Consider the following 56,664-nt stretch of genomic DNA (forward strand, 5'->3'; position numbering starts at 1 on the left):
AACGGGCGTGGGTGGCTACGAGGTGGTTTTGGACTACCTCACCGGAGAGATCCTGCAGGGCCACGCTGCACCCGGGACGCGTCTGCCGAACGAGCGCGAACTGGCCTCCCGGCTGGGCGCCAGCCGCAGCGCCGTCCGCGAAGCCATGAAGGTGTTGCGCGCCCAGGGCGTCATCGTCACCCTGCCCGGCGCTGCGGGCGGGACGAGGGTGGCGTCCGAACCCGGCGACGCGTTCGGGCACATGCTGAAACTGCACGTCGCCTTGGACACCATCTCCAACCGGGAACTCACCCACACCCGCATGGTGCTGGAACGCGCCTCAGCCGAGGTGGCTGCCGAACAGCACGACGAGACGGCCCTCGCCGAACTCGACGCCCTGGTCGAGCAGATGACCGACGGCACCAGCGCGCTCGCCTTCAATGAACTCGACACCGCATTCCACCTGACCATGGCGCGGATGGGTCACAATCGGCTCGTCCGGGATCTGACGGTCGCGATCCGCGAGACGGTCACCTCGCTCCTGCTGGCCGCCGAGCATGTGGCCCCCGAATGGGACCGGCTGCGCGATGAACTGACCGCCGAGCACCGCGCCATCGTGGCCGCCATTCGCGCCGGGGACGTCGAACGCGCCGGACGCCTGAGCGCCGAGCACATCCAGCACTCGCACGCCGCCTTGGGGCTGGCCGACTAAGGCTCGGGTCGCCTACCTCTCGGTCTGGAGGGCGTGCAGCACGCGCTGCCGCGAAGGGATCGCGTCTTGCGCACCCGCTGCCGTGACGGCGAGCGCCGCAGCTACGGACGCCTCACGCACGGCATCCTCCCAGGAGAGGCCTTGAGCGCGCGCCGCGGCGAGCACCCCACAGAAGGTATCCCCGGCCCCTGTGGTGTCGACGACATCGTCCACCAGGTACGGCGGCACTGTGCTCTCACAAGCCTCTTCTCTCGCAGGCCCAGGCATCGCCACACCTCCATCGGCCAGACTGGCGGCCCGGGGCGTCATCGCCAGCGTCACGCCCGCGGCTCCCCGCGTGATGATCGCCACAGGAACGTGAGCCACGAGGTAGGACGCTGCGGCATCAAGGTCAGGCAGCCCGGAGATTTCCCTTGCCTCATGCTCGTTGACGATCAGTGCGTCCACGTCAGCGAGGAGTTCGACGGGCAGCGGACGTGCCGGGGCCGCGTTCAACAGGAACTCCGCGCCGCAGGCTCGGGCCGCACTGGCCGATGCCACCGCCTCCACGGGGATCTCCAACTGTGTCACGACAACCCGAGCACGCGCCACCATCTCCTTCTGAGCTGGGGTGAGCGCCAAGGTGGCGTTGGCGCCGGGGGCCACCACGATGACGTTCTCCCCATTCGCAGCCACGGAAATCAGCGCCTGCCCCGTCGGATCACCGCTACGGGCCAGCATCGCCGTGTCGACACCATCGGCGGCGAGGCGCGCACTGAGCCATTCCCCCTCGGCGTCAGCCCCGACGGCGCCGATGAACGCCACGAGTGCCCCTCCGGCCCGGGCTGCCGCGACCGCCTGGTTGGCTCCTTTTCCACCCGGGGAGCGCACAAGGCTCGTGGCCAGCACCGTCTCACCCGGGGATGGAAGGTGAAGGACCCGTGCAGACACATCCACGTTCGCGCTCCCCACCACGACCACATCGAATGCTGGCAGCTCCGATTCCCTCATGTCCGCTGTTTTACCATCGGCCATTGCCCGCTGCACTACCCAGACGGCGGCCGCGCCATACCTTCGGGGGGTATGCCTATACTACGTACCGTAGGAGTCGTCGATCACGGAGCATCTCTCATGCAGCACACGCACCTGGCCCTCCCCGCAGCCGCCCTGGCCGCCCTTCTCGCCCTCGCAGGCTGCACGACACCGGCCACCCCGCCCGCCGCGCCCGCGGCGAGCACCCAGGCGTCCGACGGCACCGGCAACGGCGTCCTGGCCTCGCTGGGGCTGACCGGGCTCAGCGGTCCGCAGATCGTCGAAAAGCTGGACCACGACCCGGCCACGCGTCCGCTCCGGATGAAGGCGTCGGTGCGCCCCGACCGGGTGATCCTCGGCGACGGCACGGCCGAGACGTCCGTCCCGCTCGCCGGTGCGCAAGAGTTCTACCTGTCGATCGCCCCGTTCGTGAACCAAACGCACGACTGCTACTTCCACAGTCTGGCGACCTGCCAGGGCGAACTGCCCCGCGCCGCGGTGCACGTGACGATCACCGACTCCCACGGCGCGGCCCTCGTCGACACCGACGCGACCACCTACGCCAACGGCTTCGTGGGGTTCTGGCTGCCCCGTGACATCAGCGGCACCGTCACGATCACCACCGACGGCAAGACAGGAAGCGTCCCGTTTGCCACCGGCCCCCAGGACGCCACCTGTCTCACCACCTTGCGGGTCGCTTAGCTCTCGCCGCCGCCCACCCGGGACGCGTAGGCCTCGATCACCTCGACGATCCCCGGACGCAACTGCGCCGGGGTGATGACGCGGTCGACCGAACCGACCTCGACCGCCCGGTGAATGCTGTGGACGGCGTCGAACTCGGCGGCCACCTCGGAGATCTTCTCCGCACGCACCGCACCACGCGCTTCGGCCAACTCCAACTGGAGCGCAGCCCGGGTGTGCGCTGGCGCCTCCCGCAACTGAGCCTCCACCGAAGCCACCCGCGGGTCGGACGCTGTGCGCTTGGCGACGTCCCCGGCGAACACGACCGCAGCGGCAGGAGCCCCGCCCAGCACTGACGCGAACGAGCCTTCCAGCGCCAGCACCGTCATGTTCTCGTTGAGGCGCTTGGAGAACACCACGAACGCTCCCCCGTGATAGCGGGAGATGACGACGAACACGATGGGGCCAGAGAAGTTCACGATCGCCCGACCGATCTCGGCGCCGTACTCCAGTTGCAGGTTCCGCATCGATTCCGGTGACCCATCGAAGCCCGACAGGTTCGCCAAGACCACCAACGGGCGGTTGCCGGACGCCGCATTGATCGCCCGCGCCGCCTTCTTCGACGACCGCGGGAACAGCGTGCCGCCCGTGTAAGTGTCGGGGCCGTCGGTGGGAGGGAACCCTTGACGCGGCACCGGCTGGGACTCGATGCCCAGCACGCACACCGCGTGCCCGCCGATGCGGGCGTCCATGACGACGGCGGTCTCGGCGTCCGCCATGCCCGCCCAGCGTTCTACCCGGGGGTGATCCGCGTCACACACGGCCGCGATCACGGTACGGATGTCGAACGGCTTCTTGCGGTCGGGGTTCTTCTCCGCGGAGAAGATCTCCCCGACGGTACGAAACTCCGAGCCCTCGATCTGGTGGGGGTAGGCCGAGACGTCACGGTCGACCGGGTCGGTGGTGAGGGCGCGGCGCGGCGCGCGCTCCCCGGGCGCGATGTAGCTGTGCGCGTAGTGACTCATGAGGATCCGCATCGCTGCACCCAGGTTCGGTGCCCAATACTGCGCCTGCCCGTTGGGGCCCATGACCCGGTCGTAGCCGCCGATGCCGAAGTTGTCTTCGGCGGAGACGCCACCGGAGAAGTCGAGGGACTGCTTGCCGGTGAGGACCATCGCCGAGTCGGGCGTCATCACGAGGATGCCCTTGGTGTGCATGAGCATGGTCGCTTCGGCGTTCCAGTAGGGCTGGGCGCCGACGTTGATGCCCGCGACGACGACGTTGATCTCGTAGCCGTCTTGGGTGAACGAGACGATGCGGCGCAGCGCAGCGGCTACCCAGTCCATGTTCTCGGTTCCCGACTGCATCGACACCCGAGCCCCCGACGACAACGCGAACCACTCCACGGGCAGCCCGCGTTCCTGCGCCAGGTCGAGGGCGGCGATGATGCGGCGGCATTCGGGTTCGGACAGCGCACCCAGGCCCTTGGTGGGGTCACCGGACAAGGCGATCCGGGTGATGCCCTCGGGGTACAGGTCCGTCGGGGTCGTCACCTCGGCGACGATGATCCCTGCCGTGTTGTTGCCGGGAGCACGATCCACAGGGACGAGGCGCCCCTCGGCGTCCAGGTCGAGTTCGGTGAGCGTGCCACCGTGACCAGCCAGGGAACGCGACAGCTCGTAGGGGTACACCAGCCCGCGCCGACGGGCACGCAGCACCTTGGTGGCGTAGTCATCCAGCGGTTGGAGAGGTTCGGTCGGCGGCGCCCCGATGGACGCCGTGACGCCCGCGCCCGGCACGTTGTGGAACCGCACCGCCACCGGGACGGTGCCGTCCGGGGAGGCGTAGCGGCCCTGGCACAGCACCTCCTCGATCCCCGCCCCATCAGAGAGCGGGGTGATCTTGGTCTGCAGGGCGGCGACCTCGTCCAGGCCGACATCGAACTCGGGCCACACGTGAACCCAGACATAGTTCATGTCGAGTTTGCTGCCTGCCTGACCGCGCTCGGCGCGGGTGCGACGGATCGCTTCGAGCCCGTTCTCGACGGCACGCTCGGCATGCGGCAAGCCGAGGAGGCGCCCCTCGGCGTCCCGGACGACCGCCAACTGCCGCACCTGCGCCATCGCGACGAGGCGGCGATCCTCCGGGTTCGTGCGGGCCACGCACTCGAACAGCACCACATCCTCGGGGGCGGGCAGCCGGGTGAGGTGGAACTCGCGCAACCGCCACAGATCCAGGCGCCGTGCCAGCATGGCGTGCATGCCGCGCATGTTCTCGTCCTCGGCGAACCCGCCGGACGCGTCGGGACGGAAGGAGCGGTACTCGACCCCGCCGTCGGGGGTGCAGATCCCGACGAGCACGCGGCGCACGCCCGAGCCCCAATCCCAGGTCGCCAGCGTGGCCTCCAGGTCGATCGACACCGATGCGGCGTCCACCCCGGCGGGCCAGGCCACATACAGTTCCACGACCGCCTCGGCACCGGGGCGTCGACGGGCGAGTTCCGCGGTGACGATCCGGGCCAGCGGGCCCTCAGCCGCCAGTTCGTCGCTGCTGCCCAGCGTCGACACGAACCGGGTGGGACGCCCCTCGATCTCGTAGTTCGCGGTCAGGACGGCCCGGCCGTCCACCTGCGTGGCAGTCACGTCGGCCAAACCGAAGTCCGCGTAGTACTTGCGCAGCAGCACCTCCAGCATGGGCTCGTGCGCGCTCACCCCGTGACGGGCCAGCCGGTCGGCGAGGAAGCTCGCCGTCCACTCAGGAATGGCGGCCAGCGCCAGGATCCGGGGGGCATAGTCGGGCGCGTCCGGGTGAGCGGCCAGGTCAGCCACCTCGTCCGCGACGCCAGCCAGCACCGCCGCACGCTCGGCGTCCACCTGCGGCTGGTCGAACCAGCGGAACCGCACGGAACGCGCCACATCGCCCACGGCGGGGAACCGGAGCTGGGTGGCCCGCACCAGACGTTCCAGATGCGCGCGCGCCGAATCGGCCAGCCCTGCGCTCGGCGCGGGCTCCCCGATCCAGCGGTCCAGGATCCGCAGCACGATGGGCAGATCGTCGGCGCCGCGCTTTTGCGCCAAGAAGATCCGGAAGACGGCCTCATCGAGGGCGGGCGTCCGGTCGAGACTGTCGACGCCGTAGTGAGCCAGCACGGTGCGCAGCCGCTCCTGGAACTGCTCGGGCAGCCCAGCACGGTCGGCGTCCAAGGTCGTCAGGTAGCGGTGGAAATGCTCACGGTCGGAGTGGACGCGCAACTCGGTGTTGACCTGCTCGCCGAGGGGGCGGTTGCGGTTGAGGGCGGCCAGGTCCGCGAACAGGCCGATCAGGGCGATCTCACCGGGCAGGACGTCTCCCCCCGCCGCACGCACCTCGTCGCGGGCGGCCAGGTAGGCCTCGAGGGTGTTGGCCTGCGGCGTGACGTCGTAGCCCATCAGCGTCGCCGAGAGGTCGGCACGGAGCCGATCGGCGCGCGCGGACGCGTCCGCATCCGGTGTGAGGGCGGGCAATTCGACGGTGGTCGCGTCCGAGGATTCCTCCGCACCCCCCTCGCTGAGGGGTTCGAGGCGGACCAGCGGCGCCATCGTCTCGACCTGCGAGCCGGTCATCACGAGTAGTTCCTTGACGCGAGCGTCGAACGGCGCGGCGATGACGCTTTCCATCTTCATGGATTCCAGCACCACGACCGGAGCGCCCGCGGACACCTCGTCGCCGACCGCGACGGGCGTGGCCACCACCAGCGCCGGTGCCGGGGAGCGCAGGACGCCGCCCTCGTCACGGGAGACGCGGTGCATCACGTTGTTGACCTCGATGAGGTGAACGGGGCCGTGCGTCGCCGACACGATCCGGTACTGGATGCCGTTGACCCGCAGCCGCCCATGGACGTCGTCGAGGCGTTGCACCTCGACGCGCGCCAGGTGGCCGTCCACCTCGACGGTGAAGCGTCCCGGGCCCGTCGCGTAGGCCGTGACGCGGTGGGCTGAGCCGCGCAGCTTCAAGTCGACGCTCACCCCGTCGGTGTGCTGCGTCTGCGGGCGCCCGCCGTGAGCGGTCTCCAGGAGACGCTCGGATTCGACGGCCGCAGCGTCCTCGTAGGCCTCGATGGCGGCGGCGACCAGCGCCACGCCCGCGTGCGCGTCGGGAACCAGCCCGCCCTGCGCGCGAACGCGATCGATCCACCCCGTGTCAGCCCAGGCCACGCCGGGGGCACCGACGACCTCGGGCCGGTCCAGCAGTTCCAGCACGAAACTCTTGTTGGTGGCGCCCCCGTCAATGACGACGGTGGTCTCCGACAGGGCACGCCGCAGGCGGCCCAGTGCCTCGTCGCGGGTGCGTCCGTAGGCGATGATCTTGGCGATCATCGAGTCGAAGTCGGCGGGGATCGCGTCCCCCTCGGCGACGCCGGTGTCGACGCGAATGCCGGGCCCAGCAGGCAGATCGAGCCGGGTGATGAGCCCGGGGGCGGGCGCGAAGTCACGGTCGGGATCCTCGGCGTTGAGCCGCGCCTCGACCGCGTGCCCGAACTCTTGTGGCCGGTCGGCCAGCGGCTGGCCCGAAGCGATGGCGATCTGGGCCTTGACCAGGTCGAACTCGTTGGTGACTTCGGTGATCGGGTGCTCGACTTGTAGCCGGGTGTTGACCTCAAGGAAGGCGAACAGTTCGTCGGCGGGGTGGTAGAGGAACTCGACGGTGCCCGCGCCGCGGTAGTCCACGGCGAGCGCGAGCCGTTCTGCGGACGCCTTGAGGTCGGCCACCTGGTCGGGGCGCAGCAGCGGGGACGCCGACTCCTCGATGATCTTTTGATTGCGGCGCTGGACGCTGCAATCCCGCACCCCGAGCGCCCACGCGTGGCCTTGCCCGTCGGCGATGATCTGCACTTCGACGTGGCGCGCCCCCGTGACGAGCTTCTCCAAGAAGACGACCCCGGACCCGAACGCGCGCTGGGCTTCGTCGCGGGTCCGCTGGTAGGCGTCGGTCAGGTCGCCGGGCCCGTCGACGCGGCGGATGCCGCGCCCGCCGCCACCGGCGGTGGCCTTCAGCATGAGGGGGTAGCCGATCTGTGCGGCAGCGTCCAGGGCGGCGTCCAGGGTGTCGACGCCGCCGCGCGACCAGGGTGCCACCGGGACGCCCACCTCTTCGGCGATGAGCTTGGAGCCGATCTTGTCGCCGAGTTTGCGCATGGCGTCCCCGGAGGGCCCGATGAAGGTGATCCCGAGGGATTCGACGAGGTCGGCGAACTCCGCGTCCTCAGCGACGAACCCCCAGCCGACCCACACGGCGTCGGCGCGCGCGTCGCGCAGGACGCGTGCCAGCAGCGCATGGTCGAGGTAGGGCCGGGCGGACGCGGGCCCGAGCGGGTAGGCCTCGTCGGCTTCGCGGGCGAACATGGCGGAGCGTTCGGCGTCGGTGTAGAGCGCGATGGTGGTGATGGGGTCCGCGTCGCGACGTTCGGCGTTGAGATCCCGCACCGCATGGATGAGCCTCATGGCGGCCTCGCCTCGGTTGACGATGGCGATGCGCTGGAACACGGGGCCTCCTTGATGCGACGACGCTCCCGGATGCGGGCGCGTCGAGACGCTCCCGCGTGGGGCTGGGGACGAATCTTCCACCGAATCTTGACGGTGGCGAGTCGGCACGACGCCCTGTCGGCGCACTTTCGGGAATCAACGGCGCGCGGCCCAACACCGCTCGGCGAAGTTTGTAGAGACCCCACAAAGTGGTTTGAGGGCCGCCTGTGGCGCATCATGGACGCCATGGTCGCCCGCTATCTCATCTCCTATCCGTGCCAGGACGCCTGCGGCACGGTCGAGACCGACGAGCGCGTGGATGGTGCGCCCGTCTACCGGTGTCCGGGCTGCGATTCAGAGTGGTTCGAACTCCATGAGCGCACCGTCGCCGCGCCCGGACCCAGCGACCCGCAGCGGGGATCCGCACCCACCGCGCCCTGACCTAGCGACCCGCAGCCGGGATCCGCGCCCGCCGCCCCCTGACCGCCACGGCGGCGACCAGGATCACTGCCGCCGCAGCCACAGCAACCACCCCGACCACGGTCGAGGCCGGTGCGGCGGTGAGGCGACCGACCGCGATCCAGACCATCGCCCAGGCCATGGCCGCCGCCACCGAAATGCGTCCGCCCAGACGCAGCGCGAAGACGACCCCCAGCAGCGCACCGACGGCGAGGATGCCGATCGCCCAGACTTGGCCCTGCTCCAGGGGCGGGTTAACCCCGGACGCCACCAGCGCCGCAGTGACGTTGGCGATGGTCGCGACGCTGACCCAGCCGAGATACAGACCAAACACCCCATCCAGCAGCACGCCCTCAGTGGCCGTGCGGGCCGGAGACTCACTCAGCCGCGCCATCACCTCACCGAGGGTGAGCGCTAGCGCGGCGATCACCACGACGCTGACCCACACCCACCCCACCTGGGTGACCAGGAGCCAGGCGCCGTTGAGGAGCATCGAGACGGCTGCCAACCACCAGATGCGATCGGCCCGCCCCGAGTGCCGCGCCGCAGGCAGCCACTGCCACGCAACGTAAGCGAACAGGCCGAGGTAGATCACCGACCAGATCGAGAAGGCGGGCGAGGCGGGAGTCACCAGCGTGGCGTCGGCGGCGAAGGCACCGCCCGAGCTTTGCTCGACCCGCTGCCCGATCACCCCGAAGCCGTACAGCGTCCCCAGCACCATGAACACGGCGCTGATCGTCACCAGCACCCGGCGCACTGTTGCGGACATGACCGCTCCTCTCTCCTTGGCCGTGCACGGTGCCGGCCGAGCACCTCCACCCTGCCCGGTGATGAGGCTGTTGACCACCGTCAGCACGACTCCACAGCGCAAGACTCCCAGGAGGCCAGCTCCATGCGCCACTCTTGTCGCAGGCGAAGAACCACGGCCCCTCTCGCGTGGTGTACGACGCCGGGTCACCTCCGCCCGGCGGCGCAATCGCGCTCAGGGCGCCACCGCGTTAGGGCAGCCAGTAGCCGGGATCGGCGACGGAGGCGTCGTAGTAGGCCAGCAGCGCGGCCGAATCGGCGGCGTCCAGGCCGCGGGAACGCAGCCAGCGATGCACCTCCGCGGACGCGGCGGTCAGCGGCACCGGGACGCCCGCCCCGCGAGCTGCTTCGGTGGCCCCGTCGAGGTCCTTGATCATGTTGCCGATGCGTCCGGTGACGGTCGGGTCAGCGGTGGCGAACTTGACGAAGAACTCCTGCAACAACGGAGAATCGGCGCGCCCGCCACTGAGCGCACCGCGCACCACCTCGGGATCCAGGCCGCTAGCTCGGACCAGCCCAGAAACTTCGGCCAGAGCGTTCATGGCGGTACCGACGATGATCTGGTTGAGGAGCTTCACCGTCTGCCCGGCCCCCGACGGGCCGCAAGGGGTGATGCGTGCGGCCAGCGCCGAGAGCACCTCCGAGGCACGCGTCACCGCGTCCTGCGTGCCACCGAGCATCAGCGTGAGCGTCCCGGCCAGGGCCGCCGGGGCGCCCCCCGACAGCGGGGAATCCACCCAGGCATGCCCGGCGTCAGCGGCACGGCGCGCGAACCGCTTCGTGGCTCCCGGATCGATAGAGGACATGTCGATCACCAGCACCGGGGTGTCCCCTGTGGCAGCGCCGTGCGCGCCGAAGGCGGCCACCTCGACGATGGGCGCGTTGGGAAGCGACAAGATCACCACGCCGCTCGCGGCGGCTGCCGCGGGCGTGGCTGCCGCCTGGGCGCCTGCCTCGACGGCTCGCGCGACGGCGTCCGGGTTCACGTCGAAGGCGGCCACCTCGTGGCCCGTCTCCAACAGGCGCGTGAGGATCGCCGTCCCCATCACGCCGAGCCCTACCAGTCCGATCGTGCCTGCCATATCGCCCCCGTCGTCGCGTTGTCGGTGGGCCTCATCGTCGCAGACAGGACGCGGCCCCGGGCCGGGAGCGTCTGGTCAACGGACGCCGGGCCCCGCCAGCAGTCCGGCTCGTTCAGCGAGGACGGCGACGCCGACGCGATTACCTACGCCGAGCTTCTGTTGTACCGAGCCGAGATGCTGCTTGACGGTCGCCGGGGACATGTACAGCCTTTCCCCGATCACCGCGTTGGTCAGGCCGTGTCCCGTCGCGACGGCTACCTCACGTTCGCGTTCGGTGAGCGTCCCCATCAGGGCGAGGGCGGCCCGTCGCGCTGCATCGTCACGGCGTCCGACATGGTCGAGCAACTGGCGCGTGCTGCGGGGAGACAGGACTGCGTCGCCCTGCATCACTGCCCTGATCGCTCCCACGATCTCCAGCGGGGCAGCCGTCTTGAGCAGGAAGCCGTCCGCGCCGGCCTCCAGCGAACGCACCACGGCGTCGTCAACATCCCACGTGGTGAGGGCGATGACGTGCGGCGGGCTGGGCAGTGCGCGGACGAGCCGCGTCGCCTCAACCCCACCGAGGCGGGGCATTCGCAGATCCATGAGGATCACCGCGGGCAACACGGCGTGCACCGCCGCGACCACCTCGTCGCCGTCGGAGGCTTCACCGCACACCTCAATGTCGCCGACCGCACCCAGCAGGCTCGCCAATCCGGCGCGGGCCAGCGGATCGTCGTCAACCAGAAGGACGCGGATGGTCGTCACGCTCGCATCCTAAGGCTCAGGTGCGGCCCGGGAACGGCGTTCCCGGATCGTCATGCGGAGCGGCGTCAGACGCCGGAGGCCTCCCGCCAGGGAAGCGTCACGGTGACCCGGAACACCGTCCCACCGGCGGTGAGGCCGTACTTCATGCTGCCACCCAGCAGTTCGGCTCGTTCGGTGATGCCCTGGAGGCCCCGCGCGGAACCGGGCTGAGGTGTGCGCCCGGTGGCGCGGTAGCGATTGCAGGCGTCGATGACGATGCCCCGGGCTGGCGCGCCCTGGACGCTCAGGGTCACCGGGGAGTCGGGGGCATGTTTGCGCGCGTTCGTCAGAACTTCCTGCACGATCCGGTAGACGGCCCGCGACAAGGCAGGGTCGGCCCGCTCTGGATCGGCGATGTAGATCGACGAGTTGATCATCTGACCGGCCCCGAACGACTCCGCAACCACCTCGGGTAGCCGCGCCAACGGGATCGCGACCGGCTCCTCACCCAGGGGTTCACGCAGGACGCCGAGCAGCGAGCGCAGATCCTCCATGGCCTTGCCCGCGCTCTCGCGGACCAGGCTCGCCGAGTCGTGCAGGCGCGCGTCGTCCCCGGCGTTCATCTCCAGGGCCCCCGCATGGAGGTTGAGCACCGACAACCGGTGTCCCATGACGTCGTGGACCTCGCGGGCGATGCGCTCGCGCTCCTGCCGCCGGGCCACCTCGTCGCCCAGGCGACTAACGGCGACCTGCTGTTGGCGCACCTGATGGATCCGGTTCCGCTCGCCGCGCTGCGAGCGAAGGAGCAGGCCGATCCCCCATGCGGCCGCCACCAGGATCACTCCCGCCACCCACACGTGCCACACAGGGATGGCCACCGGCTCGTTGGACTCCGACCCTGAGGCCAGGAACATCTTCGACAGCGAGGCGTTGCGGGGTTGGGCAAGCGCATCCAGTGTCAACACCACGAAGGTCGAGAGCCCCACCGCACCCAGCGTCCACCACACGGCCGGACCGCGTCGGCGTCCGATCAGTGCCGCCAGCAACACCAGGGCGGGAACCATGCCCACCGGCAGCACCAACGGGACGATGGCCGCCACGAGCGTGAACCAGAAGGGGGCGCGGTGGCGCCAGATCAACGCGACGGGAGCCGTCAAGGACACCAGCATCCCCAGCATGGCCGCGTTCGCGAGGCCCGCGGATTTCGGATCGCTTTGCAGCGCCCAGCCCGCCGGGGAGAACACGGTGCTCAGCATCATGCAGAAACTGGTGAGGAGGATGAGGGCGAGGGAGTGCCACCAGGGGGCATATTCACCCCCATCGAGCCGTTCATAGGCCACCTCAAACCTCGCCACAAGCAGCATCGTATGGCGCCAACAGCGTTCCCGGGATGATCTGTTCGGGTCGTCTGGCCTACCCATTCGGCGGGGGTGGCCCTACCCGATCGGGCGATGTGCTGCGGGTCGGCCCACCGTTGAGATGGGGGCAGGACATCAGCCGAAAGAGAGTCAGCCATGAGCGCATCCGACCCCATCCAGCCCTACCCGACCGAACCGGGCAGCACCCCACCCGTGCCTCCCGCACCGACGAAGCGACCTCGCAACACCATCGCCTTGGTCGCCCTCATCGTCGCGATCCTCGGATTCGCGTTCGCCGTCATCGAGGGCGCCTACCTGCTGGGGTGGGTGCTTCTGCCGATCGGGTTCGTCCTCGGCCTGGTCGGGCTGTTCGCCCGCGATCGCGGCAAGGGGCTCGCCGTGGCCGCCGTCATCGTCTCCGTCGTCGGCACGATCGCCGGGGTGGTGGCCTTCACTTCCAGCATGAGCCGAGTGGTGAACGAGAGCTTTCGCCCTGGCACCACCACGGTCGTGCCAAGCCCCGGGGCGACCACGACCGACGCGCCGGCAGGCTCCCCCGCGACCACCGCGAGCGGCAAGCGCACCATCGAGTTGAAGGTCACCTCGGAACGCCAAGCCTCGGTGTCCTACGCGGTGGGCTCGGGCAGCAGCAGTGAGGAGACGTCCGGTTCGTGGAGCAAGACGTTGCAGACCGATCGCGGGTTTGAGTTCGTCTCCCTGAGCGCCATGAACGCGGAATACAGCAAGAAGAACGCGATCACCTGCGAGATCCTGGTCGACGGCGTCTCCGTCTCGCAGCAGTCGGGCGGCGGAACGTCGGCCATGGCGTCCTGCAGCGCGACCGTCAGCTAACCGATCAGGGCGCCCGTCAGGACGCTGACCGTGGCGACGCCACCGCAGCAGGCCATCAGCCTGGTGTCGGTGGCAGTCCACGGGGCCGGGCACGCCCAGGTGCGCGGGACGCCGGTCCGCTGTGGCCGCGAGAACCCGCGCGCTTCGACGGCAATCGCCGTCTGGGCTGCGTCCCGCAGTGCCCCAACCAGCAGCGCAAGGGCCTGCTCAGCGAACCCGCCCACAGCCCGAATCGGGGAGCGACGGTCGTGTATGCCACGGACGCGGCGGATATCGCTGAGGTCGGCCCAGTCCTGGCCGAGGCGCTCGAAGCGCTGCACGGCGACCACCGCGGCCACGACCGGGCGTGGCGGCAGCCGCAGCCGCTGGGCGAGGTGGTCGCCTAGCTCAGCAGGACGCACAAACGCCGCGAAGACGACGCCGGGGACAACGAACAGCCCGACCCGCAGCCCCGCCGTCGCGGCGACCGCCCACGAGTGCGGGGTGGCGAGCAGCCAGTTCGACCAGGCGACGGACGCCACCGCGAGCCCCGCCGCGATCATCCGGCGCCACGGGAACCCGCCGCGTCCGCACCCCACGGGCAGCAGGAGTGCCAGCAGGGCCGCCCCCGCCATCAACCCTGACGCCCGCGGCGTCGCCAGGGCGCCCGCCATCAGCGCGAACGATCCGCCCAGCAGCGACAGCGGGCCGCATGAGGCCAGCAGCCCGCCCGTGGAGCGTCTGCGTGGTCGGCCGGAACTCTTCCTCATGCGTCCGCTCCCCTGGTGAGGACGATGCGGCGAGCAGCGAGGTCGGCCAGCAGGTCGTCGTGGGTGGCCGCGACGACCGCGACCCCCGCGCGTGCCGCCGCCTCGATCACTCCGGCGACCGCGGCCCACGCGTCCCGGTCCTGACCGACGGTTGGCTCGTCGAGCAGCAGCAGGTCGGGTCCGTGCACGACGGCGGTCGCCAACGCGAGGCGTCGCGCCTCCCCTCCGGACAGCCGGTAGGGCGAGCGGTCAGCCACCGCGCCCAGGCCCAGTTGCTCCATGAGGGCGTCACCTCGGCGTTCGGCATCGCGGCCCAGGGCGCGCGCGGTCGCCAGCAGGGACGCCCGGCAGGTGCCGCCGATCACGCTCGCCTGCGGGCGCTGCGGCACGTAGCCCACCCGTGTGGCGACCTGCCGCGACGTCCACCGGTGTGGGTGGGTGGACGCCTCCCGGGCCAGGGGCGGTAGCGCCTCGACGACGCCCCCCACAGGACGCCGTAGCCCCGCGAGTGCCGCCAGCAGCGTCGACTTGCCGACGCCGCTCGCGCCGAGGACCGCCTGCACCTGACCGGCCACGAGGTCGGCCTCGACCCGACAATGGACCACCGAGGCGACCGCACCGCGTCGGGGGCGATCTCGTGCGACGGCGACATCCTTGACACGCAGCAAGGCCGCCCCGCCCGCGAAGGGGCTCGACGTCTCTCGTTCTCGTGCCGAGGCACGGGAACCGCTCCACGCCGACGCGTCGACCAGAGCCCTGCTGTGCGGGGCGCACACGTCCGCCGCGACAGGCCACGGCGTCGGCTCGGGGACGCCCGGCAACCACACCCCCCACGACGTCAGGTCTCTCACCAGGTCAGCGGCGCTGTCCGGCCCCGGAGCGTGGGCGTCCAGGCCTCCACCGCGCACGGGAAGGTCGGCGACCATGCGGCCAGCGGCCACCACGACGAGGCGGTCCACCAGCGGGAGCCAACCGTCGAGGCGGTGCTCGGCGAGCACCAAAGTGAGTGCACGGTCGGCGACCGCGTCGGCGACGCTGTCGCGGACGCGAGCCGCGGCGTCCGGGTCGAGCATGGAGGTGGGCTCGTCGAGCAGCAGCAGCCCGTCGGCGGACGCCAAACTCCCGGCCAGGCCGACGCGCTGGGACTCCCCGCCGGACAGTGCGGCCACCCGATGCTCCTGCCCCACCGAGAGCCCGACGCGTCCCACCAGGGAGCGGACGCGCGGCCAGATCGCGGTGCGGGGAACGGCCCGGTTCTCCATGCCGAAGGCGATGTCACGGCCGACGGTCTCGGCGACCTGCCCCGCGCCGGGATCCTGAAGCAGGAGGGCGGCACCGCCGCCGAGCGGCGTCTCTCCGCCGACGCGCACCTCACCCGTGGCTTCGCCGCTCTCGGCGGCGTCCAGCACCCCAGCCAGGGCACGCAGCAGCGTCGACTTTCCGCCGCCGCTCGGCCCGGTGAGCAGCACCCGCTCCCCCGGCTCCAGGCGCAGGTCCACGTCAGCCAGCACCGGTGTCCGCGCACCCAGGGGCGTCCAGGTCAGCCCGCGCACCAGCACGGCTGCCGGGCGGCTCCCGGTCACCGGCGATCGCTGCGGGCCGCGTGCTCGGCGCCCGGACCGAACGCGTCCAGGGCGCCCGCACGGGCCAAGGCGCGGACCAGCGCGTGGCCTCCCAGGCCTGCAAGCAGCACGCCCGAGAGTACTGAGAAGCCCAGCACAGCAACCTTCCAGGGCCAGGCGTACTCGGCCGCGTAACTCCACCATTCGTAGGCGACGATTTCGAGTGACGCCGCGAGCCCGCCCGCGATCATGGCGACACCGGGCCCGAAGCGGCGCCACCGCAACAGGGCGAAGCCGAGTTCGGCACCCAGCCCTTGCAGCACCGCCGAGATCAGGACACCGGGACCCCACGGATTGCCGAGCAGGTACTCCAGGACGCCCGCGATCAGTTCCACGAACAGGGCGGCACCGGGACGCCGGACGATCAAGCCACCCGCCACCGCAGGCAGCAGCCATACGCCTAATGCCAGGGAGGAGGCGGGCGGAAACGCGAGGGTGAGCGCCGTCCAGGGGGCGTTGAGGAGGTAGTCCCAAGCGATGAAGACGACCCCCATCGCCACCCCGAAGACAGCGGCGACGACAAGGTCGACACCCCGCCAGGCCCCTGGCCCGCCAGGGGCCGGGTGGGCGAGAGTCCGTCGCGAGGCCATCTCAGCCCCTCCTGGTGGCCTGGTCGAAGAACTCTGCTTCGTGGCGGCAGGCGGTGAGGAAGGCCCGCGCGGCGTCCGCCCGCTCCAGCGCGGAGGCGCGCTCCAACGCGTCCTCGACGACACCGAGCGCGTCGGTGGTCGCTGCCAGCGCCTCGGGATCTTGATACGTCGCGATCCATGCCCCATACGGGTGGTCGTGGGGCACCGCCCCCGCATCGGCTCCCGTCTGGGCGTAGAGCCACATGCACGGCAGCGCGGCGGCCACGCCGACAACGTAGGGCGAGGCGAGGCCGTGGCCGATCAGGAACCACACGTAGCCGTCGGTGATCGGTCCGCTGCGAACATCGAGCGGTTCGCTGTGGGCGGCCAGCCAGGTGCGATGCAGTTCAGCCTCGCCGAGTTCGCAGTGGGCCGACGCCGACGCCCACAACGCCGCCTGGGCGGCCGACGGTGCGCGGACGGCCAGCGCGGCGAGGGCACGCGCGTACCCGGTGAGATAGGCGGCGTCTTGGGAGAGATAGAAGGCAAAGCTCTCCTGGTCGAGGGTTCCGCGCAGCAGCCCGGTCACGAACGAGGACGCGGCGATGCGCGCCCGCACCGGCGCGGCAGCCCGCCACAGGGCGCTCGTCCAGGGGCCCGCCGGAGGGCAGGCGGCCGCGTCGGGCGTGAGGCCTGGCGCGACGTCGTCGGGGTGGTGCCATTGTCGCGGGACCGCGTCGGCCTCGGTCCAGGGTCGCGGGTCGGCGGCACGCTGGAGGCGCCGGGCCCGGTGGGCGTGGTCGACGGGGCCGTGGCCGGACCCGACGCGCTGGTCGGCGCCGTTCGCGATCGCCTCGCTCAGCCAGCGGGTTGCCCAGCCGAGGGCTTCGGCGGGCGACTCCCCGGATCCCAGGCGGGTCGCGAGCGCGGACGCCAACGAGCAGCCGGTGCCGTGGGTGGCGGTGGTCTCGATGCGGGGCGCGTCGACGCGATGGGTCTCCCCGTGCGGCCCGACCCAGAGGTTGGCCGCGGAGGGCCCGTGGAGGTGCCCGGTCTTGACCACGACCGCCGTGCCGGTTTCCTGCGCCCAGCCACGCGCCTGCGCGATGGCTTCCGCCTGGGTGGTGGCGGGCCTTTGGTGGGTGAGGACAGCCAACTCGTCAGTGTTGGGGGTAATCACGGTGGCGCGACGGCAGAAGGCGCGCATGGCGGCCTCGGCGTCCGCGTCGAGGAGGCGGTCGCCTGAGGTGGCGACCATGACGGGATCCACGACGAGGACGGCGGGGGCATGCGCGTCCAGCCAGGCGCCCACGGCGGCGATGATGTCGGCGGTAGCGAGCATGCCGGTCTTGACGGCGTCCAGTTCGACGTCGTCGCTCACGGCCGCCAGTTGCTCGTTCAGGAACGCGATGGGCGGCAGGTGGACGCCCCGGACGCCGCGTGTGTTCTGCGCGACGAGCGACGTGACAACGGCCATGCCGTAGCCACCCGCAGCGGTAATGGATTTCAGGTCGGCGGCGGTGCCCGCTCCCCCGGTGGGGTCGGTTCCGGCGATGGACAGCACCCGCGGGAGACGAAGGTGAGGGCGCGCGCTGGCGGGCATGGATCGTCCCTCCGCTCGCGCCGAGGGGGGCCGGTTCTTCGCGGAGCGCCACGCGTCGAGATAGGCGGTGGACGCGGCCCCCGGGTCGGGGTGAGCGCAAATCCCGGACACGATCGCGACACCCGCCGCGCCGACCGCTCGCAGGCGCGGGGTGGCGGCCACGTCGATGCCGCCGATCGCGACACACGGCAACGGGGAGGCGGCGCACACGGCGGCCACTCCCCCCAGCCCCAGGCTGGCGCGAGCGTCCGGCTTGGTGGCGGTGTCCACGACCGGGCCGACCCCGAGGTAGTCCGCGTGCGGGGCGGCTGCGGCAGCCTCCGCGGGCTCGCCGACGCTGACTCCGAGGATCGCGCCGGGCCACAGCATCTCCCGGACGCGGCCCGCGGGCAGATCGGACTGGCCCACGTGCACGCCGTCGACCCGGGCACCGGCTGCGCGGGCGGCGAGGGCCACATCGATCCGGTCATTGACGATGAGTGCCGTGTCCTGGCCGCCAGGTGTCGCGGCGAGCGCGTCGGCGACCGCCAGCACTTCCTCGAGGAATCCACCACCGTGGGCGTCCTTGGCACGCACCTGGATCGCCCGCACTCCGGCGGCGACCGCGGCGCTGACCGTGTCGGGCACGCTGCGTCCCGACGCCGCGCACTGGTTGGCGTCGGTCACGAGGTAGACCGCCCACCGGTCGGCGTCGCGAGGCTGATCGGCGACGGGGTCTTGCTTCGCGCCGCTCATGCCGCGACGACGATCCGGGGCTCGTCGGCCAGGTCGGCGGGACGGAGCCCGGCCAGGTCGTCGAGGAAGCACGCCGCGAACGTGCCCGGGCCAGCAGCGCGCAGGGCGGCGCGCTCGGAGGCGACCGCGTAGGTCACCGACGAGGCCACAGCCGCGATGAGGGCTGACCCCGGGATTCCCGCCACCACGCGGACGGCCTCCCCGTCCGGGGTCGCCGCCGAGGCGGTAACCAAGCCAGGCCCGGGCGTCCCCGCGAACGCCGCCATCACCGCACCCAGCGCGCACCCGGCGCCGGTGACGCGGGTGAGGAGGTCACTTCCCCCGCTCACGCGGACGACGCTGCGGCCGTCGGTGAGGAGATCCACCGGACCCGAGACGGCGGCCACGCCGCCGATGCGTTGGGCCAGGGCGAGCGCTGCCTCGGTGGCCGCGTCGACGCTGGCTGCGGCGTCGACGCCACGTCCGCCTGCCCCTGCTCCGGTCACGGCGATGATCTCCGACGCGTTTCCGCGGACGATGTGGGGGCGCAGCCCGGCAAGTTCCACGGCCAGGGGGGTGCGAACGGGCAGCGATCCGACGGCGACCGGGTCGAGCACCCAGGGGGTCCCCGCGCTGTTCGCGGCGTGGACCGCCTCGCGCATCGCCGTCGGATAGTCCCCGCTCGGGGTCCCCAGGTTCACCAGGACGCCCGAGGCGACCCCCGCGAAGGGGCCCGCTTCTCCGACGACATCCACCATCGCCGGGGAGGCCCCGAGCGCGAGCAGCACGTTCGCGGTGAATCCGCTCGCAACATGGTTGGTGAGGCAGTGCACCAGCGGTGTCGATGCCCGCAGGCGTCCCAGGGCCGCGGCGCAGGCGTCCGCCAGGGCCGAAGCCGATAAGGGTGTGTAGCGTTCAGAACTCATGACCATCCCTTCGCTCGTGCTAACGAGAGCAGGTTCGCGGGTCTCATCTCAGCCGACTGTGTGTCGGCACCCCGTGTCAGGCAGCCACTCTAGGCCAGGGCGACGCTCGTGTCTCACCAACCCGGGAGATCGCCTCCTGCGCGCCGTGTCGCAGCAAAAGGGACGTGGACGCACGCGCCATCTGGGGCGGGAACAGGGCCGGGGATTCGGAGTTAATCACAGGCGTGTGATTCTGTGCACAAGGGTGGACAACCCTGTGGATAACTCACCGTTCCGATCGACCGCTACCCTGCTGGGGTGCCCGATCTCCGCGTCCCCCCTGGTCCCGGGATCCCGCACGGCCTCATCCTCCCCGAGCGCGAACTCAGCGAAAGGTTCGCCCGGGCGTCCGGCCCCGGCGGCCAAGGCGTCAACACGACCGACTCACGCGTCCAGCTGAGCTTCGACATCGGAGCCAGCACTGCCCTGACCCCGGAGCAGCGCGACCGATTGTTCGCCCGCCTGTCCAGCCGCCTTGCTGGCACCACGGTGACCATCGACGCCGCCGAGTACCGCTCCCAGCGGCGCAATCGCCTCGCGGCCCGGGAGCGACTCGCCGACCTTCTGCGCACCCATCTCGCCCCGCCTCCGCCCGCCCGCCGCCCGCGCAGGCGTTCCCGCGCCACCATCGAACGGCGGCTCGCCGACAAGAGGCGACGATCCGAAATCAAGGAGTCCCGCCGCAATCCGGGCCTCTGACCGCCCCTCAGCGGCGCCCCGACAGGGCACGCCCTTCACGGGGTTCTCCACCACGGAAATGGTAACGGTGTCATAACGGTGGGCCTGCCCACCCGCGTCACCCGATGCGTCCCGCTAGCGTCACCAGACATCAGCACCCCCACCGAATGACCTTGGGGAGTGCTGCCATCATGTCGTCACCGTTCACGGCCACCTTGGACGAGTCCGCAACGACATCCCCGGCGCCCGTACCCCCGCCTCGTCCGCGGTACCGCACCGAACTCCAAGGGCTCCGCGCCCTCGCGGTGGCCATGGTCGTGCTCTACCACGTGTTCTTGGATCGGGTCAGCGGGGGCGTCGACATCTTCTTGCTGATCTCGGCGTTCCTCCTCACCAGTTCGTTCATGGCGCGTATCCAGACGCGGCAGCCCCTGGCCGTGCCGCGCTATTGGATCAAGACCTTCACCCGACTGCTCCCCCCGGCCGTCGCGACGATCCTCGCTGTCCTCCTGCTGGTCTATCTGTTCTTCCCCGCCTACCGCTGGCGCGAAGTGCTCCAGCAAGCCATGGCGTCGGCCCTCTACTACGAGAACTGGCACCTCGCCGCCGGAGCGGTCGACTACTACGCGGTCGATCGCACCCAGGCCAGCCCCTTCCAGCACTTCTGGTCCCTCTCGATCCAGGGGCAAGTGTTCCTCGTGTGGCCGCTGCTTTTCCTCGCGGCCGCCTGGCGCATTCGCCACACCTATCCGCGGCGAGCCCCTCTCAGCGCGGCCCAGGTGCGGCGGAGCCTGACCTGGCTGTTTGGGCCCATCTTCGTGGTCAGCCTTGGGTGGTCGATCTATGAGACCGCCACCTCGCAAGCGTTCGCCTATTTCAATACCTTCGCCCGGCTGTGGGAGTTCGCGCTCGGATCGCTCCTCGCCATCTGGCTACCCGCTGCCGAGGACGCTTTCCGACGCAACACGGCCACCGCGTCGCCGTCGGGACGCGTCCTGCGCGTCATCGCCGGCTGGGTCGGCCTGCTCGGCATGGTGTCGTGTGGCCTCATGGTGACGGTGGCCGGGGCGTTCCCCGGTGCGATAGCGCTGTGGCCGTTGCTCTCGGCGTCCCTCATCATCATCGCTGGCAACACCGGTAGCCCCTGGGGCGTCGACCGCTGGCTCAGCCACCCCGTGCTCAACCGCCTCGGGGACACCTCGTACGCGCTGTACCTGGTCCACTGGCCGCTCCTGATCACGATGATGGTGCTCCAGAACTCCGAGCGCCCCGGGATCATCGAAGGCATCGTCATCGTGCTGCTCTCGGTGAGGATCGCTTTCCTGCTCACGAAGTATGTGGACGCCCCGATCCGGACCAACCGGGCACTACGTCGATTCCCGGCCCGTGGGGTGGTCGTGATCCTGCTGTGCCTCGCGCTGGCGCTCGTTCCGGTCATCGCGATTCGCGGCGCGCTGGACCGCCAAACGGCCCGAGCACTCGCGGCGGCCTCGGCGAACAACCCCGGGGCCGCTGTCTTGACGGGCGCCTCCACGGGGCCCGCCGATCCCACCGCCGCACCGATCCCCCTTCCCGAGGACATTCCCTGGGACTGGGCGGGCCTTGAAATGCGGTGCAAAGGACGCCTCAAGCCGACGTCGGCTGTTCTCGCTTCGGCCTGTTCCCAGTCGGCCTCCGGCGAGGCGGAGAAGGTGATCCTCATCGCCGGGGATTCCCGCACCCAGCAGTACATGGCTGCCTTGCGTCCCCTCGCCGAGCAGCGCGGCTTCACGCTCGTGTCCATCTTGAAGGGCGGGTGCCCCCTGGCGCTTGAGGGCGTGGACGAGATGTGCCACGAGTGGAATGTGCAACTCATCCGTCACGTGGAGACGTTACGACCCGCCGCCGTGTTCACCACCACGACTCGCATCCTGCACGGCATCGAAGAGGTACCGGTGCCCGGCGTCGACACCCTGGTCAACCGGCTCACGACGGCCGGGATCGGGGTGATCGGGTTGCGCGATCAGCCCCGCATGCCGTTCAACCCGATCGACTGCGTGTCGGAACGTTCCGAAGAGCAGTGCACCGTCACCACCCGGGGCATCTTCGCCGAGGAGGACCCCAATCGGGCCTTGGCGCGCAACGTCCGCGGGTCGGGCGTCTTTGTCCCGGTCGATCTTCTGCCGTGGATCTGCCCAGACGACCAGTGCCGCCCCGTCATCGGCAACGTGTTCGTCTACCTCGACGAAGACCATCTGACGCAGATGTACGCCACCACACTCGCCCCCGTGCTGGACGCTCAGCTCACGACGGCGGGCTGGCGGTGGTGACCAGTCGGCGTCACCCGCCTCACCGCAGCGTTTGCTGCCCGATGACTCCCAAGAGTTCCAACTTCTCGTAGCTTTCGGATCCGGGTGCCGCTGTGTAGACCAGCAGCGAGTGGGTGGACGCCGGGTCGACGAGCGTTTGGCATTCCACCTCGAGTTCCCCGAGTTCGGGGTGCGCGAAACGCTTGGCGCCGCGGGGCCGCAAACCCACCTCTTGACGCTCCCACAAGGTGGTGAACTCCGCGTTCGTTCCGAGGAGGCCGTCGACGAGTTCGGCGGCCCGGGAGGGGCGACCGCGCTGTGACAGCACCTCCCGCATCCCCGAGACCCACAGCCGCCCCAAAAAAGCATGCTCCTGCGCTGCGTAGATCGTGCGAGTGGACGGGTCGGCAAACCAGCGGTAGCCGATGGCCCGGGAGCGGCCCGTGAACCGGGTCAGGTCGCCGGTGAGCGCGACGGCAAGGGGCGTCTGGCGCAACGTTTCGCCCAACTCGGTGACGATCTCCGCGGGGGTGTCCTGGAGCCTGTCGAAGATCCTCAGAGCCCAGGGCTGATGTGGTCGCTGGAGGCGCCCCGAGTGGGGGGATGATGCCCGGCCAGCCGGAACAGATGGTCGCGTTCAGCCAGCGTGAGGTGCAGCCCTTGGGCGATGGCGGCGAGCATCTGCTCCGACGGCGTGGGGCCGGTGCCGCGTTCGAGGCGGGCGTAGTAGTCGGTGGACATGTGGCATAGCAGTGCCACTTCTTCTCGGCGTAGCCCTTCGGTACGGCGTCGACGCCCCCGCGGCAGCCCGACGTCCTCGGGTTGTCGGACGCTGCGGCGTCCGCGCAGGAAGTCGGCCAGCCCTGCTCGATCACTGTGCTGCATACGTGTCCCGGGACGGCCCGGGCCTCCTCTCCTGGATGTGTCTACCCGCCCAGCAGGCTCGCTACCAGGGATGGTCGATCCACCCCTGACGCGCAGACGCCGCTTCGTCAGCCACTGATCAGCGAGTCCTGGATAACTCCGCGGCGCCCCAGCAGGATCGAGAGCGTCACGTTGCTCGATCACGGAGAACCACCATGGCACGACGCCCCCTCGACATCACTCTTCCTTCCCTGACAGGCCGCCGCGCTGTCCTGACCGGCGGCAGCGACGGCATCGGGTTGCAGATCGCGACCCGGTTAGCGGCGGCAGGCGCCCACGTCGTCCTGCCGGTGCGCAACCCCGACAAGGGTGCGAAGGCCATCGCCACCATCAAGGAGACCGTTCCTGCAGCGGACGTCACGTTGGGACGCCTCGACTTGTCCTCGTTAGAGTCCGTCGCGGCGTTCACCCAGGCGCAGCGTGACGGGGGGCAGCCGATTCACCTGCTGATCAACAACGCGGGCGTCATGACGCCCCCGCAACGTCAAACCACCATCGACGGTTTCGAAGTGCAGTTCGGGACCAATCACCTGGGCCACGTCGCTTTGATCGCCGGTCTGATGCCGTTGCTGCGCCAGGGGCGTGCGCAGGTCACGTCACAGGTCAGCATTGCCGCCGCAAGCGGGCACATCGACTGGGACGACCTCAACGCGGAACACTCCTACGACGCGATGGCGTCCTACCGCCAGTCGAAGATCGCGTTGGGCTTGTTCGGGCTGGAACTGCAGCGACGCAGCGTCGCTCACGGGTGGGGGATCACCAGCAACCTGTCGCATCCGGGCGTGGCTCCCACCAACCTGCTCGCGGCACGCGCCGACCTCGGTCGCGCCGAGGAGACCCCCTCACGCCGGATGATCGCGTGGTTGTCCGCGCGCGGCATCCTCGTGGGTACCCCGCGCACGGCCGCGCTTCCCGCGCTGCTCGCTACCACGTCCCCCACCGCCCGACCAGACGCGTTGTATGGCCCGTCGGGCCCGGGTCATGCGGGCGGCGCACCTGCCGAGCAGGCGCTCTACCGTCCGTTGCGCAGCCCCGAGGACGCCGCCCGCATCTGGACGGTGTCACAGGAACTGGTCGAGTTGCAGATCGCGAACGACTAGGCGCGACGCGTGGCGTCTCGGGCGCGGACGCGACCAGTGCGGGATGCTGGAGGGGTGAGTATCGACCTGAATGCGGATCTGGGCGAGTCGTTCGGGGCGTGGAGCCTCGGCGATGACGAGGCCCTCCTCGACGTGGTCACCTCGGCGAACGTCGCGTGCGGTTTCCACGCCGGAGATCCGCTCACGATGCGCGCCACGGTCGCGGCGGCGTCGGCTCGCGGCGTCCGGATCGGCGCGCATCCGGCCTACCGGGATCTGGTCGGGTTCGGGCGCCGCTTCCTCGATGTCGCCCCGGCCGAGTTGACCGCGGACGTGCTGTATCAACTCGGTGCACTGGACGCGATGTGCAAGGCGGTCGGCACGCGGATCGCCTACGTGAAGCCGCACGGCGCGCTCTACACCACGATCGCGCACCATGAGGCGCAGGCGGCTGCGATCGTGGACGCGGTCCGCGCCTTCGATCCTGACCTGCCGATCCTGGGGTTGCCGGGATCCACGGTGCTGGCGGCGGCTGCGGCGTCGGGGTTGCGCGGTGTGGCGGAGGCGTTCGCCGATCGGGCTTACACGCCCGCCGGGGCGCTGCTCCCGCGTCGGGAACCGGGCGCGGTCATCCATGACCCGCAGGCCGTCGTCGCTCGGGCCGTCCGGCTGGCCACGGACGCAACGGTAATCGCGGTCGACGGCAGCGTCGTGGCGGTGGAGGCGGCCTCGTTGTGCGTCCACGGTGACACCCCCGGTGCGGCACGGTTGGCGTCCGCTGTTGCTGAGGGGCTGCGCGCGGCGGGGGTTCCCCTGGCCTCGTTCGTGTCGTGAGCGGGCGGCTGTTGGCCAGCGGTGACAGCGCCGTCCTGGCCGAGGTGGCCGATCTGCCGACCGCTCTGGCCCTCTACCGCTACGTCGAAGCGCACCGTCCGCCAGGCCTGGTCGATCTGGTGCTCGGCGCACGAACGCTGCTGGCGATCGGGCGTTCCCCGGCCGATCTGCCCGCCGTGCGGGCCGCGCTCGCCGCCGCCCTCGACGCACCCACAGACGCCGAGACCACGACGATGACGCAGGAGGTCACCCTCGACGTCGTCTACGACGGCGCCGATCTCGACGAGGTCGCGGCCCTGCTCGGCTGGACGCCCCAGCACGTCATCGATGCCCACTCCGGGACGCCGTGGCGGGTCGCATTCGGCGGGTTCGCGCCGGGGTTTGCCTACCTCACCGGCGGCGACCCTCGCCTCGACGTGCCGCGCCGCAGCGCTCCTCGCACCTCGGTGCCCGCCGGATCGGTCGGCATGGCTGGCACCTTCTCCGGGGTATACCCGCGTTCCTCGCCGGGCGGCTGGCAACTCCTGGGCACGACGACCACCCCGCTTTGGGACGCCTCCCGTCCTTCTCCGGCCCTGCTACGTCCCGGCATGACGGTGCGCTTCCGCCCCGTCACCGCACATCCCTCGTCCCCATCGCCGTCGCAGTCGCAGTCGCCGTCGCCCGACGCTCCTCACCGGCGCGCGCTGCAGGTCACCGCGGTCGGGATGGCCACCGTGCAGGACGCCGGACGCCGAGGCTTCGCCCACGTCGGCGTCCCCGCCTCCGGCGCTGCTGACCGGTCCGCGTGGGCGCTCGCCAATCGGCTCGTCGGCAACCACGCCGCAGCGGCCGCCATCGAGGTCACGCTCGGGGGCCTGGAGGTGGTCGTCACCGAGGCGATGCTGCTGGCTGCGACCGGCGCCCACGCCCCGGCCACCCTCAACGGCACCCCGGTGCCGCACGGCATCGCCTGGTTCGCCGCTGCTGGCGACGCGGTGCGGCTGGGGCGCCCCGCCGCGGGGCTGCGCACCTACCTGGCCGCGTCCGGGGGGCTCGCGCTCGAGCCGGTGCTGGGCAGCCGAAGCACCGACACGCTCTCCGGTCTGGGACCGGAACGTCTCCGCGAGGGGGACGTGGTGCCGGTCGGCCCGCAACCCCCGATCCCGCGCTGCCATCCTGCAGCACCCCCCGTTCGGCCCGCAGGCGAGGTGCTCGTCCTCGACGTCTCACCGGGCCCGCGGCGGGAGTGGCTCGCCGATCCGAGCGCGCTGAGGGGCCCCTGGACGATCAGCGGCGAGTCGGATCGCGTCGGCGTACGGCTCGTAGGGGCTCCGTTGCGCCGTCATCGAGACCACATCGGCGAGGAACTGCCGAGCGAAGGGGTGGTGCGTGGCGCGATCCAGGTTCCGGCCAGCGGGCTGCCGGTCGTCTTCGGGGCGGATCACCCCGTCACCGGCGGCTACCCGGTGGTCGGCGTCCTCACCTCGGCGTCCAGCGATCGGCTCGCGCAGGCCCGCCCCGGCCAGGTCGTCGCGTTGCGGTGGGCCTTCCCACGTGAGACGACCCGCCGCTGCAGGTCGTGACCGTCGCTTGCCCGGTGAGGTAGAACCGACCCATGCGAGCGCTCACCGAGTCCGAGGTGCGCGAGGGTTTCGTGAACGCCACCCCCGCCGAGATGGCCCGCCTGGAGTTGCCGTGGTGGTTCGGCGCGACCTTGTGGGACTCCCTGGACTATCTCGGATGGGTCGACCCGGCCCTTCCCGAGCGCGGATATCTGGTAGCCGACACCTCCTTCGGTGTCGTCGGGGCGATCCTGCGCCTGCCCAAGAATCGCCCCCAAGGGCGACGCGCCTTGTGCAACCTGTGTTACACACAGCACCGCAGCCAAGGCGCCCTGCTGATGGTCGCTCGACGGGCGGGCAAGGCGGGCTTGAACCACAACACGGTCGGGACCTACATCTGCACCGATCTGGCCTGCTCCTTGTACTTGCGTGGTCTTCGGCGGGCCGTGGGAGGCGGCATGATGCCCGAGACGATGGACTCGGACGCCCGCATCCGACGCCTGCAGGACAACGTCGAGGACTTTCTCGGCCGTGTTCTGGTCGACGGCTGACCCCGTAGTCTGGTCGACATGTCCGAGGTGCCCCGCAGACCGTTGTTCGTCGTGCAGACGCCCATGAAGTACGCCCTCGCGCTGGCCGCCTTGTTCATCCTCCCCCTCATCAATTCGTGGCTGGTCTACGGCGGGACCATCAGCAAGGAAGACCTCGCCTATTCGGCGATTGCCAGCCTGATCCTCGTGAATCCACTCGCCACGATCGTGGTGGGAGCTGTCTTCGCCTGGCGGCACGGGTTCAGCCTCACCGCCCCCTGGCTGTTCGGTATCGCGTTCCTGCCTGCAGCGCTGGTGGTCTACAACGAGACGGCACTGCCGTTCGCCTTGGTCTATGTCCTGGCTGGCTACGTTGGTGAGGGCGTGGGGCTGGGCCTCAAGCGCCTCCTCGCGGTGGTGCGTGAGCGCTCCGGGAACTCACGACCCTCGCGTTGACCCCGCGCGCCAAACAAATCCTTGTTATTTTCCGCCGTCTCGCACTAAAGGATGAGAGGCGTTAGCACTTTTCGCCGATGTATTTCCTCCTCAACATCCTTACTGTCGAGGTGACCGGCATTCTCCGGTCATCACGTCATGTATGGAGGGGGACCCATGAAGGCTGCCGTCGCAACCTTGACCGCACTCGTCGTCTTCGCTGGCGGCATCACCCTGGGGGGTGTCACGCCGGACACGCCGCGCTGGCTGTGCCAGTGGATCCCCTACCTGGAGGGTTGCCCGAAGCGCTGAACGTCTAGCCACCCCGAGAACGAGCCCCGATGCGCACCAGCGCGTCGGGGCTGGTTCTCGTTCAGATCGAAACACGTAGCGGATGCGCGAGCGCGATCACGCCGTGCGGCCATTCCACGCTGAAAAGTAAAGGGCGGGGCGCCCCTGACTCGCCTCAGGGGCGCCCCGCATGGGCGTCACCGTTACCGGTGATACCCAGGGCCCACGGGGGTCCCTTCCGCACGGGGGGAAATGGCGGTCAGTAAACATCCCAGCGCGAGCCCAAGAAGCGCTCCCACGACCCCGATGGTCCGGGCGGAACCGACGATTGTTCCGATCGCCAGCCCAACCAAGCCGCCGGCCACCACCGCGATGACGACGACAAGATCTGACTTGATCGACACGGAACTTCTTTCGGCTCGGGGGTGTGGGAGCAGTTACGACCCTAGTCACGCCGGAACTCCGGCACATCGAACAAAAGTCCGAACTTTGACCGGTACGAAAGTACGAGTGCCGTCGGGCACGGGGTGCCCGTGAGAGACTGCGGCCATGCACGCCGCCGACCTTCGCCGCTGGCGCCGCCAATTCCCCGCCTGGCTGGCCCGGCTGGGGACCAGCGGCTTCCCCGAGGCGGCGATGGCGACCGTGCTGTTCCTCTACGTCGAGGTGTTCTCCACCCCGAGCGGTGACCGGACCTCCGTGTTCGCCGTCAACGCACTGCTGTGCGGATCCGCCGCCGTGTCGGGTCGTTGGCCACGCCTGGGCGTGGCTGGCGTCATCACGGGCCTGACGATCATGATCGCGATCCCGGCCGACCAACTCCGCATGAGCACACTGGCCTTGTTCATCCCCATCGTCTCCACCGGCATGCGGGGCCGCACGTGGCTGGCTGACGTGTTCTCCATCGTCAGCTACCTCCTGGCCTGCATCCTCACCGTCCCCCTCAGCGATGGGATGTCGGAGAAGGTCGAGTCGGTCATCGTGTGGGGGTTGGCGATCGGGCTGGCGCGCATCATCGGGCACACCATCGACCGGCTGCGACGCGAGACGAAGGCGCACGCGGCCCTGCGCTTCGCGTCCCTGCGCCGCCAGCGTCGCGACATCGCTCACGACCTGCACGACACTGTGGCCTACGCCACCACCACGATGATCATGCGCGCCGAGCAGATGAAGTTGCGCACCGACGACCCGGCCACCCAGGCCGATCTGGACTTCATCATCTCGACGGGACGCCGCTCCGTCCGGGATCTGCGCTCCATGATGGAGGCGCTTCGGCGCAACGACCCCGATCAAGCCTCGGGCACCGTCACCATGTGGCGCCTCGTGACCATCGCCGACGTCCTCGATGAGCGCGTCAAAGAACTCAACGCCCACGGCCTGGCCCTCCAAGTCAGCGCACCGAAAGACATCGATCACCTGCTCCCCGAGTCGATCCGCGAGACTCTCGGGAAGGTGATCGTCGAGGCCACCTCGAACATGGTCAAGCACGCCGCGCCGGGCCCGTGCCGCGTCATCATCGAGGTCGACGAGAACGCGGCCGAAGCCGTCTTCACCAACCTCACAGAACCCGGCTCATTCGCCTCTGACGAGGGGCTCGGCCTCCTCGGTGCGGCTGAGCGCGTTGAGGCGCTCGGCGGAGAATTCGAAGCGACCGCGGCCTCAGGGACGTGGATCGTCCGCGCTCAGCTGCCACTCGGGGGATAATGACGTCATGAAGTCGCCCGTCACCGTCGCGATCGTGGACGATGACGCCTTCGTTCGATCAGCGCTCGTGTCGTATATGTCCGCGACTCCCGGCTTCCACCTCGTCCACCAGTGCACCAACGGCGCAGAGGCGGTCGACGTGATCGTCGCCGACCCGGTCGATGTCGTCATCACCGATGTCAGGATGCCCAAGCTGGACGGCATCGGCGCCACGGCTGCACTGCGCGCCGCGCTGCCGGACATCAAGATCTTGGTCATCACCTCTTTCGACGACGATGACGCCGTCCGGGAGGCCCTTCAGGCGGGCGCCAACGGCTTCCTGTTGAAGGACGTCTCCCCGCGAGGGCTCGTCGACGCCATCCGTGCGGTCATGGAGGGCAACTCGGTCGCGTCCCCGGGGCCGATCACGAGCCTGCTGCTCAACCAGCGGCCCGCGAAACAGGACCCTCCCGTCGATCTCAGCCTGAGCCCACGCGAACTGCACGTCCTGCAACTCCTGTGCGCCGCCTACAGCAACACGGAAATCGCACGCGAACTGCACGTGACGGAATCCACGGTGAAGACTCACGTCTCCGCCATCATGGCCAAACTGCAGGTTTCGTCTCGCCTCAAGGCCGTCGTCCGCGCCTACGAATTGGGCCTCGTCCACCCGGGCTGATCCGGGGTCGCCTAGTGAGCACAGGGGTGAGGGACGAGGCGAATCTTGGCACAATGCCAGCGTGGCCGATGACCCACCGACGTTCTCCGAAGTCCTCAGTGCCGCGATTCAGCATCGTGGGCTGTCACTGGAGCGTCTTCGCAGCCGGCTCGACGCTGCGGGCGTCCCGGTCAGCATCGCCACGCTCAGCTATTGGCAATCCGGCCGCTCCTTGCCGACTCGCTCTCGCAGTTACCTCACGCTGGTGGAGTTGGAGCGCATCCTCGGCGTCGAGCCGGGCGAACTGACCCAACTCACCCACACGGCGGACGGCCGGACGCGGCGCGAGCAGTTCGAATGGCAGACCGTGATCCCTGTACGGGACCTGGCCACCCAGATCATTGACGACCTCGGCATCGAAATGCAGGGCAGGCTCACCCGCGTTTCCATGATGGATCGGGTCCACGTGCGCGCCGACAAGTCGGAGGCCATGCAGCACAGCGAAGTGGTGTGGCGCGTCGAACGTCAGGGCCGTCCGCGATGGGCGGTCGTGCTGGAGCAGGACGCCGACACCGAGGCCACACCGCGCATCGAGGCGGTGTTCGGCTGCAGCGTCGGTGAGGTCGTCAAGGTTCCCGCTCGCCGCCTCCTGGTCGCCGAGATGGTGGCCCAGCGACGCCTCCTGCGCGGGGAGCATTTCCTTGCCGAATACCGCATCTCTTACGGACACACCGTCACCCCCTCCTTCCGCACGCAGCGCGCTGTCGCCGACACCGTCCGCACCTTGGGGCTGAGCGTGTCGTTCGACCCTGGGACGCTGCCCACGCGCGTCACGTCCGGATTCCAGTCGGTGATGGGGCAGCCTCCACAAGCCCCTCTTCCCGTCCCGCTGACCGGCACACAAACGCAGGCGGTGTGGGTGGACGCGCGCCCCGGGGTCTATTCGCTCATGTGGGAGTGGGATTGAGTTCCTGGGCTGCCCGGATCGACGCCCTCTACGCGGGGGACCCTGCACAGTTCGTTGCCGCACGGGACGCTCCGGCCAAGCAGGCTCGCGAGGGCGGAGAGAAAGCGGCGGCGTCCGCGATCAAGGAACTGCGCAGACCCAGTCTGGGCGCCTGGTACGCCAACGTCGCTGCACGGGCTGGGCTGGTGTCGCTGCGGGAGTGGCTGGACTTGGGGGCGACGCTCCGCGCAGCGCAAGCGCGCCTGGATCTGCGCACGGTTGCCGACTTGGGCGCACGACGCGCCCGCGTCGAGGGCCGGGTGATCGCGGCTCTCAGCGCGCACCGGGCCGCGCTCGAGGAGCGAACCCACGCGTAAGCGGACCTCCGCGCCACCGAACGGACGCTCGGGGAGGCGCCCTAGGCTGGCGTCATGCCTTTGCTCCTGCTCGACCTGGACAACACGCTGGTGGATCGCGCCGCGGCTGTGCGCGCATGGGCGGCCGATTATCTCGCCGAGCGGCGCGCCGACCCCAGCCTGCTAGAGGCCGTGGTGGCCGCCGACGGCGATGGGCTGCGTCCCAAACCCGACGTCGCCGCCGACCTCACTGCGCTCTTACATCTGTCGGCGGCAGAGTCCGCTGAGATCATCGTGACGTTGCGCGCCGGAGTGATCCAGCACTTGCGGCTGGTCGCCGACGCCGAGGCCGCGCTGGCGCTGGCCCGCGACCATGGGTGGACGCCGTTCATCGTGACCAACAGCCAAGAGCGTCAGCAGGAGCGCAAGATCGCCTCCTTGGGGCTGCACACCCAGGTGGCTGGCTGGGTGATTTCCGAGGCGGTCGGCATAGCCAAGCCCGACCCGCGCATCTTCGCCCTGGCCGCCGAGGCTAGCGGTCAGTCCCTGGCGGACGCCTGGATGGTGGGCGACTCCGCGGAAGCGGACATCGTCGGGGCGCACGCCGCCGGGCTGCGTTCGGCTTACCTCCTGCGGGGGGGGGCACGTGGCCGCAGACTCTTCCCGCTCCGACGGTGCTGGCCACCTCGCTCACCGAGGCGGTGGAGGCGGCCCTGGCCTGGCGGTGAGCGCGCCGCGTCCTGTATGACCTGGGTTTCTCTTTTCCCATACCCAGGGGGGTTGACAGGTGTATCGTCCGATGCGGGGGACTCCCCCAGACGCCTCCCGCCAATTCCGACCCGAGGACATCATGCAGACACCCATGCCGGATGCATCCGGCCCCTCCGACGGCATCGTCGCCGTCGATCCTCTCGCCGACGAACGTCCGGCTGTCGAGGTCCATGTCGACGATGACAAGCAGCACGCCCGCTGGACCCCCACCAAGATCGCCCTCTGGGTGGCCATCGCCCTCGTCGGCGCGGTCGCCTGGTACATGATCGCGTTCAGCCGCGGCGAGTCAGTCAACGCTGTCTGGTTCGTCTTTGCCGCTGTGGCGTCGTACTTGATCGCCTACCGGTTCTACGCCAAGTACATCGAGAACAAGCTCATTCACCCGAGCAACAAGCGCGCCACCCCGGCCGAATACAGCTACGACGGCAAGGACTACGTCCCGACCGATCGCCGCATCCTGTACGGCCACCACTTCGCCGCCATCGCTGGCGCGGGCCCGCTCGTCGGCCCGGTGCTGGCCGCTCAGATGGGCTACCTGCCCGGCACGATCTGGATCATCGTCGGCGTCATCCTCGCGGGTGCCGTCCAGGACTACCTCGTGCTGTTCGTCTCGATGCGCCGCAAGGGCCGCTCGCTCGGCCAGATGGCGCGCGACGAACTGGGCCTGTTCGGCGGCATCGCCGCGTTCATCGCCACCTTGTCGATCATGCTGATCATCGTCGCCATTCTCGCCATGGTCGTCGTCAATGCCCTCGGCGAGAGCACGTGGGGCGTCTACTCGGTGGGCCTGACCATCCCGATCGCTTTGTTCATGGGCGTCTACCTGCGCTACCTGCGTCCGGGCAAGGTCATGGAGGTGTCGGTCATCGGCTGCGCCCTGCTGCTGTTCGCGATCATCTCGGGACGCTGGGTGTCCCAGTCCGATATCGGCCAGGCGATCTTCCACCTCGACCGTCCGACGATCGCGTGGATCATCATCGCCTACGGCTTCATCGCCGCCGTGCTTCCCGTGTGGATGCTGCTCGCCCCGCGCGACTACCTGTCGACCTTCATGAAGATCGGCGTCATCGCGATGCTCGCCATCGCCATCATCGTGGTGCGTCCCGAGATCCACGTCCCCGCGATCACGCGGTTCGCCGAGACGGGTGACGGGCCTGTGTTCAGCGGCAAGCTCTTCCCGTTCCTGTTCGTGACCATCGCCTGCGGCGCCCTGTCGGGCTTCCACGCGATGATCTCCTCGGGAACCACGCCGAAGCTGGTCGAGAAGGAGTCCCAGACCCGCCTGATCGGCTACGGCGGCATGCTGATGGAGTCCTTCGTGGCGATCATGGCCTTCGTCGCGGCGCTGTCGATCGACCAGGGCATCTACTTCGCGATGAACTCGTCCGCGGCTGCCACCGGTGGCACCGTCGAGGGCGCTGCCGCCTTCGTCAACGCGCTCGGCCTGCACACTGCGGACGGCTCAGTCGTCAGCACGACCCCGGAGATCCTGGCCGCGACCGCGCAGTCGGTCGGGGAGGCGTCCGTCGTGTCCCGCACCGGCGGTGCCCCCACCTTGGCCGTCGGCCTGTCGCAGATCATGCATTCGCTCATCCCGGGCGAGGGCATGGCGAGCTTCTGGTACCACTTCGCGATCATGTTCGAGGCCCTGTTCATCCTGACCTCGGTGGACGCCGGTACTCGCGTGGCCCGCTTCATGGCCTCGGACGCGCTGGGCAACGTGTACCCGCGCTTCCGCGACCTGAACTGGCGCGTCGGCGCCTGGATCACCACCGGTTTGATGGTGGCGGGCTGGGGTTCGATCCTCGTCATGGGCGTCAACGACCCCCTGGGCGGCATCAACACCCTGTTCCCGCTGTTCGGTATCGCCAACCAGTTGCTGGCCGCGGTCGCCTTGTCCATCTGCTTGCTGGTGTTCGCCCGTAAGGGTTACACCTGGCAGTTGCTGATCATCGCCGTGCCGATGGTGTTCACCGCGATCATCACCGTGTACGGGTCGCTGTTGAAGATCTTCGATCCGCACCCGTCCATCGGCTACTGGGCCAACCACTTCCTGTACCGGGACGCGCTGGCTCGCGGGGAGACCCATCTGGGCGCTGCGAAGACGGTCAAGGCCATGGAGACGGTCGTCGGCAACACTGCGGTGCAGGGCTCGCTCTCGATCCTGTTCGTGGTGTGTGGCGTCATCGTCATGATCGTGTCGGTCATCAAGACGATCCAGGCCCTGCGTGGCAAGGGCATCATCGACACCGAAGAGCCGGCGCACCCGTCGCGCATCTTCGCCCCGTCCGGCATCATCGCCAACCCGGCGGAGAAGAAGCTGGAGAAGGAATGGGCCGCGTTCTACGAGAAGTACCCTGAGGAGAACCTCGAAGGAACGAGCCACTAGGTGACGCACGAATCCGCCGCACACGCGGCAGCCGACCGGTCGACGGGATCCCCCGTCGACCGGTTGGTCGCGTTCGCCAAAGAATGCCGCCGGTTCGCCCGCGGCGTCCTCGGTTCGGACGCCTACGACAAGTACCTGCACCACCATCGCGTCACCGGCTGCGACCACGAACCGCTGTCCGAACGCGACTTCTGGCGCGCGAAATACCGCGACCAAGACCACAACCCCGGATCCCGCTGCTGCTGATCACCCGAGACGCGTCGAGGCGTCAAGGGTGTGGTGACCAAGCAGGCCTGACTGCTGCGGCGACCATTGTGTGGCGACCCTCTCCGCAGCAGAGCCGAGGCCGCCCACCGACATTTTTTGGGCAGAGTGGGATCGATTGAACTCATCACGCTCAACCCCTTATCCTCAACGCTCGTTGCGGGCATCGACACGGTGCGCCTGTGGATAGATTCCACAAACCCCTGGGGCTATGTCAGGCTGACAGCACCCCCAGGAGGTGACCATGACGTCTCACCCACGATTCTCGCTCTTGTGTGGCGCATTAGCGGCGTCTAGCGTGCTGGCAGCCTGCGCTGGTCCCAGCACACCCAGCCCCACTCCGTCGCCGACGTACCAATGCGTCCCCGACGCTGGTGGAGACCCCGTCCCCTGCGGCCCGATCGAGTACGAGCAAGCCCAAGCCCGCGACGCCCTCTACGCCGAGGCCGAGGCCGTCTACCGCCGCTTCTGGGCAGAATCGGATCGACTCTACGCTTCCGAATCACCTGAAGTGACCCCCGAAATCGAGGCTACGACCGCCGGGAATTTCCTCAAGTACGTCGAGGAAGAATTCGCTGCACCGTCATACGCCCGGCGACTCTCGGGTAACACAAGGCTTGTCCGCCTTGAGCGCTACGTGGGTGTCTCCCGCTCCGGATCAATTGTCTCCCTCAATGCCTGCTGGGACTCTTCAGGAGCGACTTTTTCGCCTCGCAATGGAGGCCCCGCAACTGCCGGTGTGGCAGTTGACGAGAACGTCTTCTTCTCCCGATTCGACGGTGTGCTGAAGTTGGTGGACGCCGAGTCTGAGGCGGTGAACCAGTGCTGATACGAGGGAATACACGGATGACCAGTTGTATCGCGCGGGCCATCTCATGCGGATCCCTGAGTGCTGGGAGGAGTCTTGCATCGTCAGCAACTGCGTTGCTCAACACACGCCGACCACGGTCCCGACCGGCGTCTCCGCATCTTCGCGAAGCGAGGTGGAGACTCTCGTTTGCGCCCTCGTCTCCCGGCTCGTTATCCCCGATCCCACGCCGCAAATCGGGCCCGATCCCAGCGACAACGAGTGGAACATGGCAGTGGTCGGCTACCCGTTGTGGCTCTGGACCGACACCCCGTGTGCTGCGTGCCGGAGGCCGTGGGTAAGTCGTCGCCCGGCTGGATCCCGAGAGCGGGTGCGGGCACCTTGAGATATGTCGTCTAGGCATCGCGCCGGAGGCTCTGTCGGCTCACCGCGATGCTGGCGATGAAGAGGCATCCGGCGGTGACGATGACTGCCGAAAGCAGCGGGGGCGCGAGCTTGGCTGGATCGAGCGTAGCTGCACCAAGTAGCGCGGTCGGAGCCCAGGCAGAAACCGCTTTGAAGCTGTTGAGAAGCGGGAGTACGAGCATCAGCACGGTGGCAGCGGCAATCGCTACAGCGGTGCGGCGGGTGAACGCCATGATGAGGTACCCGACGCTCATGGTCATGACGAGGTAGAAGGCGGAAGCCACCCCGACCGATGCGAGCGTTCCGACGTCGATCGATCCAATGGTCGTCGTGGTGAGTATCGCGGCTACGCCAAGGGCCACGAGATAGCTGGCAACGACGAAGATCCACCCGATGACCAGCCGGGGCAGCGTGAGCCGCGCGAGATGGCGCACGCGGGTGCGGTAGAAGATCGAGGAACCGGGACGAGCATCCCACCCCAAAGAGGTGATTGCGACTGCGACTGCAAGGATGAGTCCCAGTTGCATGGCGCTCTGGTTGAACAGGGCGATTCCGTCGTCGGGGGTCGCGCTCGCCGCTTGAATGGTGAGCTGTTCGGTGCCTGCGGCAGCGCCGAGTATCTCGGGCATGTAAAGCGCGACGACCGGGCCGGAGAGTCCGAAGAACACGAAGACGGCGACCAACCCAATGAGCAGGCCAGATCGCATGAGGCGGAGCGTCTCGACGCGAGCGGAACTGAGGATGAGGTTCATGAGTGCTCTCGGTTTTGGATGATGCGGGCGAAGGAAGCGTCAAGATCACGGTCGCGCAGGGTGACTTCGATGATGGGCACCTGGAATGCTTCAAGCGCGGCGATGAGTCCAGTCTCGGCGCGCTCAAAACTACGGAATCGAACGCTACACAACGTGTCGGTTTCAAATGTGAAGCTGGCTTCGGGCACGACCGTATTGAGGTCAGTGATGTCGCGCCGGGAGGGCGTGCCGAGACGCACCATCCAGTTAGGTTCGAGACCGTCTGTGAGGATCGAGGCCGTGGTGCCCTGGGTGACGATGCCGCCATGGTCGAGCACGACGATGCGATCCGCGAGCTGTTCGATCTCGCTGAGGAGATGGCTGGAGAGCACGATGCAGCGGTGTCGTTTCTGCTCGGTGATGATCTCTCGCACGTCAGCGCGGCCGATGGGATCGAGTGCGCTGTTCGGCTCGTCGAGAATGAGAATGTCGGGATCGGTGACCAACGCCGCAGCAACGCCGAGACGTTGCAACATGCCCCGCGAGAAGTCCGCGACGCGGCGATCAAGGACGGCTCCCAGGCCGCAGGTGCGGAGAGTTGATTGTACGGACTGCTCTGCTCTTACGTCGTTTTGCTTTTTGTTCACTGGTCTATTCGTGCGGGACACGGCGAGTGACGTTTCCACGACTTCGCGGGCCGTGAGCCAGGATTCAAACTGCGGCACATCGGGGCAGTACGCCATTGTCATATCCGCCGAAGCAAAGCTGACCGCACCCGACTGGGCCGAGGTCAGCCCTGCGATGATGCTAAAGAGCACGGTCTTTCCCGCGCCGTTGGGCCCGATGACGGCGGTTACGGCGCGATCCTCTGCGGTGAAACTGATGTCACGAATACCGCCACCTCCCGGATAGACGCGAGTGAGACCCTGGACGGTCACTGCAACGCTCATCGCAGATCCTCATCCCGAATCTTCTGCCCCTGGCTACGGCCGACGATCAGGTAGACAATCGCTCCCAGCGGGATGAAGATCAACACGAACAGCACCCACGCCCACTTGGGGAGGAGCTGCACGGGCTTACGGATGATGTCGATCAGGGACCAAGCGAGCAAGATTGTAGTAAGGGCGATCACTGGGATAAGCGGGACGAGCATCGCCACATCGATGTCGGGGAGATTCATGGATTGCCGTTCGTTCGATTGGGTTCGATTGTCAGGTACCGAGCACGCGGGTGCTTCGGAATCCCCGTGCAGTCAGTCGGATGAGGGCAAGGCTCGCTAACAGGCTCACGATTAGGACTGCGACAATTGCGGGCAGCACCCAACCGGGCAGGAATAGCACCGATGGGATGACGACGAGTGCGGGCAGCAGTGCGACGAGGCGGATGGGTCCACCGTTCATACCGGCCCTGCTGTCGAGGCTGTGCGGGTGCAGCAGGGCGCCGAACAGCGTAGCCGTAGCTGACCAGACGCCCATCGACAAGGGAAGAGCGACCAGGGCAACTCCGTACCCGAGCGACAGAGATATCGATACCCCGGCAAGGAAGGAAGCCACGACTGCGACGATCCCGAACGCACACACCGCGACTATCCAGGCCACAGCTGTCAGAGCCAGGGCAGCGCCCAGATACGAATCGAACAGGCGTTGGCGAGGGATCGGACTCGCCAGCAATACTTCGATTCCACCACCGCTGATGTCGTCAGCTACCACACCAGGAAGAGTGAGCGTTGCGACGATTGCGACGAGGGCGCCAAGGAAAGCCGGGGTCATCGTCAGTAGATAGGAGGTCATCGGGAGAAAACCGCCCGCCGAGTCACGCGCAACCACAAGTCCACCCGGATCGGCAGGAATCATTTCCTGGAGGTTCGACAGCGTGTTCACGCTTCCAGAACCGAGAAAAACGAGTACGCCGAGGCCACCACCGACCAGCGCTGCCAGCCAGACCGCAGTGGTACCCTGCTGCAACCAGGTTCGTCGCGCGAACGCGACGATGCGGCGTCGAGGCATGGACGTGGTGTTTGTCATGGCGTGTCCTCCAAGACAGCGAGAATCTCAGCCTCACTCACCGGCCGGTGAGCATCAGCACCAAGATCGATGAGCTGCCGTCCGCTGACGACCAGGTAGTGCTGGGCCAGGTGAAGCGCCTCGGGCACGCTGTGGGTCGAGTAGAGCACCGTGCGCGTCTCGCCCCATTCACTCAAGAGGTCGCGGGTCTGCGCGGCATACACCGGGTCGAGTCCGCTCAGAGGTTCATCGAGCACAATGAACGTCGGGTCAGTCATAGCGAGGCGGGCCAGGTCGACCCGCTGCCGTTGCCCTCGGCTCAGCGACGACACCTTCTTGCTCAGCAGAGCATCCAGGTCAAATTGGCTGATGAGTTCCTCGGTCGGCACCGAAGCGGCATCTGGGTAGGTGCTTGTTATGTCCGCCCAGAATCGGAGGTTCTGCTCCACAGTTAGCGCGCTCGCGAGCGCAGACGCATGACCGAGATAACCGACCTTCGACCGCACCGAAGCACCATCGGCCACAACAGCGCCAAGCACCTCACATGTGCCATCCAGAGGCGGGATGATCCCACACAGCGTTCGCATCAGCGTCGTCTTTCCTGACCCATTGCGACCCATCAGGGCCGTCACACCCGGCTTCAGCGTCAGGTTGAGCGGGCCGAGCACCTCGGTTGTGCCGTAGCCCGCAACAAGCCCGGTGGCGGTCGCGGTGTTGGTCTTGCTCATTCCGCAGCTCCAGGCTCTTGATGACCGTCCTGCGAACCGTTGGCTTCCTCTCGCGGAATGATCACCGTGGTCAGAGTGCGACGACGACGTCCCGGAGTTGGGCCATTGCCCAGCAGGCGCTCTAGAGCCGCCATGATGGTGCTGCCGAAGGCGTCGATCTCGTCGTCATCCGCCCAAAACGATGCCTGAGCGAAGCTCACTCGGTCGGCATGCAGTTTCGGATCGCCGACTTCGAGGTAGTCACCGAAGTCGCGGATCAGCCCGGACGCGAACACGGTGAATGCGGTCAGCAGTTCCTCTTTGCTCAGCGCGTCCAGTTCCTCGGCGGAAGGGTTCACGAACGCTTCGGCCAAGCGGTAGGTCTTCTCGCTCGCCCCTCGAACCTGCCTTGCGCTGGCGACCTCAACGAGGTCGTGCGAGACAAGGTGTGAGACATGCCTGTAGAGCGTCGCAATCGGCACATCAGGCAGTCGTTCGTGAAGCTGGTGTGTCGTCAGCGCATCGTCACCGAGCAACGTCTGCACGATGCGAAGCCTCACGGGATGCATCAGCGATGAGGAGGAAGCCATGCTGCAACTATATCAGTATTGATAATAATAACAATGCGCTCCCGCTCTCCGGCTCATCCCACCACATGAACGTCGCGTTACGGATGAGCACCGAGCGCCCGACCGGTTACCGCCACTAGTCACTGGAGCGTTGCTTGGGAGGCCTTGGGCTACTCCGGCACCATCCCGCTCACAGTCACGGGGAGCCGCGAGATCCCTGTTGGCGAACTCCACGCCGTCGTGGTCCGCTAAGGCTCAGCGTGATACCAACATCACGCCATGATCAGCGACCCCGGTCGGTGCGCAGCGGCAGACGGTCGCCTCGTAGCGAGGCGACCATGTCGAGGACGCGGCGGGTGGCGCGCACGTCGTGGGTGCGGAAGATCGTCGCTCCTTGCCATGCGGCGATTGCCGTCGCCGCCAGACTGCCTTCGAGGCGGTCGTCAGCGGGTAGGTCGAGTGTTTCGCCGACGAAGTCCTTGCGACTGATCGCCTGGAGGACGGGGAAACCCAGGGCGACGAATCGCTCGGTGTGCGCCACCAGGGCCAGCGAGTTGAGCGTGGTCTTGCCGAAGTCGAGGGTCGGGTCGATGAGGATGCGCTCCGCCGGTATTCCCGCGTCGACGGCGCGGCGTGCCCTCGCGTCCAGGACGCTGACGACCTCGTCGACGACCGCATCGCCGGGCCCATAATCCACGCCGACCGGGTCGGTGCGCGGGGGCAGTCCCCCCGTGTGCGACACGACGTAACCCGCCCCCTGGGCGGCCGCGACCTCGACGAGCGTCGGGTCGGCGCCCTGCCATGTGTCGTTCACCACGTCGATCAGGCCCGCGCAGGCGTCCGCGACCTCGGAGCGCCACGTGTCCAGCGACAGCAGCACGTCAGGCAACGCCGCCTTGAGCGCGCTGAGCGCGGGCTTGACGCGCGCGATCTCCGCGGCCGCGTCCACCCATTCGCCCTCTTGCCCGGCGCGCACCCCGCCCACATCGACGATGCTGACCCCTTCGGCCACCATCGCGGACGCCGACGCGACGACAGCCGCCGCGTCCTCGTAGCGTGCGGGCGCATAGAACGAGTCGGACGTCCGATTGATGATGCCCATGACCGCCGGGTGGGCGGCGTCAAACGTCTGGCCCCGCAGGATCAGGGGCGCGGGTGCGATGCGCGTCACGTGAGCGAGTCTCTCACCCCACCGAAATCCATGTCCTGCACACGTTCGCCCTTCCGGCGTTTCGCCGAGGCATCCGCTCAGAACAAAGTCGTGGGAACGTGGAACGCCTCAACGACGCGGTGAAGTTCCTCGTCGGAGAGGCCCTGCGCGCGACCGCCGGTGGCCAGATTCTTGTACTCGTACAGGGCGCCCGTCTCGGCGTACTCGATCTTGTCGCAAGCACCCAGCGGGGACACGTCGGAACGCGCCATGACGCCGTGCTTGGCCCACAAGACGACCTGATGGTCGCGCAGGCCAGCCACATTGCTGGCCATCAGCTCATCGGAGCCTGGCACCATGAACGGCAGGAACTTCACGCCCTCGGGAAGTTGGACGATCGTCTCAGGCTCCCAGCGCAAGATCGCGCGATTGAGCTCGGCGGTGCCCTGAAACTCGGGCAGGTGCGACAGCAGCGTCAGATGCGGCGGCTGGGCGTGGATCACCGCCTGGAACGCGACCCCACGGCGAGCGACCTGATCGTCATGGACGCCCAAGTGTGAGTTGAACTCGCTGGTGGGACGAACGAAGTTCCCCCCGGCCCGGTAGTGGAGCGTCCCCGCCCGGCCACCCTCGTGGACGACGACCGCACCGACGTTGTGCGCGGGCTGATCGCCGACCTCACGCAACCGGCACCCCGAGCCGGTGACGAGCACCGTGTACCCCGCCAGGTGCGGGACGGCGAGCGGCAGCTCAAGTGGACGCTCGGCGTCGAAGAACTCACCCAATTCCAGAGGTTCGCGCGCGATGACAGAGAGATTTCCCGCCCCCGCCTCGATCGCGTCAATGCTGTTGAGGCGGCGTCCAGCGGCCCCCATGCTGGCCAGGATGTCGGTGAGCGTCTCGGGATACGACGTTGTTCCCATCGCCCCTCCTTCCAGAGTTGAATCGTTTCATAGCTTAGGCGGCGTCGGCCTTGCCTGTCGAGGGTGCTCCAGCCCCCATCGAGGTCACATCAGGGCGGAGGCCAGCCGGCAGACGTTGTTGACGGACTTCTCATGCCAGGGGCGACGCTGCCACTGCTCCAGGGTCAGTTCGCTGGACACCCGCCGATAGTGCTCGTCGTGGCCCTTCAGCAGGCCGACCAGGTTACCGTCGAAGCCGAGCATCATGATCTCGTAGTCCAGGGCGAACGAGCGGTAGTCCATGTTCGATGAGCCAATGACGCCCACCGCATCGTCGACCGTCATGTACTTCGCATGGAGCACCGCCGGGGCCGGGTACAGGTACACGTGGACGCCCGCCTCCAAGAGAGCCTCGTAGTAGGAGCGCTGGGCGTGGCCGACGACGAACTGGTCGGCCTTCTCCCCGACGAACAACTCGACCCGGACGCCGCGATACACCGCCGACGTCATCGCCATGAGTAGCGCGCCATCGGGAACGAAATAGGGGCTGGTGATGGTGATGGTGTGCTCGGCTGCGTACATGAGCGCCAAGAACATGCGGTGGTTGGGCTCAGTCGGATAGCCGGGGCCGGACGGGACGAGTTGCAGCGCGTTCACCGACCCACCGAGAGGCTGAGGTTCGCGGGGGGTGAAGTGCGCGGAGCGATCGAGCAGTTCCCCTGACTCCACGAACCAGTCCATCGCGAACACGGCTTCGACCTCGAGGACGATCCCGCCGCTCACCATCACCGACAGGTCGTGCCAGCGGCGTCCGAGCGCCCGGTTGCGGGCGCTGTCGTAGTGCGGGTCGATGACGTTGTGGGAGCCAATGAGCGCGATGTCGCCGTCCACGACCAGCAGTTTGCGGTGGTTGCGCAGATCGGGGCGACGCCAGCGCCCGCGCAGCAGGTCGATGGGCATCATGACGCGCCACTCGACGCCGATCTCGGTGAGCCGCCGCCCGAACTGGCGCCACCCCGGATACTTCTGGGAGCCGAGTTGATCGACCAGCAGGCGCACGGTCACGCCGCGCCGCACGGCGTCCGCCAAAGCGGTGAAGAACACGTCGGTCGTCTCGTCCCAGGCCATGATGTAGAACTCGACGTGGACGTAGCGCGTGGCACGATCCACTGCCGCCGCCATCGCGGCATACGTGTCGGACGCCTCCGCCAGCACCTCCTCCACCGCACCGGTGAGGCAGGGCATCGCGGTCAGGTCGCGGTCCATGCTCACGACGCCGCGCAGCGCAGCCGAGGGCTGGGCGTCGGCGGGAATCAGCGCCACCCCGGCCATGTGGTCGCGAATGATCTGGTCGCTCTCGCGCTGGATCGCGCGTCGGCGTCCCGTCACCCAGGGGCTCCCGATCAGCCAGTACAGCGGAAACCCGACGACCGGAACGAACAGGATCAGCAACAGCCACGCCGACGAGGAGGAAGGGCGGCGGTTCTCCGGGACGACGCCCAGCGCGACGACCTTCATGACGAACTCCACGACGAGCCAGATCGTCCCGGGCACGGACGTGGGTGTCATGACGCCTCCCGCCTCATCGTGTCCCGGACGCCAGCCTGGTCGTCCGCGCCGATCGTAGCGACGGCCGCGGCTCAGCGACGCGCGTATCGACGTCCGCGTCAGGCGTCCTGCGTCCGCTGCGCTGGAGCGTTAGGCGCGCTTGAGCGTCACCCGGGCCAAGACGGCGGCCACGAGCATCAGCACCACGCCGACGGCCGAGGTCAGCGTCACACCCGAGTCGAAGGCGTGACGGGCGGAGGCGAGCAGGGGCTCGGCGATCGCCGCCGGGAGTTGGGCCGCCACGTCGAGTGCGCCACCCAGGGTCTCCTTTGCCGCGAAGGTCTGCTCGGGGGTGAGCCCGGCGGGAATCTGCACCCCGGTGCGGTAGGCCGCCGTCAGCAGACCACCCAGGACGGCCGTGCCGAGCACCGACCCAACCTCGTAGGCAGTCTCCGAGATGGCCGAGGCCGCGCCAGCCTTGGCTGCGGGAACCGCCGCCAAGATCAGGTCGTTGGAGATGGTCTCGGCTGCCCCGACGCCTGCACCCAGCAGACCGAAGGCCAGCAGCAAGCCCAGATCGAAGCCGGAGCTTCCGCTGAACATCACCACCAGGTAGCCGACGGCGTTGAGCAGCAGGCCACCGACCACGATGGTGCCCGGCCGCACGAAGCGTGCGAGACGTACCACCAGCAGCCCGGCGATGACGGTCACGATCAGGCCCGGCAGCAGGACCAAACCGGCCTCAATAGGCGTCTTGCCCGACACGAGCTGGAGGTGCTGCGACACGAAGAACAAGAAGCCGACCAGCGAGAAGACGCTGAGCAGGTTGGCCCCGACCGCCCCGCTGAAGACGGGGTTGGTAAACAGCCGGACGTCCAGCATGGGGTTGTCGTGGCTGAGCTGACGCCGGACGAACCAGAAGCCGACGCCCAGGGCGATCACCAGCGAAACGGCCAGGTCGATGCCCGGGCCGTAGACGGCGACAGACTTGATGCCCCACACGAGCGCAACCATGGTGATCAGGATCAGCACCGTGCTCAGCGCGTCGATCTTGCCGGGGTTCGGATCCTTGGACTCAGGCAGGACGAGAAGGCCCGCGATCAGCAACGGCAGCAAGACGGGGACGGCCAGCAGGAACACGGCGCCCCACCAGAAGTGCTCCAGCAGGAATCCGCCGACGAGCGGGCCGAGCGCCGCACCACCGGAGAACCCGGCGGCCCACACGGCGATCGCGAGGCGACGTTCCTCGGCGTCCACGAAGATGTTGCGGATGAGCGACAGGGTCGCGGGCATCAGCATCGCGCCGAAGAAGCCCATGGCCGCACGGGCGGCGATGAGGGCTCCCGCGGTCGGAACGAATGCGGCGACGGCGGAGACGAGCGCAAAGCCCGTGGCGCCGACGAGGAGCAGGCGGCGACGACCGAAGCGGTCACCCAGGCTGCCCATGGGGATGAGAAGGCCCGCTAGGACCAGCGGGTAAACATCGACGATCCACAGCAGCTCGACGCCGGTGGGGCGGAGCGCTTCGGAGATCATCGGGACGGCGAACGCCAAGACCGTGTTGTCTACCGCGACCAGGAGGACGGGCAGCATCAAGACGGCCAGCGCCCACCAGCGCAGCTTGGCTGCTGCTGGTGCGGTCATCTCGGTCAGGGTCATGAAACACAGCTCCTTCTCTGCGGCGGGGCTCCAGGTGAGGCCCGCCACCCCTCATACTATACCGTCCAGACGGTACAGTTCAACTGCGGAGGGCGCCCCGGCAACCTCGCGGCTCGATACGATGACCCCCATGTCAGCGCGCGACAGAATCCTCGACGCCTTCGAGGCGCTCCTCACCACCGAGGGCGAACGCGCCGCCACCCTCGACGCCGTGGCTGCCAGCGCCGAAGTCTCCAAAGGTGGGTTGCTCTACCACTTCCCCAACCGCGAAGCCCTCGTCGCGGGCCTGCTGGAGCGCCTGCGTGCGCTCGCCGATCTCGACGTCGTCGCCATGGCGGCCGCCCCCCAAGGGCCGTCGCTGTACTACGTGTCCTCCTCACGCAACGTCGACTCGCCCTTCGACCGCTCCCTCATCGCGGTGGCACGCCTCGGCTGGGAGAAACACCCCGAGGCCAGCGCCACCCTGCGCGACATCCAGCGCCGGTGGCTCGCTCTCATCCGCGACGAAGTGCGCGACGAAGGCGTCACGCAAGCGATCATGCTGATGGGCGACGGGATCTACTACAACGCGGTCTTCGGCGGGGACGTGTTCGAGGATCCCAGCGACCCCCTCGCCAGCCTGCTCCAGGTCGTGCGACGCATGGTGGAGTCCTCTCCCGGCCGCACCGCCTGAACACCCCCTTCGCTGCGCGGTCCAGCAGCGCCGAGTCAACCCGCCCTCACTGACTGGGAACGTACGTCCGCATGGGCGTCGAGGCCGCCACCAGCGCCCGCAGCGCGGCACGATCACCACCCCAGCCCAGGCCCTGCGCCTGCGCCGCCACATTCCCCAAGGCCGTGGCCTCTACGGGTCCGGCGACCACGGGAAGGCCCGCATACTCGGCCGTGAGTTGGCACAGCAGCGCGTTGCGCGCGCCCCCTCCGACGAGGTGGATGCGCTCGACCCCGATCCCCGACAACTCGGCGGCCGCCCACACCGCCCGGGCGAAGGCCTGGGCCAGGGACTCCACGATCAGCCGCACCAGGCCCGCCTGGCTCTGCGGGACGGCAAGCGACCGCTCGCGCAGCCACGCCTCGATCCGGGCTGGCATGTCGCCGGGCGCGAGGAAGGCATCGTCGTCGATGTCGAGCAGGGCGTCCGGGGTCGGTTCGGCGCGGACGCCTCCACCCCGACCAGCCCCCACGTCCCGCACGAGATGTAGGCGGCGCGGTCGGGATCCATCGGGACGGCCAGCACCGCGGAGGCTGTGTCGTGACTCGCGGCGGTCAGCACGGGCACCTCGGCGCCAACGTGGCGGGCTGCGGCCCCGCGCAGGACGCCGACCTGGACGCCGGGTTCCACCGGCGTCCCGACCAGCCCGGAAGGAATCCCCAGGCGCGCCATGAGGACGGCGTCCCAAGTGCGGGTGCGCGCGTCCATCAGCCCCGTCGTGGAGGCGTTGGTGACCTCGTTGACCGCCTCGCCGCTGAGCCAGTACGTCATGAGGTCGGGGATCATCAGCAGCCGGTCAGCCGCCAGCGCGGCGGGTGGCTCCGTGGCGAGTTGATACAGCGTGGTGAACGGGAGGAACTGCAGCCCGGTGCGCTCGTACAGCGACGCGAAGGGCACCTGGGCGTGGACGCGTTCGGCGCCGCGAGCCCCGCGGGCATCCCGGTAGGCGAACGGGACTCCCTGCAACGCCCCGTCGCGCACCAGTCCGTAGTCGACGGCCCAGGCGTCAACCGCGACACTGGCCCACTCCTCCGACGCTGCGGCTGCGCGCAGGCCTGCCAGCGCTTCCGCGTACAGGTGCACGACGTCCCAGTGGAGGCCAGAGGGGAGGGCGACGGGATGGTTGGCGAAGCGAGCGACCTGGGTCAGATCGAGGCGATCGCGCGTGAGGCGTCCGATCATGACGCGTCCGCTGGTCGCGCCCAGGTCGATGGCGGCCACGGACAGGGACGCGGGCATCCCTCAGGCTCCCCAGCCTGCCTGGACGCCGCCCACACGCTCACGTTCGATGCGTTCCTGGTAGCCCGAGGCGAGGAACGCGGCCATCGGGTCGGCGGGCAACCCCCGCTCGGTGCGCCACTGGGCCAGCCGGGGGCGAACATCGGTGTAGAAGGCGTCCATGAGGATCTGGTTGGCGCCCAAGACGTCGCCGCGCCGTTGCGCTTCGGCCAGCGCTGCGGTGTCGAGGCACAGCACGCGCGCCAGCATCTCCACGACGTTGAGCACCGAGCGGATCTGACCGGGGATCTTGCCCTCGATGTTGTGACATTGGTCGAGCATGAACACCACCCCGGAATCGGCCTCCAGCCCGCCACCCCGGACGACTTCGGCGAGGATGCGGAACAACTGGAATGGATCGGCGGCACCCACGATGAGGTCGTCGTCGGCGTAGAAGCGGCTGTTGAAGTCGAAGCTGCCCAGGCGTCCCAGGCGCAGCAACTGCATGACGATGAACTCGATGTTGGTCCCGGGTGCGTGGTGTCCGGTGTCGAGGCAGACGCGCGCCCGCTCCCCGAGGGCGAGGCAGTGCGTCAGGGAGGTTCCCCAGTCGGGGACGTCGGTGTGATAGAACGCGGGCTCGAAGAACTTGTACTCCAGCACGAGCCGTTGGTGGGGAGCGAGCGCCGCGTAGATGGTGGCCAGCCCCTCGGTGAGCCGGTCCTGGCGGGCGCGCAGGTCGTCTTGCCCGGGGTAGTTGGTGCCATCGGCGAGCCAGATCTTCAGGTCGCTCGACCCGGTGGCCGTCATGACGTCGATGCAGGCCAGGTGGTGCTCGACGGCGGCCTTCCGGACGCCCGCGTCGGGGTGGCACAGCGAACCGAGCTTGTAGATGTCGTCTTGGAACGTGTTGGAGTTGATGGTGCCGATCCGCACCCCGCGCTCCGCGGCATGGCGGGTGAGGGCATCGACGTCGTCGACCTGATCCCACGGGATGTGCAGCGCCACGCTGGGAGCGAGCCCGGTGAGGGCGTGGACGCAAGCGGCGTCGTCGATCTTCTCGAAGGGATCGCGCGGGACGCCGGGCGTGGCGAACACCTTGAAGCGCGTCCCGGAGTTGCCATAGGCCCAGGAGGGGACCTCGATCGCGAGGCCTGCGAGGGTGTCGAGATGCTCGTCGGTGAGTTCCATGACCCCGCCTTTCTGAAACGTTTCAGATTAGTGAAGCAGGCCGCCGGAGCCCGGTCAAGCACTCACAGCGGGAGCATCTCGCTACGATCCCGGACATGGATCATCGCGGCCCCGTGGGGGTCAAGGACGTGGCAGCGGCCGCCGGGGTCTCCGTCGGCACCGTCTCCAACGTGCTCAACCGACCCGACCGGGTCACCGACGCCACCCGCGAGCGAGTCCACCAGGCGATCGACTCCCTCGGGTTCGTCCGCAACGAAGCCGCACGCCAACTCCGCGCGGGGCTCAGCAACTGCGTCGGGCTGATCGTCCTCAACGCCACCAACCCCTTCTTCAACGACGTGGCCACCGGCGCTGAGGAGTGCGCGGCCGAACACGGCGTCGCCGTCCTGGTGGGCAACAGCGCCGAGCAGCCCGACCGTGAGGACGCCTACCTGACCCTGTTCGAACAACAACGCGTCCGCGGGGTGCTCCTCAGCCCGATCGGGGACGCCGGGCCACATCTGGAGCGTCTCGCCCAGCACGGCATCGCCGGGGTCGTCGTCGACCGCGACATCGCCACCGGCGCCCACTCCTCGGTCTCCGTCGACGACGTCGCGGGCGGCACGCTCGCAGCCCGCCACCTCATCGCGCTCGGACACCGCCGCATCGCCTACGTCGCCGGCCCCGCCTGCCTGCGGCAGGTCACCGACCGCCTCGACGGCGTCCGGCGCGAAGCGGCCCACCACGGCGGCATCGACGTGGAGTTGGTGGAGGCCGCCAACCTCGACATCGCCGCGGGAGTGCACTGCGGGCAAGCCATCCTCGACCGGCCACGCGCGCAGTGGCCGACCGCGCTCTTCGCCGGGAACGACCTCATCGCCCTGGGACTACTGAAGGCCCTCCTGGCTCGCGGGGTCCGCGTCCCCGACGACATGGCCCTGGTCGGCTACGACGACATCGCCTTCGCCGAAGGCGCCGCGATCCCCCTCACCTCGGTGGCCCAGCCACGCCACGAAATCGGGCGTCGCGCAATGGAACTCCTCCTCGCCGCAGGCGAGGAGGAGCGCCCGCAGCCGCAGCGCGTGGTCTTGCAACCGCACCTGGTCGTGCGCCGCTCCTCCGATCCCCACGCACCGCTCCTGTGATGCTGCCGCTCACCCTGCGCCCGGCCCCTCGGCGGCACGAGCGTCTAGGAGCAGCACGAGCATCGGGGAGCGCGAGCCCCTGACCGCAGACCGATCACGCGTAGGGCGTGAGGTCCCCCTCGCCACGCTTCATGGCGTCGAACATCGCAGCGGCCTTCTTGGTGTCCCACAGCACGCTGGACCCAGCAGCCGTGTGGGCGTTCGGGTTCCCCACCGGGACGCTGAGCGTGTCGGCCTGCCCGGTACCGATCTTCATCGCCGCCGAGACCAGCCCCGCAAACTCCATGGGGCCAGTGTCGTTGCCGACGGTCAGGGACTGGGAGACCGACGAGTTGACCCCCCACCACTGCCACGGCAGGAGCAAGGTCGCCGGGGAGAGCACCTTCTTCGCGAGCGCGGAGACCATCTCCCGCTGACGCTTCGCGCGGCCCAGATCCCCCTCGGGGTCGGCGTGACGCATCCGCACATAACCCAGCGCGGTCGCCCCGGACATGTTCTGGCAGCCCGCCGGAATGTCCAGATTGGAGTCCTTGTCCTGGATGGCGTTCGGCGGGCACATCTGGATGCCGCCCACCGCGTCCACAACGTTGACGAAGCCGCCGAACCCCACCTCAACGTAGCCGTCCACCCGCAGCCCCGTGTTCTGCTCGATGGTCTGGACCAGAAGCTTCGGCCCGCCGAAGGCGTACGCGGCGTTGATCTTGTTCTTGCCCCGCCCGGGGATCGGCACGTAGCTGTCGCGGGGCACCGAAATGAGCGCCGCCTTCCCCGACGGGGGGACGTACAGCAGCATGATCGTGTCGGTGCGCTGACCCGCGTCGTTGCCCGTCCCGAGCTTGACTTGCTCCTCGGTGGACAACGCGGCCCGTGAATCGGAGCCCGCCAGCACGAAGACGTGCCCGGGCGTGTCGGCGGGGCGGGTTCCTGCAGGCGTCGCGTCCGTCTTCGGCATGAAGGGCCAGGTGGCCAGCGGGACACCGATCACATAGGCCAGCACCACAACCAGCAGCACGAGCACGATCCGGCCCGGACGCACTCTCCGGCGCGGACGCGGAGCACGCGGACCGGAGGGGACGTTGCCTCCACCAGGCTCGCCAGGCGAGCCGGGCCGCGTCGGGGACACCGGCGGTTCCCCCACGCCAGCGGAGCGAGAACCTGCGTCGCTCAGCGGGGCGCCGGCTGCGTCGTAATGCCCCACCGGCGTCGGGCGGCCCGCCTCGGGACGGGGCTGTCTCGGCTCGGGGGGCGGTGTCCGCGGCGGCGGGGATTGATCGGACGGCTCACCGCTGGCGTAGTCGCCCCGCCGGTAAAGCCAATCCTCGTCGTCGGTACTGCTCACCCACCCCACGGTACGGGATGCCCGCTCGCCCCCACATCACGCCAGGGTCGCTGCGGCCTCCACCGCCGGGACCAGACCGATCAATCGAGAGTCGCCTCCACCGCGCCCACCCGTTCCCCATGGCCAAGGACCGGAATGTCGCCGAGCTTGTCGAGTGCGCGCGGATCCACGTCGCAGTAACGCAGCGCAGCGGCCGCGACCACGCGTCCGGCGCGCGACCCGTCGGCGATCTTCACCGCAACGCCCCGCCCATCGGGCAGACCCACCGCAAAGACCGCTTCGGCGCCCTCCTTCGCGATGACGCCGGGAACGGCGGCCATCAGTTCGCTGTCGGGGCGTCGCGGACCCCCCACATAGAACGGGAACGAATGCATGGCATGGGCGACAGCCTCCGCTTCCCCCTCCTGCGCTGCGGCCATGCGTCCGAAGGCGCGCGCCAGGCCCGTCAGCGCGAAGGCGTGCACGGGGGCGCCGCATCCATCCACGGCGGTGGCGACGATCGGCTCGTCCGCATAGTCGGCGATCACCTGGACGACGGCCTCCTGCAACGGATGCGCCGGATCCAAGTAGTCGCCCAGCGACCACCCCGACGCCACACAGGCCCGCAGGAATCCCGCATGCTTGCCGGAGCAGTTTTGGGCGATGCGCTCCTCCCCATACCCGGCGGCCAGCCACACCTGGAGCGCATGCTCCCCGATGGGCTGCCCGGGGGTGTTGCCGAGCGCGTCGACGGTGAGCCCCGAGGCGGCCAGGCTCGCCCGGACGCCCGCCATCTGCCACGCCTCGCCCGAGTGCGACGCGCATGCGAGCGCGAGGGCCTGATCGCGCAGGGGGGCGCCGCTCCGCAGGGACGCGATGGCCTGCAGCGGCTTGAGCGACGAGCGCGGAAATACCGGCGTCGCGGGGTCGCCCCAGGCCCGCTCGACGCTGCCGTCGGGGGCGGTGATCACCGCTAGGCCACGATGAAGGGACTCCACAAAGCCCTGACGGACGACACGGGCAACGATGGGGGCATCCACCAAACTCACGCTCTGCACCCTACGCGTTCGCCGGTTCACCCGCGGCGGCTGCGCGGATGCCCCTCCACGGTCACAAACCCGACCCAGCCACGGCAACCTGAACTTTTCCTGAGAGACTGAGCGTGACACCATGGAGCCCATGGCCTTGTTCTCTCAGCTTCGCGCGGTGGTGACCTCTGCCGTCGCCCTGGCTGTCGTCGCAGGCGCCGGTGTTGCCTTCGCGCTTCCCGGCCAGACGACGGAGATCACGATGGCCGTCCCTGCCGCCCTCACCTCCGCCGACGTCCAACTCAGCGAGACGGACGCCCGAGAGCTGACGACCAGCCGGGACGCCTCGCGCGACGGCCTGAGCACCGACATCGCCGACGCCGTCCGGGAGCGCTCGGCCAGCATGTCCGCCACCGATGAGGCCATCGACAAGACCCAGACCGCCATCGCAGCCGCGGCCAAGCGCGCCGCTGACCAAAAGGCCGCGACCCAGATCGCCGCCACCGAGCAGGCCGCCAAAGAGAAGGCCGCCAAGGCAGCCGAGGCGAAGAAGAACGGCTACGACCCCGACACGACCGCGCCGAAGGAGATCGCGCGCCAGATGGCGCAGAACCTGTACGGCTGGGGCTCCGATCAATTCACCTGCTACGACAACATCATCATGCGCGAGTCGATGTGGGATCCCACTGCGGCCAACCCCACCTCCAGCGCCTACGGCATCCCGCAGGCTCTCCCCGGCAACAAGATGGCCAGCGAGGGCGCCGACTGGAAAACCAACCCCGTCACCCAGATCAAGTGGGGGCTGAAGTACATCAAGTCGACCTACGGGACGCCGTGCCAGGCCTGGTCCTTCAAGGCGGCCAAGGGCTGGTATTGATCGAGGCCACTTGGCACGATCCCCCCTGCATCGCCCCTAGGCTGGACGGATGAGCAGCACCGAGGTTCCGCCGACACCGCCGGCACCCCTGGCCTGCGCATACCATCCCGATCGCCCTGCCGGGGTGCGCTGTCAGCGCTGCGGAGCACCAATCTGTGGGGAGTGCATGATCGAGGCACCCGTCGGGTTCCAGTGCCCGGCATGTGTCGCCTCCGCCACGGCCCACGTACGGACGGGACGCCCATCGCTGCGGAAACCCGGTGCGTCCTCCATCGCCAGTTTCGTGATGATCGGGATCAACGTCGCGATCTGGCTGGCGATCATCCTCACCGGCGGCGATACCTCCCCCGTCGCCTCCGCGTTGGGCCTCAACCTCACCGCAACCTGCGACGTCGGCAGCGACACCTACGTCAACGTGGATCCGGCGACTTGCGCCGCCTCCTTCGGGTTGTGGCTGCCCGGCGTCCAAGATGGCGCCTGGTGGAAACTGCTGAGTTCGGGCTTCACCCACCTGGCGATCGTCCATCTCGGGTTCAACATGGTGGTACTGGGCATGCTCGGCCCGCAGATGGATCGTCTGCTGGGCACGTGGCGCTTCCTGGCGCTCTACGGCAGTTCCATCCTGGGTGGTTCGCTGTTCGCCTTGCTCCTCTCCCCGATCAACACGTTCACCGTGGGCGCCTCGGGCGGCCTGTTCGGGCTGATGGGTGGGCTGCTGATCATCGCGCTCTTGCGCCACGGCGACGCCCGCACCATCTTGATCTGGCTAGGGGTCAATGTCGTGTTCACGTTCGCTGGCGGGGGATCCATCTCCTGGCAGGCCCACCTGGGCGGTCTGATCTTCGGCGCTATCACCACCTACGCCCTCATGCGGTGCGCCGAGTACCGCGCCCGGATCGGACGCCTGCGCCGACCCCCGCAACCATGACGGTCGTCGCGGCCGGCTGCGCGCGAGATCCCCGCCCATGATCCTTCTCGACGAGGCACGCTGGCCCGCCCACGGACGGCTGTGGGGTCACCTCGTCTCCGATACCGACCTCAACGAATTGCACCGCTTCGCTGCCCGCGTCGGGGTTCCCGCCCGCGGCTTCGATCACGACCACTACGACTACCCGGCCGAACGACGAGCCTCCCTGATGGCGTCCGGGGCGACATTCGTGGACTCGCGGGACCTGCTGCGCCGGCTGCAGGCGTCCGGGTTGCGCGTCCGACCTCACGAGCGGACGCCGCAGCGATCGGTCGCGATGGAGCGGCTGCGCGCGCGGTGGCTCCAGTTAGCGCCCGATGCCCTCGCACTGCGAGAAGACCTCCTGACCCGCTGGTCGGAGCCGCACCGTCGCTATCACGACGCACGACACCTGGCGCATCTTCTCGATGCCCTCGACCTCCTGGGCGCCGACGAGCCAGTCATCCGCTGGGCTGCGTGGTTTCACGACGCGGTGCACACGGGCCGCGCCGGCGAGGACGAGCACGCCTCCGCAGCCCTGGCCCGCGCGACACTCGCGTCCTTGTTGTCTCCCGCGGAGGTCGACGAGGTGGCCCGCCTCGTCGAGGTGACGATCGATCACGCCCCGGCACCAGGCGACGTCCGCGGCGCGTACCTCAGCGACGCCGACCTGGCGATCCTGGGCACGGCCCGAGGCCGCTATGACGTGTACGCGCGCGATGTCCGCGAGGAGTACGCCCACCTCGACGAGCGTCACATCGATACAATCTCGAAGTGACGACGCCTGACGCTCCCCAGTATCGGCCCGGCCCCAAGTACGTTTTGCTCCTGGGTTCCCTGGCCGCCGTCCCGGCGATCACCTCCGATCTCTACCTGCCCGCGCTGCCCACCGTCGGCGCCGAGTTGGGTGCGAGCGCTGCCGCAGCGCAACTCACGTTGTCGGGCATGCTCATCGGCGGCGCCATCGGCCAACTCGTCATCGGTCCGCTCTCGGATCGGTTCGGACGCCGCCTGCCCGTCCTCGTCGGGTTGATGGGGCACGTCCTCACGTCGATCTTGTGCATGATGGCGCCCAACATCTCCGCGCTCATCGGCTTGCGCGTCGCCCAAGGGTTCTTCAATGCGGCGTCCTCGGTCGTCGCGATCGCCGTCATCAGGGACCGGTTCATCGGCTCAGACGCCGCACGGCTGCTGTCGCGGCTCATGCTCGTCATCGGCGTCGCTCCCCTCTTCGCCCCGGCTGTCGGCGGCGCCATCGCCGAGGTGTGGACGTGGCGGGGCGTCTTCGCCGTCCTCGCCGGCTTGGGGTTGTGCCTGGCCGTCCTCGTGTGGCGGTTCATGCCCGAGACCCTCCCCGCCGAACGACGGCGCCCAGCCCATCCTCGCGTCGTCGCGCGCGGCTATCTCACGCTGCTGAAGGATCACCGCTTCATGGCGCTGGCGCTCATCCCGGGCCTCTCCCAGGCCGTCATCATGAGTTACGTGGTGGGCTCGACCTACGTGTTCCAGAAAGAGCATGGGCTCTCCAGCCAGCAGTTCGCCCTCCTGTTCGCGGTCAACGGGATCGCGCTGATCGGCGGCGCCCAACTCAACGCCTTCCTCGTCCGTCGCACCACGCCGGTGAAGGTGTTGCGCGCCAGCCTCGCGCTCCAGGCCGTCTTCGCCGTCACCTTGGTCATCGTCACCGCCACCGGCGCTGGTGGGCTGATGGCCTTGTGCGTCCTGCTGTGGCTGACCTTGACGTTCCAGGGGCTGGTCCCCGGCAACGCGAGCGTCCTCGCGCTCCACGAGTACGGGCACATGGCGGGGACGGCCGCCGCCTTCCTCGGCTCGATGCAGGCGGGCATCGGCGGGATCATCTCCCCCTTGGTCGGGTTCACCGGCGGGACGGGCGTCTCCATGGTGTCGGTCATGGCCGGGTCGATCCTGACCGCACTCGCCATCCTCGCCTTCGCCACGCCGACCTACCGGCGCCCGCGTCCGGCCCCCGGAGCCGCCGCCTAACGGGAACCGACCGCCGCTCGGGTGGTGCCGCTTTCCCTCACCTGGCACGGTAGGGGCATGACTTCTCCCCTTCCGGTGTCTCAGGACCAGTGGGCTCACGGTAGCTGGCCGCTCGGCGCCCATGTCGATCCCCGCACCGGTGAGACCACCTTCGCCGTCGCGGCCCCTCATGCCACGCGGGTCACCGTGGAGTTCTTTCCCCGGGCCCAAGGCGCGGACGCCGAAGCGTCCTTCGCGATGGTTCCCGGCGTGGACGGCGTGTGGCGGGCCCGATTCTCCGGCGCCCGGCACGGCACGCTGTACGGCTTCCGGACGTGGGGCACCAACTGGTCCTACGACCCCGCGTGGACGCCCGGATCGCTGGCCGGGTTCGTCTCGGATCGAGACGCCGACTTCAACCACCTCAACCCCAACAAGGTGCTGTTCGACCCGTACGCGCGTGAGGTGACGCACAATCCGCTCAGCCTGGGCGAGAACAAGGCCCTGCTCGGTTCGGGCCCTGCGGAGTTCGAGGGCCGGGCCGGGCGTGAGATCGACTCCGCCCAGGTGGCCCCGAAGGGCGTCGTCGTCGAGGACGCCACGGCGACCGGGGCCAACCCGGCATTCCCCGAGGAAGACAACGCCATCTACGAGGCGCACGTGAAGAACCTCACGCTGCACCCGAACGCCACGACGCTGAGCGAACTGCTCTCCCCCACGCCCGG

At 68.9% G+C, this 56,664-nt stretch carries 55 protein-coding genes, 2 pseudogenes and 1 riboswitch (2 of these 58 running past the window's edge); of the genes and pseudogenes, 29 read left to right on the top strand and 28 right to left on the bottom strand.

Annotation, left to right across the window (positions count from 1 at the left end):
- Positions 1-691, top strand: the 3' portion of a protein-coding gene (locus C1706_RS05290) for a FadR/GntR family transcriptional regulator (RefSeq protein ID WP_164987442.1). The gene continues 5 nt to the left of window position 1, outside the view; the window shows 691 of its 696 coding nt (coding positions 6-696); its start codon lies off the left edge, out of view; it ends in the stop codon at positions 689-691.
- Between the two features lie 12 nt (positions 692-703).
- On the opposite strand, the gene C1706_RS05295 is transcribed toward C1706_RS05290, so the two are convergent.
- Positions 704-1,681 (bottom strand): PfkB family carbohydrate kinase, encoded by a 978-nt coding sequence (locus C1706_RS05295; protein ID WP_129458189.1) that lies wholly within the window; start codon positions 1,679-1,681, stop codon positions 704-706.
- 120 nt (positions 1,682-1,801) lie between these two features.
- Between C1706_RS05295 and C1706_RS05300 the strand changes: the two genes are divergently transcribed.
- Entirely contained in the window at positions 1,802-2,404 is a 603-nt protein-coding gene (locus C1706_RS05300; RefSeq protein ID WP_129458190.1) for a CueP family metal-binding protein, read from the top strand.
- On the opposite strand, the gene C1706_RS05305 is transcribed toward C1706_RS05300, so the two are convergent.
- Entirely contained in the window at positions 2,401-7,905 is a 5,505-nt protein-coding gene (locus tag C1706_RS05305) for an ATP-binding protein (protein WP_129458191.1), read from the bottom strand. The genes C1706_RS05300 and C1706_RS05305 overlap by 4 nt on opposite strands.
- A gap of 225 nt (positions 7,906-8,130) precedes the next feature.
- Between C1706_RS05305 and C1706_RS05310 the strand changes: the two genes are divergently transcribed.
- Positions 8,131-8,325, top strand: a complete 195-nt coding sequence (locus C1706_RS05310; protein WP_129458192.1) for a hypothetical protein — start codon at positions 8,131-8,133, stop codon at positions 8,323-8,325.
- 1 nt (position 8,326) lies between these two features.
- Here the strand turns inward: C1706_RS05310 and C1706_RS05315 are convergent, their stop codons facing one another.
- The 4 genes from C1706_RS05315 to C1706_RS05330 form a co-directional block, all read right to left on the bottom strand.
- Positions 8,327-9,112 (bottom strand): TspO-related membrane protein, encoded by a 786-nt coding sequence (locus C1706_RS05315; protein ID WP_129458193.1) that lies wholly within the window; start codon positions 9,110-9,112, stop codon positions 8,327-8,329.
- 229 nt (positions 9,113-9,341) lie between these two features.
- Positions 9,342-10,232 (bottom strand): NAD(P)-dependent oxidoreductase, encoded by an 891-nt coding sequence (locus tag C1706_RS05320; RefSeq protein WP_129458194.1) that lies wholly within the window; start codon positions 10,230-10,232, stop codon positions 9,342-9,344.
- A 75-nt stretch (positions 10,233-10,307) separates the two neighbouring features.
- On the bottom strand, positions 10,308-10,979 hold the full coding sequence (locus tag C1706_RS05325; RefSeq protein ID WP_129458195.1) for a response regulator transcription factor: 672 nt from the start codon (positions 10,977-10,979) through the stop codon (positions 10,308-10,310).
- Positions 10,980-11,044: 65 nt separating this feature from the next.
- Positions 11,045-12,313 (bottom strand): sensor histidine kinase, encoded by a 1,269-nt coding sequence (locus C1706_RS05330; RefSeq protein WP_164987443.1) that lies wholly within the window; start codon positions 12,311-12,313, stop codon positions 11,045-11,047.
- A 159-nt stretch (positions 12,314-12,472) separates the two neighbouring features.
- Between C1706_RS05330 and C1706_RS05335 the strand changes: the two genes are divergently transcribed.
- A complete protein-coding gene (locus C1706_RS05335) occupies positions 12,473-13,168 on the top strand; it encodes a hypothetical protein (RefSeq protein WP_129458197.1) in 696 nt (231 codons plus the stop codon).
- Here C1706_RS05335 and C1706_RS05340 read toward each other — a convergent pair.
- The 5 genes from C1706_RS05340 to thiM form a co-directional block, all read right to left on the bottom strand.
- Entirely contained in the window at positions 13,165-13,917 is a 753-nt protein-coding gene (locus tag C1706_RS05340) for an energy-coupling factor transporter transmembrane component T family protein (RefSeq protein WP_129458198.1), read from the bottom strand. The genes C1706_RS05335 and C1706_RS05340 overlap by 4 nt on opposite strands.
- Positions 13,914-15,500: an ABC transporter ATP-binding protein gene (locus C1706_RS05345; protein ID WP_206660991.1), complete on the bottom strand. Its 1,587-nt coding sequence runs from the start codon at positions 15,498-15,500 to the stop codon at positions 13,914-13,916. The genes C1706_RS05340 and C1706_RS05345 overlap by 4 nt, the downstream gene beginning before the upstream one ends.
- Positions 15,497-16,129 carry an ECF transporter S component gene (locus C1706_RS05350; protein ID WP_129458199.1) on the bottom strand — a complete coding sequence of 211 codons (633 nt, stop codon included), beginning with the start codon at positions 16,127-16,129 and terminating at the stop codon, positions 15,497-15,499. The genes C1706_RS05345 and C1706_RS05350 overlap by 4 nt, the downstream gene beginning before the upstream one ends.
- Position 16,130: 1 nt before the next feature.
- Positions 16,131-18,446, bottom strand: a complete 2,316-nt coding sequence (locus C1706_RS05355; RefSeq protein WP_129458200.1) for a bifunctional hydroxymethylpyrimidine kinase/phosphomethylpyrimidine kinase — start codon at positions 18,444-18,446, stop codon at positions 16,131-16,133.
- Positions 18,443-19,351: a hydroxyethylthiazole kinase gene (gene thiM, locus C1706_RS05360; protein ID WP_129458201.1), complete on the bottom strand. Its 909-nt coding sequence runs from the start codon at positions 19,349-19,351 to the stop codon at positions 18,443-18,445. Before thiM ends, C1706_RS05355 begins: the two co-directional genes overlap by 4 nt.
- Positions 19,339-19,435: riboswitch (TPP riboswitch) on the bottom strand. (Overlaps the previous gene by 13 nt.)
- A 213-nt stretch (positions 19,436-19,648) precedes the next feature.
- Here thiM and arfB point away from each other — a divergent pair.
- Together arfB and C1706_RS05370 are read left to right on the top strand one after the other, a co-directional pair.
- Positions 19,649-20,089 (top strand): alternative ribosome rescue aminoacyl-tRNA hydrolase ArfB, encoded by a 441-nt coding sequence (gene arfB, locus C1706_RS05365; protein ID WP_129458202.1) that lies wholly within the window; start codon positions 19,649-19,651, stop codon positions 20,087-20,089.
- 170 nt (positions 20,090-20,259) lie between these two features.
- Positions 20,260-22,377 (top strand): acyltransferase family protein, encoded by a 2,118-nt coding sequence (locus tag C1706_RS05370; RefSeq protein ID WP_164987444.1) that lies wholly within the window; start codon positions 20,260-20,262, stop codon positions 22,375-22,377.
- 19 nt (positions 22,378-22,396) lie between these two features.
- On the opposite strand, the gene C1706_RS14525 is transcribed toward C1706_RS05370, so the two are convergent.
- The gene (locus C1706_RS14525; protein WP_241653445.1) at positions 22,397-22,864 is read right to left on the bottom strand and encodes an MmyB family transcriptional regulator; all 468 of its coding nucleotides are present in this window, start codon (positions 22,862-22,864) and stop codon (positions 22,397-22,399) included.
- Between the two features lie 47 nt (positions 22,865-22,911).
- Positions 22,912-23,241 (bottom strand): helix-turn-helix domain-containing protein, encoded by a 330-nt coding sequence (locus C1706_RS14530; protein ID WP_241653446.1) that lies wholly within the window; start codon positions 23,239-23,241, stop codon positions 22,912-22,914.
- 194 nt (positions 23,242-23,435) lie between these two features.
- Here C1706_RS14530 and C1706_RS05380 point away from each other — a divergent pair, with 194 nt between their 5' ends.
- The 15 genes and pseudogenes from C1706_RS05380 to C1706_RS05440 all read left to right on the top strand — a co-directional run bounded on the left by C1706_RS05380 (position 23,436) and on the right by C1706_RS05440 (position 35,889).
- Complete coding sequence (locus C1706_RS05380; RefSeq protein ID WP_129458204.1) at positions 23,436-24,380, top strand: SDR family oxidoreductase; 945 nt, start codon at positions 23,436-23,438, stop codon at positions 24,378-24,380.
- A gap of 54 nt (positions 24,381-24,434) precedes the next feature.
- Positions 24,435-25,193: a LamB/YcsF family protein gene (locus C1706_RS05385; RefSeq protein ID WP_129458205.1), complete on the top strand. Its 759-nt coding sequence runs from the start codon at positions 24,435-24,437 to the stop codon at positions 25,191-25,193.
- Positions 25,190-25,762: pseudogene (locus C1706_RS14945) on the top strand (5-oxoprolinase subunit B family protein); the annotation flags it as partial. The gene C1706_RS05385 and the pseudogene C1706_RS14945, both read left to right, overlap by 4 nt.
- Before the next feature lie 138 nt (positions 25,763-25,900).
- Positions 25,901-26,758: a 5-oxoprolinase subunit C family protein gene (locus C1706_RS14950; protein WP_206661011.1), complete on the top strand. Its 858-nt coding sequence runs from the start codon at positions 25,901-25,903 to the stop codon at positions 26,756-26,758.
- A gap of 32 nt (positions 26,759-26,790) precedes the next feature.
- Positions 26,791-27,288, top strand: coding sequence for an FBP domain-containing protein (locus tag C1706_RS05395; protein ID WP_129458207.1), 498 nt, complete (start codon positions 26,791-26,793; stop codon positions 27,286-27,288).
- A gap of 18 nt (positions 27,289-27,306) precedes the next feature.
- Positions 27,307-27,723: a hypothetical protein gene (locus C1706_RS05400; protein ID WP_129458208.1), complete on the top strand. Its 417-nt coding sequence runs from the start codon at positions 27,307-27,309 to the stop codon at positions 27,721-27,723.
- 156 nt (positions 27,724-27,879) lie between these two features.
- Complete coding sequence (locus C1706_RS14770) at positions 27,880-28,014, top strand: hypothetical protein (RefSeq protein ID WP_284690551.1); 135 nt, start codon at positions 27,880-27,882, stop codon at positions 28,012-28,014.
- Between the two features lie 528 nt (positions 28,015-28,542).
- A complete protein-coding gene (locus C1706_RS05405) occupies positions 28,543-29,697 on the top strand; it encodes a sensor histidine kinase (RefSeq protein ID WP_129458209.1) in 1,155 nt (384 codons plus the stop codon).
- Between the two features lie 7 nt (positions 29,698-29,704).
- On the top strand, positions 29,705-30,355 hold the full coding sequence (locus C1706_RS05410) for a response regulator (RefSeq protein WP_129458210.1): 651 nt from the start codon (positions 29,705-29,707) through the stop codon (positions 30,353-30,355).
- A gap of 61 nt (positions 30,356-30,416) precedes the next feature.
- Positions 30,417-31,301 (top strand): helix-turn-helix domain-containing protein, encoded by an 885-nt coding sequence (locus C1706_RS05415; RefSeq protein ID WP_129458211.1) that lies wholly within the window; start codon positions 30,417-30,419, stop codon positions 31,299-31,301.
- On the top strand, positions 31,298-31,657 hold the full coding sequence (locus C1706_RS05420; RefSeq protein ID WP_129458212.1) for a hypothetical protein: 360 nt from the start codon (positions 31,298-31,300) through the stop codon (positions 31,655-31,657). The genes C1706_RS05415 and C1706_RS05420 overlap by 4 nt, the downstream gene beginning before the upstream one ends.
- 54 nt (positions 31,658-31,711) lie before the next feature.
- Positions 31,712-32,590, top strand: a complete 879-nt coding sequence (locus C1706_RS05425) for an HAD family hydrolase (protein WP_129458213.1) — start codon at positions 31,712-31,714, stop codon at positions 32,588-32,590.
- Positions 32,499-34,796: a carbon starvation CstA family protein gene (locus tag C1706_RS05430; RefSeq protein ID WP_180316836.1), complete on the top strand. Its 2,298-nt coding sequence runs from the start codon at positions 32,499-32,501 to the stop codon at positions 34,794-34,796. Before C1706_RS05425 ends, C1706_RS05430 begins: the two co-directional genes overlap by 92 nt.
- A complete protein-coding gene (locus tag C1706_RS05435; protein WP_206660992.1) occupies positions 34,797-35,042 on the top strand; it encodes a YbdD/YjiX family protein in 246 nt (81 codons plus the stop codon).
- A 262-nt stretch (positions 35,043-35,304) separates the two neighbouring features.
- Positions 35,305-35,889, top strand: coding sequence for a hypothetical protein (locus tag C1706_RS05440; RefSeq protein WP_129458214.1), 585 nt, complete (start codon positions 35,305-35,307; stop codon positions 35,887-35,889).
- A 374-nt stretch (positions 35,890-36,263) separates the two neighbouring features.
- Here the strand turns inward: C1706_RS05440 and C1706_RS05445 are convergent, their stop codons facing one another.
- The 10 genes from C1706_RS05445 to C1706_RS05490 form a co-directional block, all read right to left on the bottom strand.
- Positions 36,264-37,025 carry an ABC transporter gene (locus C1706_RS05445; protein WP_129458215.1) on the bottom strand — a complete coding sequence of 254 codons (762 nt, stop codon included), beginning with the start codon at positions 37,023-37,025 and terminating at the stop codon, positions 36,264-36,266.
- Positions 37,022-37,954: an ABC transporter ATP-binding protein gene (locus C1706_RS05450; protein WP_129458216.1), complete on the bottom strand. Its 933-nt coding sequence runs from the start codon at positions 37,952-37,954 to the stop codon at positions 37,022-37,024. Before C1706_RS05450 ends, C1706_RS05445 begins: the two co-directional genes overlap by 4 nt.
- The gene (locus C1706_RS05455; protein ID WP_206660993.1) at positions 37,951-38,184 is read right to left on the bottom strand and encodes a PLD nuclease N-terminal domain-containing protein; all 234 of its coding nucleotides are present in this window, start codon (positions 38,182-38,184) and stop codon (positions 37,951-37,953) included. The genes C1706_RS05450 and C1706_RS05455 overlap by 4 nt, the downstream gene beginning before the upstream one ends.
- 31 nt (positions 38,185-38,215) lie before the next feature.
- Complete coding sequence (locus C1706_RS05460; RefSeq protein WP_129458217.1) at positions 38,216-39,028, bottom strand: hypothetical protein; 813 nt, start codon at positions 39,026-39,028, stop codon at positions 38,216-38,218.
- Positions 39,025-39,735, bottom strand: a complete 711-nt coding sequence (locus C1706_RS05465; RefSeq protein ID WP_129458218.1) for an ABC transporter ATP-binding protein — start codon at positions 39,733-39,735, stop codon at positions 39,025-39,027. Before C1706_RS05465 ends, C1706_RS05460 begins: the two co-directional genes overlap by 4 nt.
- The gene (locus C1706_RS05470; RefSeq protein WP_129458219.1) at positions 39,732-40,304 is read right to left on the bottom strand and encodes a helix-turn-helix domain-containing protein; all 573 of its coding nucleotides are present in this window, start codon (positions 40,302-40,304) and stop codon (positions 39,732-39,734) included. The genes C1706_RS05465 and C1706_RS05470 overlap by 4 nt, the downstream gene beginning before the upstream one ends.
- A 262-nt stretch (positions 40,305-40,566) precedes the next feature.
- A complete protein-coding gene (folP, locus tag C1706_RS05475; protein ID WP_241653447.1) occupies positions 40,567-41,454 on the bottom strand; it encodes a dihydropteroate synthase in 888 nt (295 codons plus the stop codon).
- A 77-nt stretch (positions 41,455-41,531) separates the two neighbouring features.
- Positions 41,532-42,356, bottom strand: a complete 825-nt coding sequence (locus C1706_RS05480) for a class II aldolase/adducin family protein (RefSeq protein ID WP_129458220.1) — start codon at positions 42,354-42,356, stop codon at positions 41,532-41,534.
- Positions 42,357-42,440: 84 nt separating this feature from the next.
- Complete coding sequence (cls, locus tag C1706_RS05485) at positions 42,441-43,904, bottom strand: cardiolipin synthase (protein WP_129458221.1); 1,464 nt, start codon at positions 43,902-43,904, stop codon at positions 42,441-42,443.
- 129 nt (positions 43,905-44,033) lie between these two features.
- Positions 44,034-45,542: an MFS transporter gene (locus C1706_RS05490; protein ID WP_129458222.1), complete on the bottom strand. Its 1,509-nt coding sequence runs from the start codon at positions 45,540-45,542 to the stop codon at positions 44,034-44,036.
- Positions 45,543-45,672: 130 nt separating this feature from the next.
- Here C1706_RS05490 and C1706_RS05495 point away from each other — a divergent pair, with 130 nt between their 5' ends.
- A complete protein-coding gene (locus C1706_RS05495; RefSeq protein ID WP_241653448.1) occupies positions 45,673-46,215 on the top strand; it encodes a TetR/AcrR family transcriptional regulator in 543 nt (180 codons plus the stop codon).
- 46 nt (positions 46,216-46,261) lie between these two features.
- Here C1706_RS05495 and C1706_RS14540 read toward each other — a convergent pair whose 3' ends face one another.
- Genes C1706_RS14540 through rhaI form a run of 3 tightly spaced genes read right to left on the bottom strand, consistent with a single transcriptional unit; the run spans position 46,262 to position 48,663 of the window.
- Positions 46,262-46,633: an FGGY-family carbohydrate kinase gene (locus C1706_RS14540; protein ID WP_241653449.1), complete on the bottom strand. Its 372-nt coding sequence runs from the start codon at positions 46,631-46,633 to the stop codon at positions 46,262-46,264.
- Positions 46,555-47,493 carry an FGGY family carbohydrate kinase gene (locus C1706_RS05500; protein WP_241653450.1) on the bottom strand — a complete coding sequence of 313 codons (939 nt, stop codon included), beginning with the start codon at positions 47,491-47,493 and terminating at the stop codon, positions 46,555-46,557. The genes C1706_RS14540 and C1706_RS05500 overlap by 79 nt, the downstream gene beginning before the upstream one ends.
- Positions 47,494-47,496: 3 nt before the next feature.
- Positions 47,497-48,663, bottom strand: a complete 1,167-nt coding sequence (rhaI, locus tag C1706_RS05505; RefSeq protein WP_129458224.1) for an L-rhamnose isomerase — start codon at positions 48,661-48,663, stop codon at positions 47,497-47,499.
- Positions 48,664-48,758: 95 nt separating this feature from the next.
- Here rhaI and C1706_RS05510 point away from each other — a divergent pair, with 95 nt between their 5' ends.
- Entirely contained in the window at positions 48,759-49,787 is a 1,029-nt protein-coding gene (locus tag C1706_RS05510) for a LacI family DNA-binding transcriptional regulator (RefSeq protein WP_129458225.1), read from the top strand.
- Between the two features lie 94 nt (positions 49,788-49,881).
- Here C1706_RS05510 and C1706_RS05515 read toward each other — a convergent pair whose 3' ends face one another.
- A complete protein-coding gene (locus C1706_RS05515) occupies positions 49,882-51,126 on the bottom strand; it encodes an LCP family protein (protein WP_129458226.1) in 1,245 nt (414 codons plus the stop codon).
- 80 nt (positions 51,127-51,206) lie between these two features.
- Positions 51,207-52,154: an asparaginase gene (locus tag C1706_RS05520; protein ID WP_241653451.1), complete on the bottom strand. Its 948-nt coding sequence runs from the start codon at positions 52,152-52,154 to the stop codon at positions 51,207-51,209.
- Between the two features lie 130 nt (positions 52,155-52,284).
- On the opposite strand from C1706_RS05520, the gene C1706_RS05525 reads away from it, so the two are divergent.
- From C1706_RS05525 to C1706_RS05545, 6 genes and pseudogenes are all read left to right on the top strand, one after another.
- Positions 52,285-53,010, top strand: a complete 726-nt coding sequence (locus C1706_RS05525; protein WP_129458228.1) for an aggregation-promoting factor C-terminal-like domain-containing protein — start codon at positions 52,285-52,287, stop codon at positions 53,008-53,010.
- Positions 53,011-53,059: 49 nt separating this feature from the next.
- Positions 53,060-53,173: pseudogene (locus tag C1706_RS14955) on the top strand (hypothetical protein); the annotation flags it as partial.
- A 3-nt stretch (positions 53,174-53,176) separates the two neighbouring features.
- Positions 53,177-53,938 carry a rhomboid family intramembrane serine protease gene (locus tag C1706_RS05530; RefSeq protein WP_241653452.1) on the top strand — a complete coding sequence of 254 codons (762 nt, stop codon included), beginning with the start codon at positions 53,177-53,179 and terminating at the stop codon, positions 53,936-53,938.
- Positions 53,939-53,975: 37 nt separating this feature from the next.
- The gene (locus C1706_RS05535) at positions 53,976-54,734 is read left to right on the top strand and encodes a DUF4031 domain-containing protein (protein ID WP_129458230.1); all 759 of its coding nucleotides are present in this window, start codon (positions 53,976-53,978) and stop codon (positions 54,732-54,734) included.
- The gene (locus C1706_RS05540; protein ID WP_129458231.1) at positions 54,731-55,960 is read left to right on the top strand and encodes a multidrug effflux MFS transporter; all 1,230 of its coding nucleotides are present in this window, start codon (positions 54,731-54,733) and stop codon (positions 55,958-55,960) included. Before C1706_RS05535 ends, C1706_RS05540 begins: the two co-directional genes overlap by 4 nt.
- A gap of 57 nt (positions 55,961-56,017) precedes the next feature.
- A protein-coding gene (locus tag C1706_RS05545) for an alpha-amylase family glycosyl hydrolase (RefSeq protein ID WP_129458232.1) crosses the window boundary here: on the top strand, positions 56,018-56,664 show its start. 1,879 nt of this gene lie beyond the right edge of the window; only the first 647 of its 2,526 coding nucleotides appear in the window; the start codon lies at positions 56,018-56,020; its stop codon lies beyond the right edge, outside the window.

The sequence above is a fragment of the Propioniciclava flava genome, from assembly GCF_004126535.1.
GTDB lineage: Bacteria > Actinomycetota > Actinomycetes > Propionibacteriales > Propionibacteriaceae > Propioniciclava > Propioniciclava flava.

Coding starts and splice junctions, on each gene's coding strand:
- C1706_RS05295 (WP_129458189.1), bottom strand. CDS start 1,681: ATGAGGGAATCGGAGCTGCCAGCATTCGATGTGGTCGTGGTGGGGAGC.
- C1706_RS05300 (WP_129458190.1), top strand. CDS start 1,802: ATGCAGCACACGCACCTGGCCCTCCCCGCAGCCGCCCTGGCCGCCCTT.
- C1706_RS05310 (WP_129458192.1), top strand. CDS start 8,131: ATGGTCGCCCGCTATCTCATCTCCTATCCGTGCCAGGACGCCTGCGGC.
- C1706_RS05315 (WP_129458193.1), bottom strand. CDS start 9,112: ATGTCCGCAACAGTGCGCCGGGTGCTGGTGACGATCAGCGCCGTGTTC.
- C1706_RS05320 (WP_129458194.1), bottom strand. CDS start 10,232: ATGGCAGGCACGATCGGACTGGTAGGGCTCGGCGTGATGGGGACGGCG.
- C1706_RS05335 (WP_129458197.1), top strand. CDS start 12,473: ATGAGCGCATCCGACCCCATCCAGCCCTACCCGACCGAACCGGGCAGC.
- C1706_RS05340 (WP_129458198.1), bottom strand. CDS start 13,917: ATGAGGAAGAGTTCCGGCCGACCACGCAGACGCTCCACGGGCGGGCTG.
- C1706_RS05350 (WP_129458199.1), bottom strand. CDS start 16,129: ATGGCCTCGCGACGGACTCTCGCCCACCCGGCCCCTGGCGGGCCAGGG.
- C1706_RS05355 (WP_129458200.1), bottom strand. CDS start 18,446: ATGAGCGGCGCGAAGCAAGACCCCGTCGCCGATCAGCCTCGCGACGCC.
- thiM (WP_129458201.1), bottom strand. CDS start 19,351: ATGAGTTCTGAACGCTACACACCCTTATCGGCTTCGGCCCTGGCGGAC.
- C1706_RS05370 (WP_164987444.1), top strand. CDS start 20,260: ATGTCGTCACCGTTCACGGCCACCTTGGACGAGTCCGCAACGACATCC.
- C1706_RS14530 (WP_241653446.1), bottom strand. CDS start 23,241: ATGCAGCACAGTGATCGAGCAGGGCTGGCCGACTTCCTGCGCGGACGC.
- C1706_RS05380 (WP_129458204.1), top strand. CDS start 23,436: ATGGCACGACGCCCCCTCGACATCACTCTTCCTTCCCTGACAGGCCGC.
- C1706_RS14950 (WP_206661011.1), top strand. CDS start 25,901: ATGGCCACCGTGCAGGACGCCGGACGCCGAGGCTTCGCCCACGTCGGC.
- C1706_RS05395 (WP_129458207.1), top strand. CDS start 26,791: ATGCGAGCGCTCACCGAGTCCGAGGTGCGCGAGGGTTTCGTGAACGCC.
- C1706_RS05400 (WP_129458208.1), top strand. CDS start 27,307: ATGTCCGAGGTGCCCCGCAGACCGTTGTTCGTCGTGCAGACGCCCATG.
- C1706_RS14770 (WP_284690551.1), top strand. CDS start 27,880: ATGAAGGCTGCCGTCGCAACCTTGACCGCACTCGTCGTCTTCGCTGGC.
- C1706_RS05405 (WP_129458209.1), top strand. CDS start 28,543: ATGCACGCCGCCGACCTTCGCCGCTGGCGCCGCCAATTCCCCGCCTGG.
- C1706_RS05410 (WP_129458210.1), top strand. CDS start 29,705: ATGAAGTCGCCCGTCACCGTCGCGATCGTGGACGATGACGCCTTCGTT.
- C1706_RS05425 (WP_129458213.1), top strand. CDS start 31,712: ATGCCTTTGCTCCTGCTCGACCTGGACAACACGCTGGTGGATCGCGCC.
- C1706_RS05430 (WP_180316836.1), top strand. CDS start 32,499: ATGCCGGATGCATCCGGCCCCTCCGACGGCATCGTCGCCGTCGATCCT.
- C1706_RS05440 (WP_129458214.1), top strand. CDS start 35,305: ATGACGTCTCACCCACGATTCTCGCTCTTGTGTGGCGCATTAGCGGCG.
- C1706_RS05445 (WP_129458215.1), bottom strand. CDS start 37,025: ATGAACCTCATCCTCAGTTCCGCTCGCGTCGAGACGCTCCGCCTCATG.
- C1706_RS05450 (WP_129458216.1), bottom strand. CDS start 37,954: ATGAGCGTTGCAGTGACCGTCCAGGGTCTCACTCGCGTCTATCCGGGA.
- C1706_RS05455 (WP_206660993.1), bottom strand. CDS start 38,184: ATGAATCTCCCCGACATCGATGTGGCGATGCTCGTCCCGCTTATCCCA.
- C1706_RS05460 (WP_129458217.1), bottom strand. CDS start 39,028: ATGACAAACACCACGTCCATGCCTCGACGCCGCATCGTCGCGTTCGCG.
- C1706_RS05465 (WP_129458218.1), bottom strand. CDS start 39,735: ATGAGCAAGACCAACACCGCGACCGCCACCGGGCTTGTTGCGGGCTAC.
- C1706_RS05470 (WP_129458219.1), bottom strand. CDS start 40,304: ATGGCTTCCTCCTCATCGCTGATGCATCCCGTGAGGCTTCGCATCGTG.
- C1706_RS05480 (WP_129458220.1), bottom strand. CDS start 42,356: ATGGGAACAACGTCGTATCCCGAGACGCTCACCGACATCCTGGCCAGC.
- cls (WP_129458221.1), bottom strand. CDS start 43,904: ATGACACCCACGTCCGTGCCCGGGACGATCTGGCTCGTCGTGGAGTTC.
- C1706_RS05490 (WP_129458222.1), bottom strand. CDS start 45,542: ATGACCCTGACCGAGATGACCGCACCAGCAGCAGCCAAGCTGCGCTGG.
- C1706_RS05495 (WP_241653448.1), top strand. CDS start 45,673: ATGTCAGCGCGCGACAGAATCCTCGACGCCTTCGAGGCGCTCCTCACC.
- C1706_RS14540 (WP_241653449.1), bottom strand. CDS start 46,633: ATGCCAGCCCGGATCGAGGCGTGGCTGCGCGAGCGGTCGCTTGCCGTC.
- C1706_RS05500 (WP_241653450.1), bottom strand. CDS start 47,493: ATGCCCGCGTCCCTGTCCGTGGCCGCCATCGACCTGGGCGCGACCAGC.
- rhaI (WP_129458224.1), bottom strand. CDS start 48,663: ATGGAACTCACCGACGAGCATCTCGACACCCTCGCAGGCCTCGCGATC.
- C1706_RS05510 (WP_129458225.1), top strand. CDS start 48,759: ATGGATCATCGCGGCCCCGTGGGGGTCAAGGACGTGGCAGCGGCCGCC.
- C1706_RS05525 (WP_129458228.1), top strand. CDS start 52,285: ATGGCCTTGTTCTCTCAGCTTCGCGCGGTGGTGACCTCTGCCGTCGCC.
- C1706_RS05530 (WP_241653452.1), top strand. CDS start 53,177: ATGATCGAGGCACCCGTCGGGTTCCAGTGCCCGGCATGTGTCGCCTCC.
- C1706_RS05535 (WP_129458230.1), top strand. CDS start 53,976: ATGATCCTTCTCGACGAGGCACGCTGGCCCGCCCACGGACGGCTGTGG.